The organism is Streptomyces sp. NPDC025784 (assembly GCF_055558435.1).
This window is the reverse complement of sequence record NZ_JBVHMN010000026.1, coordinates 1-56,606: the sequence shown is the minus strand read 5'-3', so window position 1 is coordinate 56,606 and position 56,606 is coordinate 1. Positions and strand designations below refer to the sequence as shown.

The following is a 56,606-nucleotide window of genomic DNA, read 5'->3' as shown; positions in this document are numbered from 1 at the left end:
CCCCGCCGTCCGGGTGCCGGTCCGGCCGCGGGCGGGACGAGGCCAGGGCTGTCGTGCCGCGCGTGCCGGAACCGGGCAGGTGACTCAACGCGGTGGCCCAACTGCCTTGCAGGCGACGGATTTTGAGTCAGCGGACGCTTTCTATACTGGCCGGATGATCACCGTACCGCTCAGCGCACTTGAAGTGGCCATGGTCCAGACAGGTGCCCGAGCCGCAGACACGTTGAAGGACACCACCGAGTTCGCCAGGCGCCTCGACGATCTCGGATATCTGCGGCTCTGGTACGCCGAGCATCATCACTCCCCGGCCATCGGGGCCTTTCCACCCGTCGTCCTGGCCGCCCACGCGGCCGCGCTGACCTCGTCCATCCGTCTCGGCTCCGGCGGTGTGCTTGCCCCGAACCACGCCCCGCTCATGCTGGCCGAGCAGTTCGGCACACTGGCCGCACTGCACGACGGGCGGATCGACATGGGCGTCGGCCGCGGCCCGGGCACCTTCGACGAGCCGACGGCGCGCGCGCTGCGGCGCGGGGCCGGGGCCGCGACGGACGACGAGTACCGCAACGATGTGTCGGAGAGCCTGCGTCATCTGGTCGACGAGGTCGCCCTCGGCCCGCTCCCGGAGCCGTGGCTGCTGTCGTCCAGCACGGCCGGTGCCGGGCTGGCGGCCGAGCTCGGACTTCCGATCGCCTTCGCCCACCACATACGTCCCGACAACACCCTCGCCGCGCTGCGCCACTACCGCGATCACTTCGCGCCCTCCCGCTGGTGCGAGCGCCCCCGCGTGCTGGTCTGCGTGGAAACGGTCTGCGCCGAGACGGTCGAGGAGGCGGCACGGCTCGCGGGCCCGATGGACGTCGTCAAGGCCGGCCTCCTCAAAGGACGCAGCGACTTCCCCTTCCCCACGCCCGACGAGGCGGCGGCCCACAAGTTCGCCGCGGACGAGGTGCAGGCGCTGGCAGGCTTCCGCGCCCAGCAGGCCCACGGCACGCCCGAGACCGTCGCGAAGCACCTGGCGAACCTCGTGGACGCGACCGGCGCGGACGAACTCATGCTGGTCACACCCGTCTACGCGCTGGCCGACCGCCTGAGGTCCTTCGAACTCGTCAGGGCTCTGAACGAGGTGTGATGCGGGTCGCGCCGGTGGCGGTCTGCCCGCCGGTCAGTGGTTCGTGTCCTTGAAGCGGTGATGAGAGACCTGTTCCCGTGCCGAGCGCCAACGGGACCGAGCCTGTCCGACCACGCTGTCCCACTGCTGCCGGACCTCGTGGTCGGACGGGCGGTGTCCGTCGCGGATGCGGACGAGTTCGTCCCGTACCTCTCGTCCCAGCGCGGACGAGGCGACGACGACGAGCATCACCGAGAAGAGGGACGAGATCATCGCGAAGACGGCGCCGACGACGCCGTAGCGCGTGGCGTACGAGTTGAACAGGTGCGGCAGGTAGAGGGTCGCGGCCACGGAGTAGGCCGCCGTCAGGACGGCCGCGGTGACGCCGAAGGGGATCAGGTCGCGCCAGGCGACCCGCTTCGCCGACAGACTCCAGCCGCTCCAGACGAGGAAGACGGCGGTCAGCGGAGCGTGGCACGCGGCGGTCACCAGTCCCAGTCCGCCTTCGTAGAGCACAGCGGTGAGCCATCCGGTGAGAATCGCGTAGAGGCCGAGGGTGAGGATCCACCACAGGCCGTTGCGCGTGTTGCGCACGCTGAGGGGCTTCAGTTCCCAGGTCTGCTCGAAGAGCCGCTGAGCCGCTCGCGCGAAGCTGAGCACCGAGATGATCAGGAAGAGCACTCCGAAGATGCCCACGCTCGCGTCCGTGTTCTCGGCGGGGGAGAACAGGGAGTCGACCGCCTCGGCGCCCGCGCCGGTGAGGCCGTAACGCTTGATGATCCGCTGTGCGGAGTCCTCCTGGACGAAGTTGCCCAGGACGGCGCTGCTGAGGATCGCGAGCGGAATCAGTGTGGTCAGGGCGCTGGAGGCCAGGGCCATCGAGCGGTCGAAGCCGACGATCTTCTGGAACCGACCGACGACGCGCAACGCGAAGGCGGGGCGCAGCCAGAACGTCAGCGTTCTGACCAGGCGCTCGCGATTGATCTTCGCCGTCCTGCCCTCCGTGAAGATCGAGACCTGTGTGGCGGCGCGAGCCTAACGAACATTTCCATCGATTTCGGACGATGACACGCCAGGCCACACGCTCAGCACGGCACAGGCTCCGACGGGCCACACGGTCGGACGGCCGCGCGGGCGGGTGCCCCTCATGGCGAGGTCTGTCCGTGCACTCGCAGACGGTGTCCCTCAGGGAGGTGACCCTGCCGCCCCCGATGTGCGCCACCCCCGGGAGGAGTCGTTCCGGGACGGGCCCGCACGGCTCCCGGGTGGCCGTGCGCGCACCTCGGTGTGGTCCACTGGCCGACGGCAATGGATCAAGGCGAGTGGAAGAGAACGTCGATGACGACGACAGCGCAGGCGAGCGTGCAGTACGAGGACGACCAGGTCCGGGTCACCCGCTGGGACTTCCAGCCCGGAGAGCGCACAGGTCGGCACGTGCACGCCCACGACTACGTGGTCGTCCCGGTGACCGACGGCCGCACCGGTGCGGTCGCCCCCGACGGGTCGGTGACCGAGTCCGACCTGCGGACGGGGCAGTCGTACGCCCGCCCGGCCGGCGGCGAGCACGACGTCGTGAACGTCGGCGAGGCGCACCTGGCCTTCGTCGAGATCGAACTCAAGCACACGGCCCCGGCCTCCTGACGGTCCCGCGGCGCGGGACGGCCGTGACTGACACCCGCAGACAGGCCCGGGCGGTCGAGCCCGAGCCCGGCGGCTGCCCTGCGGACCCTGCTCAGGCGGCGGCGGTGCCCGCGGCGTCGACCTCACGCAGCACGGCGACGAGCGTGCTCACCGCGTGGTAGATCTGCTCGGGGGTGTGGTCGCACGTGACGAAGAAGCGCAGCCGGGACTCCTCCTCGGGCACCGCCGGGTGGAGGATGGGATTGACACTGATCCCTCGCCGGAAGAGCAGATCGGCGACGCGCAGCGTCTTCATCGAGTCCCCGACGATGCACGGGACGACCGGCGTGCCGCGACTGTCACCGGTGTCGACGCCCCCTTGGCGGGCCAGACGGAGGAAGAGCCGGGCGTTGGACGCCAGGCGAGCGACGCGCTCCGGCTCGGCGCGCAGGACGCGCAGCGCGGCGAGGGCCGCGGCGGTGTTGGCGGGTGTCATCCCGGCGCTGAAGACGAATCCGGGAACGGTGTAGCGCAGGTAGTCCACGACCGTACGACTCGCGGCGACGTAGCCGCCGCAGCTCGCCAGTGCCTTGGACAGGGTGCCCGACCACAGATCGACGGCGTCCGCGGCGGCGCCGAAGTGCTCCCCGACGCCGCGGCCGTGCTCGCCGAGCACCCCGATGCTGTGCGCCTCGTCGATCATCAGCAGCGCGTCGTGGCGGCGCTTGACCTCGATCAGCGCGGGCAGGTCGGCGATGTCGCCGTCCATGCTGTACACGCCCTCGACGACGACGAGGACCCGGCGGTGGTACGGGCGCACCTCGGCGAGCAGAGCGTCGAGCGCGGCCGCGTCATTGTGCGGGAAGGGCCGCCGCGTGGCGCCGGAGAGCCGGCATCCCTGGAGGATGCTGTCGTGCGCGAGGGCGTCGTGGACGACGAGGTCTCCTTCGCCGACGAGGTGCCCGATCAGGGTGACGTTCGCAGCGTGTCCGCTGACCAGGGTGAGCGCGGCCTCGCACCCGAGGGCGGAGGCCAGTTCCTTCTCCAGGTCGAGGTGGAGCCGGCGGTTGCCGGACAGCAGCCGGCTGGCGGAAACCGAGGTGCCGTGGCGTTCGACGGCCTGCGCCGCCGCCTCGCAGACGTGCGGATGGGTGGCCAGGCCCAGGTAGTTGTAACCGGAGAAGGACAGCAGTTCGCGGCCCTCGACGACGGTCGTGTCCGTCATGCCGCCGTCATGGACGAGGAAGTACGGGTTGGGCAGGCCGACTTGAGTGAATGCGGCCACGCGCGCGCTGTGCGCGGCGACCTCCGGGAAGCGGTCGATCCGGCTCTGCCGCCCGCCCTGTCCGTCGACGGTGGGATCCGTCGCGTCGGGGCGGGCGGGCGGCCGCTCCGGACCGGTGCCGTCGGGACTGTCGTCCGTCCTCGGTTCGGTATCCGTGCCGTCGTGGCTGTCGTCGCCTGTCGGTCGGGTATCCGTGCTGTCGTGGCTGTCGTGCGCTCCCGGTCGGGCACCGGTGTCCTCGTGGCCGCCGTCGGCTTCCGGTTCGGTCTCCGCGGTGGGTGCGGCCTTGAGCACACCGGGTGTCTCGTGGCCGGGGCGCGGTCGTGCGGGCCGAGCGGCGCCCGGTGCGTCGCCCGCGGGGATTCCGGGCGGCCCGGCCGCGGGCGGTGTCGTGGGCGATGTGCGCACGTCCGTGCCGCCCGACCTCGCCGTGATCATGGAGATGAGGGCCGCGACGGTCGGCAGGTCGTGCCGCTTCTCGTCGGACGACCACCGCGGCCACTGCCGTGCGAGGGCGGTGAACAGGTCGGTCAGCATCAGCGAGTCGAACCCGAGATCCTCGACCAGCCGTTGATCCGCGCGCAGATGGCCGACCGGGAACGCGCTGATCCGAGCCACGTGCGCGAACACGCTCTCGGCGATCTCCGCGGCTGCGGCGCCGCCGACGGTCCCCGCGGCTGCGGAGTCCTCGACGGTCCCCGCGACTGCGGCGGCTTCGACGGCCTCGGCGACTGCTGTGGCTTCGCCGACCTCCGTTGCTCCCGCGTCGTCGGTGGCTTCCGTGTCGCCCGCGTCCTCCATGGCTTCCGTGATGTCCGGAGTCGGCGGGCGCCCTTCGTCCGTCGCGCCCGAGTCGGGCAGTTCGCACCGCGCCGCCGGGAGCGTCACGACCTCCGCCACGGCAGGGCCCGTTGAAGCGTCCGCAGCGTCACTCGGCTCGGTGACCCGCGGCACGGGCGGTCCTGCGACCGGGGCGGGGTGGGTGGCGGTGTGGGCGTCCAGAGCCGTTTCGAGGCAGGTCAGCGTGACGGCCTGTTCCCGCAGCAGGGTGAGCGCCTCGATCAGCAATTCCCTTACACCGGTGGCCTGTTGTTCCCCGTCCGGCACGGTCGCTTCGTCCATCGCACCGACGTCGACCGCGGCGCTCACCGGCACGGCGGTGCCCTCGGGGGAAGCGTCGCTCACGGGGACGGCGGGGTCCTCGGGGAAACCGGCCGCCGCGCGCGCCGACGGCCGCCGAGCGCCCCGTATCCAGTAGGACCGGGTGTCGAGCCGGGCCACCGGCAGGTCCAGGAGGCGGCGTTCGTCGCGGGGGACGAGTGCGCGGGGGTCGGTTCCGGCACCCAGGACCGCGAGGCGGGCGAGCGCGTCGAGGAAGGTGTGACCGTTGTCCGGTGCCGGCCCGTCGGCGGACACGAGGTGCACGTCGTCGTGGCCGGTGAGCGTGCGGCGGACGCACGGCAGCAGCGAACGGTGTCCGGTGACCTGGACGAAGACGCGGGCACCGTGGGCATGGGCGCTGCGTACGGCGTCCTCGAAGCGGACCGGCGCCGAGGCGTGCCGGGCCCACAGCTCGCGGAGCTCGGCGGGCTCGGTGCACAGGGCGCCGTTCACGCAGGAGACGAACGCCACGGCGGGGCGGGCGAGGTCGCGACGGGCGAGGTCGCTGCGGAGGGCCTTCTCGGCGCCGGCCACGCGCGGCGAGTGGAACGCGCCCGACACCTCCAGCCGCCGCGTGGCGACCTTCGCGGCCGCGCAGGCGCGTTCCACAGCGGCCAGACCTTCCAGGGTTCCGCTCACCACGACGTGCCGGGGGTGGTTGAAGCAGGCGAGCCACACGTCGTCGACGCCGTCGGCCAGCTGCCGGAAGGCCGCCTTGTCGGCGTGCAGGGCCAGCATCCCGCCCGCGGATCCGGTCTGCCCCCGCCGGCCGGACTCGGTCCTGGCGAGGACGGCGCCGCGGTTCGCGAGCAGCCGGACGGTGTCCTCACCGGTGAGCACGTCCGCCGCCGCGGCGGCGGCGAACTCCCCGGCGCTGTGCCCCAGTACGACGTCGGGGCGGATGCCGCAGGCGGCCAGCAGACGGGTCGCGGCGATCTGGACGGTGCCGAGCAGCGGCTGGCACACCTCGGTGGCGGCCAGCTGCCGACGCAGCTCCGCGTCGTCCGGCCGTGCCGTCGCCCGCGGCCCGTACAGCACCTCGGCCGGGTCGAGGCGGGTGTGCTCGCGGGCGACGCGGCCGAGCTCGTCGAACGCCGACCGGAACGGGGCGAACCGCTGGTAGAGGTCGTGCATCAGGGCCGGCCGCTGGCTGCCCTGCCCGGGGAAGACGAACGCGACACGGCGCCGGTCGGGCGGCAGCGGAGCATCCGCGGCGAACGCGCCGTCGCCCAGATCACCCCGTGCCCCCTCGGCGATCCGACGACGGGCCAGGCGCAGCCGCCTGACGTACTCGCCGAGGCTGGTGGCCGTGACGGCGAGTCGGGAGGTCAGGGGCTCGCGGCAGCCCAGGGTGTGGGCCAGGGCCGCGAGCGGCGTCCCGGGTGCCCGGTCCAGGACGTCGAGCAATTCGCCGATGTGGGCGTCCAGCAGACGGGGACTGCCGGCCGAGACGAGGACGAGATGCGGAGCGCGTTCCGGCCGCGGCAGGCGGCGGGGCACGTCCGGCCCGGCCGGAGCTCCGTGGCGCGCACGGGCCGGTCCGGCCGGAGGGGGCGACGGGGCGGGTGCGGGCGCTTCTTCGAGGATCGCGTGCACATTGGTGCCGCCGAAGCCGAACGAGCTGACGGCGGCCCGCACCGGCCCTGTTTCCTGCGGCCAGGGCCGCACGGTGTCGGCGAACCGCAGACCGGCGGCGCCCACGGCGAGATCCGGATGCGGGGTGACGTCCGGCTGCGGCAGGATCGTCCGTCGGTGGACGGCCAGAGCCGCTTTCACCAGTCCCGCGAGCCCCGAGGCGGCCAGGGCGTGCCCGATGAGGGCCTTCGCGGAGCCGAGGTAGCACAGGCCCGGGTCGTCGTCGGGAAACTCCGTGCGCAGCCGGCGCAGCGCTTCCACCTCGGCGCGGTCGCCGGCGCGGGTGGCGGTGCCGTGCGCCTCGATGTAGCCCACCGACGACGGAGCCACGCCGGCGTCGTGGTAGGCACGGCGCATGGCACGCAGCTGGCCTTCGGCCGTGGGAGCCAGCGGTCCGGGGCAGGCGCCGTCGTTGGCCGAGCCGATGCCCCTGACCACGGCGTAGATCCGGTCGCCGGCGGCGAGCGCGTCCGCGAGCGGCCGCAGGACGGCGCTCGCCGCGCCCTCACCGAGGACGAAACCGTCGGCGCGCCGGTCGAACGGGCGGCACACTCCGGTGGCGGACAGCGCGCCCAGCTGGGAGAAGCCGATCAGGCCGTCGGGGGTGAGGCTGATGTAGACACCGCCGACGACCGCGATGCGGCACGTGTTCCGGCGCAGCTGGGAGACGGCCGTCTCCAGGGCGATCAGGGAGCCGGAGCAGGCGGCGTCCACGGCGAAGCTGGGACCGCCGAGGCCGAACTGCCGGCTGATGGTGGCGGGCGCCATGTTGAGCAGACTGCCGGGCAGGGTGAAGGCGCGGATGTCGCACAGCTGCCGGGCCCACCGCCGTACGGCGTCGGCCGCACGGGCATCGGACGCACGCGCGCGGGCCCTCCGGGCCTCCGCGGCGCACGCATCACCGGCGGATGCGGCGTCACTGGGGAGGGCCGCGCCGGCACGCGCGCCGTGCCCGGGGCAGTCGGGAGGCAGGCCGGGTGGTCCCTCGGCGAGGGTGAGGGCCCTGATCCGGGCCGACAGGAGGTCCTTGTAGTCCGACACCGACATCCCGACGAAGACCCCGGTGTTGTCCTTGTCGAACCCGCCGCGGCCCCAGCCCGCGTCGTCGAGGGCTTCGCGGGTCACGTCGAGCATGAGCCGGTGCTGCGGGTCCATGGCCTCGACGCGAGCGGGCGGCAGACCGTAGTGCAGGGCGGCGAAGCGGTCGACATCGTCCAGGAAGGCGACCTGGTCGGTGTAGGCGGCGGACGCGGCGCGTCGGCCCGGCGTGTGAAAGGGCGCGTGGTTCCAGCGCTCCGCGGGCACGGTGGCGAACTGCTGCTCGGCGGCGAGCAGGAGTCTCCAGTACTCCCGGAGGTCACGGGCGCCGGGGAAGCGGCAGCCCAGGCCGATGACGGCGATGTCGGCGGGGGAGGCGATGGCGGTCATGACAGGTCTTCCTTCGTGTGGGAGGGCGGGGTGGTCGATGGACCGGGGAGCGGGCCACGGGGTGGGGAGGTCGGGGGGAGTGCGGCGGGCGCCGCGGACCCGGACGCCGGCGGCGACCGATGCTCCGGCACCGGCGGTGGTGGAGGCGGCGGTGGCCGATCCCTCGGCGCCGGGGGCGGTGGCGGGGGAGGCGGCCACCGGCGTGCCGACACCGGTGGCGGGGGCGGAATCGGTCCGCGTCCCGGGCCCGGAGGCGGTGGGCACGCCGGGTCCGGCGGCGGTGTGCACGTCCGGTCCGGCGGATGTTCCGGACCGGACGCCGCGGTCCGCGCGGCAGGTGGCTCGCCCCACAGCCGACGTGGCGCCCACCAGTTCCATCGGCCCGCCAGCCGCATGAGCGCGGGCACGAGGACACCGCGTACCAGGGTGGCGTCGAGGAGGACGCCGAGGCCGGCGCCGATTCCGAAGAACTGGAGCAGTCCGACCCGGGAGGTGCCGAAGCTGAGCAGGGTGAACGCGAGCAGAGCGCCCGCGGTGGTGACGATGGGGCCGGTGCGGGCGATGCCCGTGACGATCGCGTCGGCGGTGCCCTGCCCGGAGTCGTGGGCCTCCTTGATGCGGGCGAGGACGAAGACCTCGTAGTCGACCGACAGCCCGAAGACGATGCACAGCAGCAGGACCGGCATGGTGGTCGTGAGCGGGCCGGGTGTGAAGCCGAGCAGGTTCTGCAGGTGGCCGTTCTGGAAGACCCACACCATCGCGCCGAGGACGGCCGCGAGGCTCAGCGCGTTGAGCGCGATGGCCTTGAACGGCAGGATCACGCTGCGGGTGAAGCCCAGCAGGAGCACGAACGTGGTGGCGGTGATGATCGCCAGCGCGGCCGGGAGCCGGTGCGCGACCGTCTCCTTGGCATCGACGAGCACCGCGCTCGGCCCGCCGACGTGTACCTCGGTGCCCGCGGGGACGGGCATGGCGCGAATGGCACGCACCAGATGCTGGGAAGCGCCCGACCGAGGGTCGGCCGAGGGCACGACGACCAGGAACGCGGGACCGTCGGTGTCGGTCCGGGTGCCGGCCGCGTGCGGGCCGGTCCCGCCGACCTTCAGGCCGTCGCGGTAGACGCCCGACGGCCCGACGACCTCGGCCACGTCGGGCAGCGCGGACAGTCGGGGGCCGTAGTCCCGGGCGACCTGTGGTGTCGTACTCGTGGTGAACACCGTCAGCGGCGTGGCGCCCTTCCCGCCGAACTCGTCGCGCAGCGCGTCCCCGGCCTGGCGGCTGGTCGCGCTCACCGGCAGCGTCCGGTCGTCGGGGGTGGCGAACGAAGCGTGCGCCAACGGCCAGGCGAGGACCGCCAGCAGGCCGAGCACCGGCAGCGCGGCGAGTACCGGGCGTCGTACGACACGCCGTGCCAGCGACTCCCAGCCGCGCGACGCGCCGCCCGCTCGCGTCCGTCGGCGCCACGGCACGGGCCACGCGTTCACCCGCGGGCCCAGCAGCGCCAGCAGAGCCGGCATGACGGTCAGCGCGCCCAGGGCGGCGATCGCCACCACGGCGATGCCCGCGTAGGCGAAGGAGCGCAGGAAATACGGCGGGAACACCAGGAGCGCCGCCAGCGCGGCGCAGACGGTCGCGGCGCTGAAGACGATCGTGTGGCCCGCGGTGCGCACGGTGGCCACGGCGGCTTCGCGCGGTGGACGTCCGGCGGCGATCTCCTCGCGGAAGCGGGAGACGACCAGCAGGCCGTAGTCGATGCCCAGGCCCAGGCCGAGCGCCGTCGTCAGGTTCAGCGCGAACACCGATACGTCGGTGACCGCGCCCAGGACGTTCAGCACCAGGAGCGTTCCGGCGACGGCCAGTCCGCCGATCAGCAGGGGGAGCAGCGCGGCCATCACGCTGCCGAACACCAGGACCAGCAGGATCAGTGTTCCGGGTACGACGACGGCCTCCGCCCGTTTCAGGTCGGAGTCCGAGAGGTCCTGGATCTCGGCCTCGACGAGCGCCGGTCCGCCCATGCGCACGTGCAGGGCGGCCGTCCCGCCCGGAGCCGACGGGCCGGGGGCCTCGCCGGAGGAAACCGTGCGGGCGGACGCCCCGCGAGCGGAGGACGCGCCCGGGGACGTCCGGGCGCCGGATGATCCGTCGGCGGAGGCCCCCGCGGCCACGGACGTACCGGGACCGGACCCACCGTCACGGGCCGTGGCCGCACCGGACCCGGTTCCGGCCGTGACGACACCGGACCTGGTCGCGGCACCGGAAGCGGACCCGGCTGCCAAGACAGCGGACCCGGTCCCGGTCGCGGCGGCGCCGGAATCGGGCCCGGGACCGGCCAGCACGGCGCGCAGCTCCCGTACCCGCTCCCCGAGCCGTTCTCCGTCCCCGTCCACGTGCGCGAGCACCAGACCCGCCCGGCCGTCGTGGCCGCGCAACCGGTCCTCATGAGTCGTCCAGTACGAGACGACGGCGCTCACGTGCGGTTGCGCCGCAAGACGCCGGGTCAGCTCCTCACCGGCCCGGCGGGCGGCGGGGTCGTCGACGGACCCGCGCGGTACCTGCGCGACGACGACCACGTTCGGAGATCCGCCGAAGCGCTCGGCCGTCACCCGGGCCGCGAAACTGGAGTCGGAGCGGGGATCGTCGTATCCCTGGGTCTTCAGACGGCCGCCGGCTCCGGCGCCGAGCACCACGCACAGCACGAGGAAGACGAGCCCGGCGAGCAGCACCAGCCGCGGACGACGGGTCGCCGCCTCACCGATCCAGCACAGCATCCGAGCCTCCAGGTGCGTTCCGCGCCCGCTCCGGGGTTGCGGCAGGCGCGTCCTGCCACCGTGCCCGGCCGGGTGCGGCGCGCCGTAGTCCCGGCTGTTCGTCACTTGACGCGACTGGGTGGAGGAGGTACTCGCCCCCTGAGCCGGGTGGACGTCAGCGGTGTCGCGCGACCGGCGTGCCGCCGTGCCGCGACGGTCTCGCGGATGCCCGGCAGTTCGAGGGGCCCCTGCGCTCGAAACGTGCGGACGGCAGCGACTCGCTAGCCTGTATGTGCGGGGGAGCGGCTCGGGCAACGCCCAGGGAGGCCGACGTGGCAGACACGGCTGACATGGCTGACGCAACGACCAGCGCCGGGACACGGGGACGGCCCCACGGGATGCCCGGCCCGTCCGCCGGCGCCGATTCCCCTCGCTACCTGCCGATCGCCGATCACGGTCTGATCGGCGACCTGCGCAGTGCCGCTCTCGTCGGCACCAACGGCACGATCGACTGGTACTGCTGTCCACGCTTCGACGCGCCCAGCGTCTTCGCCTCGATCCTCGACGCCGACCGGGGCGGCTGCTTCGAACTCGCCGCCGACGTGCCCGCCCGCACGAAGCAGTTCTACTTCCCCGACACCAACGTGCTGATCACGCGGTTCTTCGCGGAGGACGGAGTCGGTGAGATCCAGGACTTCATGCCCGTCGTCGACGACTCGCGCGAGGCGGACCGGCACCGTCTCATCCGCCGCGTGATCTGCGTGCGCGGCACCCTGCCCTTCCGCGCCCGCATCGCCCCCCGCTTCGCCTACGGCACGCTGCCGCACACCGTGCGCAAGCAGCCGGGCCAGGCCCTCTTCGAGTGCTCCACGCTCAAGCTCGCCCTGACGTCCACGGTCCCCACCGAGATCGACGGACAGGACGTGTGGTCGCTGTTCAAACTGCACGAGGGCGAGGCCGCCGTCTTCACCCTCGACCGGGTCGGCGGCGACGTCGCCCCGCGCTTCTGCGCCGTGGCCGAGGCCGAGAGGTCGTTCGACGCGACCGTGCGCTACTGGCGGCAATGGCTGTCCCGTTCCCGGTACCGCGGCCGCTGGCGGGAGATGGTCCACCGCTCCGCCCTCACGCTGAAGCTGCTGACCTACGTACCCACCGGCGCGATCATCGCCGCCCCGACCACCAGCCTGCCCGAACAGATCGGCGGGGAGCGCAACTGGGACTACCGGTACGTCTGGATCCGCGACGCCGCGTTCTGCGTGTACGCGCTGCTCCGCCTCGGATTCACCGACGAGGCCGAGGCCTTCATGAACTTCCTGACGGACCACGCGGGTCTCACCACGGCGCAGGAGCCCGGACCCACCGGCCCGCTGCAGATCATGTACGGCATCGACGGCCGCCGTGAACTGCCCGAAGAGGAGCTGCCCCACCTGGAGGGCTACCGGAACTCCGCACCTGTACGCATCGGCAACGACGCCGTCGGACAGCTCCAGCTCGACATCTACGGCGCCCTGATCGACTCCCTCTACCTCTACGACAAGTGGGGCAAGCCGATCTCCAGCGCACACTGGGACAGCATCGGCGAACTGGTGGACTGGGTCTGCGAGAACTGGGACCAGCCCGACGAAGGCGTGTGGGAGACCCGCGGCGGGCGCAAGCCGTTCCTGTACTCACGGCTCATGTGCTGGGTGGCGATCGAACGCGGCATACGCCTCGCCCGGCACCGCGGCCTGCCCGCCGACATCGTCCGCTGGGCGAAGGCCCGTGACGACATCTACCGCCGCATCATGCGCAGCGGCTGGTCCGAGGAACGGCGCGCCTTCACCCAGTACGAGGACAGCAACATCCTCGACGCGTCCCTCCTGATGATGCCTTTGGCGAAGTTCATCGCCCCGACCGACCCGAAGTGGCTGACGACGCTCGACGCCCTGGGCGAGGACCTCGTCTCGGACTCCCTCGTGTACCGCTACGACCCGCAGGCGAGCCCCGACGGCCTCCAGGGCGAGGAAGGGACCTTCTCCATCTGCTCGTTCTGGTACGTCGAGGCGCTCACCCGCGCGGGCCGGCTCGACGAGGCCCGGCTCGCCTTCGAGAAGATGCTCACCTACGCCAATCACCTCGGTCTCTACGCCGAGGAGATCGGCCACACCGGCGAACAGCACGGGAACTTCCCCCAGGCGTTCACCCATCTCGCCCTCATCAGCGCCGCGTTCAACCTCGACCGCAGACTCGGCTGACCCCCGGTGCTCCGCACACACCTCGCGAGCGGCCGGAACGCGGCGCGGTCCCGCGGGATGTGGCGCACGTGTGTCATCAGCGGCCTTCGTCGGCGGCCGGCAGGGGGCCGATCACCGGGTTGGTGAGGTGCTGGAAGATGATCGACGTCCGGAAGGCGACGATCTCGCGCCGGTCGGTGAACTGGTCCAGCAGGAAGGCGTGCAGGTGGTCGATGTCCTGCGCCGTGACATGGACGAGGAAGTCGTCGCTGCCGGCCATCGTGTAGACCGAGAGCACCTCCGGCAACCGGGTCACCGAGCGCTCGAAGGCGGCGACCACGTCGCGGCGCAGCGGCCGGACCTGTGTGAACACCATCGCTTGTACGGCGCGGTTGAGCGCGGGCAGGGACACCTGGGCGCGGTAGCCCTGGATGATGCCGCGCTGTCGCAGGAGCCGGGTGCGTTCGAGGCACGTCGAGGGGGCGATGCCGAGTTTCTCGGCGAGCGCCCGGTTGGACTGGCGTGCGTCCGACTGCAGATGCCGCAGGATCTCTGTATCAAGTTCGTCCACGATCGCCCCCAGGCCTCGCATGCCGAATTTCGTTCGGCAGAATGGTTTCGGTCCTGCATATCACCCTAACTTCGAAGCCATGAGCGAATCATTTGCGCATGAGGAGATCGTGGTCCGACAGGGCCGTCGTTCCCGTCTGCCGCTGATCGTGGCCGTGCACTCCCGGGCGCTGGGCCCGGCCGTCGGCGGCTGTCGGCTGCGCCGCTACGACAGCTGGCGCGACGGACTGACCGACGCGCTGCGCCTGTCCGAGGCGATGACCTACAAGGCGGCCGTGGCCGGCCTCGACTTCGGCGGTGGCAAGAGTGTCATCGCACTCGACCGGCACACCGAGCTGACGCCGGATCTGCGCGAGGCCGCGCTGTCGGACCTGGGCGAACTGGTCGCGTCCTTCGAGGGTTCCTACCGCACGGGTCCCGACATCGGCACGGGCCCCGACGACATGGTGGTCCTGCGCCGCTTCTCGCCGTACGCGTACTGCGCGCCCGAGGAGCAGGGAGGCACCGGCGACTCCAGTGGCCCCACCGCTGCGGGCGTCCTCGCGGCCCTGCACGCCGGTGCGCGGCACGTCTTCGGCGACGCGTCCTGCGCGGGCCGAGCGGTCGTCGTCAGCGGCTTCGGGGCGGTCGGCAGCGCCGTCGCGGCGGGTCTGGCGGCCGAGGGGGCGCACGTCGTCGTGTCGGACGTGGAGCGGTCCAGGAAGGACGCGGCGCTGGCGGCGGGCTTCGGATGGGTCGAGCCCGAACAGGCGCTCACCGCACCGGCCGACATCCTGGTGCCCGCTGCGACGGGCGGGGTGCTGAGCGAGGAGACCGTCCTGGGGCTCGGCGCCCGGCTGGTCGTCGGTCCGGCGAACAACCAGCTCACCGAGGAATCCGTCGCGGACGCCCTCGCCGCCCGGGGGATCGTCTGGATCCCCGACTACGTCGCCGGCGCGGGCGGCATCGTCTACACGCTCGGCCGGGAGTCGGACCACCACGGCCACGATGCGGCGATGAAGCGGGTGGACATCATCGGGGACACCGTGAGCCGCGTCCTCGACCTCGCTCACGAAAAGGGCTGCACTCCGCTGCGGGCGGCAGGGGAACTCGCGGGGCGCCGACTCGCATCCGCGGTGTCGGGAGCACCAGCCGGTTGACGCGCCTGTGCGCGCCGGTCGCGCGTCCCTTCGGGGCACCCCGGTGTCCGACGGCGGCGGAACACGGTGCGCCGGGTCCACCTGTTCGACGGGAGGCGTTCCAGACGCGGGGTGTCGCAGGTTAAGGTCTCGTGCGAGAGATCTTGTACGGAGGTGCCCGGAATGGACAACAGCGAGCCCGCCCGGCGGGGCCGCCCCCCGGGCATTCGGGCTGTCAAGGGTGAGCTGACCGCCCGCCAGCAGGCCATCGTCGACTTCATCACGACGACGGTCCAGCAGCAGGGCTACCCGCCGTCGATGCGGGAGATCGGCAAGGCCGTACGGCTCGCCAGCACCTCCTCCGTCGCCCACCAGCTGATGACGCTGGAGCGCAAGGGCCTCCTGTACCGCGACCCGCACCGTCCCCGCGCCTACCGGGTGCGTTCGCCCTGGTCGGCCGAGCTCGGCGAACGGGGCGAACCGCCCGTGGAGGTGCCGCTCGTGGGTCGGATCGCCGCCGGTGCGCCCCTGCTCGCCGAGGAATCCGTGGAGGACGTCTACTCCCTGCCCCGCCAGATCGTCGGTGACGGCGACCTGTTCGCCCTCACGGTGTCCGGCGACAGCATGATCGAGGCGGCGATCTGCGACGGCGACATCGTGACCGTGCGGCGGCAGGACAGCGCCGACCACGGTGACATCGTCGCCGCGCTCCTGGAGGACGAGGCCACGGTCAAGCAGTTGCGCCGCCAGGACGGCGAGGTCTGGCTGATGCCCCGCAACCCCGCCTACGACCCGATCCCCGGCGACGGCGTGCAGATCCTGGGCAAGGTCGTCGGAGTCCTGCGCCTGCTCTGAGACGTCCGGCCCTGGATCCGGAGCCGGACGTCGTCCCGTCGGACCGTCTAGACGGCCCGCGCGACGAGGAGGGCGACGTCGTCGTGGTCCTCGGGGTGGCGCAGACCGTACAGCAGACGGTCGCAGGTCTCCTCCAGAGGCCGGTCGGGGTCGTCGAGGAAGGTCAGCATGGTGTTGAGCCGGTCGTCGATGGAGTGGTGCCTGGTCTCCACGAGGCCGTCGGTGTACAGGACGAGCAGGTCACCGGGTTTGAGATCGGTCGTGGTCGTCTCGAAGGGGATGCCGCCGACGCCCAACGGGGCCCCGGCGGGCAGGTCGAGCAGCTCGGGCGGGTGGCCGGGGCGGGCAATCGCCGGCGGCATGTGTCCGGCGTTGGAGATGTGGCACTGCCCGCTGCGCGGGTCGTAGACCGCGTACAGGCACGTGACGATGTAGTGCTCCAGATCGCAGGTGATCTTGTCCATGTGCTGGAGCACCGTCTCGGGCGCCAGGTCGAGGTCTGCGTAGGCGCAGGTGGCCGTGCGCAGCCGGCCCATGGTGGCGGCGGCGTCGATGCCGTTGCCCATGACGTCGCCGACGACGAGCGCGGTCTTGTCGTCGGTCAGCGGGATGACGTCGTACCAGTCCCCGCCGACCTCGCTCGTGGCCTGGGCCGGGTGGTAGCGGGAGGCGAGTTCCAGACCGGTCCGGTTCGGCGGGTGGTCGGGCAGCAGGCTGCGCTGGAGTGTGAGAGCCGTGTTGCGCACGCTCTGGAACCAGCGCGCGTTGTCGATGGCCACGGCGGCACGGCTCGCGAGTTCACCGGCCAGGACGACGTCGTCCTCGTCGAACGGCACCGGGTTGCGTGTCCGCTTGAGGTCGAGAGCACCGAGCACTTCGCCGTGGGCGATCAGCGGCACCGCGAGATACGAGTGGACGCCGGCGTCCGCCAGGATCGCGGTGGCCTCCGCGTCGCGGGCGATGCGCCGCAGGTCGTGGTCGCCCACATGGCGCACCAGGACGGGGCGGCCGGTGTGCACGCACAGGGTGACGAGGCGGTCGCCGTCGTAGGCGGCGAGGTCGCCGGGCGGGTCGGCGGCGCGCAGGGCCGCCGTCGGGTGCGCCGCCTTGAGAGCCAGGGCACGGAAGAGCTCCGGGCCGTTGTCCGGAGCGCGGGTACGACGGCAGGCGAGGGCGGAGTCGAGGATGTCCACGGCGACGACGTCGGCGAGTTCGGGTGTGACGACCTCGGCCAGTTCGTGGGCGGTCTGCTCGACGTCCAGCGTGGTGCCGACACGGGTGGACGCGGCGGCGATGAGGGCCAGGCGCCTACGGGCCCGGTCGGCCTCGGTGGCCGCCCGGTGCCGTTCGGTGACGTCGACGACCGAGGCGGCGGCCCCCAGGATCCGGCCTCCGGGGTCCTCCAGCCGGTAGAAGGAGAGGGACCAGGCCCGGTCGTGCTCGGGATCTGACGGCGGGCGCCCCACGTGGTACTGGTCGAGCAGCGGCGTGCCGGTCGTGAGCACCTGTTGCAGCGCCGACTCGATCGTGTCGACATCGGGGAAGGGAAGGGTCTCCCGCAGATGCCGGCCGATGTGGTCCTCGGCGGGTATGCCGTCGATGCGCTCCAACGCGGGGTTGACGAGGAGGTAGCGCAGCTCGGGGTCCATGAGGGCCAGGCCGATGGGGGACTGGTTGATCAGCCGCTCGCACAGCGCCAGGTCGGTCTCGACGCGCTGGAGCAGGGTGTGGTCGGCCGCGATGCCCAGTGCGTAGACGTCTCCCCGGTCGTCCAGCAGCCGCATGTTGCGGAACTCCATCACACGCGTGCTGCCGTCCTTGTGCAGGATGGGGAAGGCTCCGGCCCAGCTCCGGCCGGTCTCCAGCACCTCGGCGAACAGGCCCAGGACGGCCTCCAGATGCTCCGGGCCGATCATCAACCGGGCCGCGTACTCGCCCAGCGCCTCCTCCGCGGTGTAGCCGAAGAGCTCCTCTGCCTGCGGGGTCCAGAACACGATGCGCCCGCTCGCGTCGAGCACCACAGCGGCCACGCTGAGCACATCCAGCAAACCGGTCGGCCGGGGCGGCACGAGGCCGTCGCCGTCGCCGAGTGTCGGTCGGCGGGATTCGGCTGTCATCGCAGATCCTCCTCCGCTGGCCAGAAGGACACGCCTCCCGAGCGGGTACCGCTCCACGCCTGGGGTCCGAGGACCCGCACTCCCATCATGACCGTCCTGCTTCGGCCTGCCCAACCCGGCGCAAGGCGTGGCGCCGGGTCGGGGCGGTCGGAACGGCTTCCTGCCGACCGGGTACCCCCGAATGCCGTGGCGATCCTAGGGCTCCCGTGGCGCCGCCCGTCCCGCGCACCCGGCGGCGTGGCGTCCGGTCCGGTCCGGGCCGGTTCGCGGAGTATGGCTTCTGCGCCGGGCCATTCGTCGAGAGCGCCGTCGCATCGCGGACAGCGGACCGCAGGCTACAGACAGTGGACTGGAGGCAGACGTGACGGTGAGCCGTATCGGCCTGGTCGTGCACGGAGGGCGCGAGGAAGCCGTACGGGCGGCGGACTCGGTCCGTACCTGGTGTGCCGCGCAGGCCGTGCAGTGCACGGACATCGACGTGTGGAACGAGGGCGAACGGCACAGCGCGAGCGACGAGGTCGAATCGGCGGGCGATCCGGACCTCATCGTGACCCTCGGCGGCGACGGGACGTTCCTGCGAGGTGCTCGGCTGGCCGCGGAGCACGACGCCTTGGTCCTCGGCGTCGACTTCGGCCGGGTCGGCTTCCTGACGGAGGTGCCCGTGGCGATGATGCACTCGGCCCTGGACGCCGTACGCGAGGACCGCATCACCGTCGAGAACCGCATGATGCTCACCATGCGGGCGTCGTGTCCCCTGAAAGTCCCCCAGGACATGGAGGCGCTCGTCCGCTACGGCCGCGGTCCGCTGCTGCCGCCGCCACGAGTGCGCGCCGACTGCACCTCCGGCGGCGAGTGGGGCATCGCGCTGCACGTCACCGCGCTCAACGACGTGGTCCTGGAGAAGCTGTCCAGAGACCGGCAGGTGTCCGTGGGTGTGTACCTGGCCGGGCGGCTTCTGGCGGCCTACTCCGCCGACGCCCTGCTCGTCGCCACCCCGACGGGATCGACCGCATACAGCTTCGCCGCCGGTGGTCCCGTCGTGTCGCCCCGGGCGGAAGGTCTCGTCTTCACCCCGGTCGCCCCGCACATGGCCTTCAACAGGTCGGTGGTCGCCGCACCGGACGAACCCATCGGCCTGCGGGTGCTCGAACGGTCGGGCCAGGCCGCCGTCAGCGTCGACGGCCAACTGCGCGGAGTGCTCGATCCGGGCGACTGGATCGGCGTGTACGCGGCCCCCCGCCCCCTGCGGGCGGTCCGGCTCGGGCCCATGGACTTCTACGGCCGGCTGCGCGAACGCATGAGGCTCACCGACGCGCCGGCGGCGGTGGCCGACGGATGCGCGGTCCCTCTCTGGCCCGCCACGACCCCTCCGCCCCAAGATCTGGCCCATCTGGCGCTTCCCACGACACCGGGCAGCGAGGCCGGCGCCCACTGACGCAGGCACGACTCGACCGGCTTGAGGGACGCGGCGCCCGGATCCACCGTCGGATCCGCGGACGGGCCGGGTACGTCGGGACGTCAGCGAGGTGCCGGGCGACGTCGGCGGCACGGGTGTCACGCAGGCTGCCCAGCAGCATGAAGTCGTGCACCATGCCCGCCACGCGGACGGCGGTGACGTCGACACCGGCCTCGCGGAGCTTGTAGGCGTACTGCTCGCCCCCTCCGGTCAGGCGCGCCGCCGAACCATCGGCCAGGGCCTCGTCGCGCCACCGGAACGGCATGGAGCAGGCGTCAGGGCAGGATCGAGTCGACGTAGCCGCCGTCGGCCCGCAACGCGCCGCCGGTGGTCGCGGAGGCCTGCGGAGAGCTGAGGTAGACCACCATGTTCGCGATCTCCTCGGGCTCGATGAGGCGCTGGACGAGCGACTGAGGACGGTACTTGATCATGAACTCGTGCTGGGCCTCGTCCCACGGCAGGTCACGTGACACCAGCTGGTACACGAAGTCCTCGACACCCGCGGTGTGCGTGGGACCGGCGATGACCGAATTGACGGTGACACCCGTGCCGGCGGCGTCCTTCGCGAAGCCGCGGGTGAGCGCGAGCAGCGACGTCTTCGTCATCCCGTAGTGGATCATCTCCGCGGGGATCACGATGGCCGAGTCGCTCGCGATGGACTGGATCCGCCCCCAGCCGCGCTCCTTCATGCCGGGCAGGTAGGCGCGGATGAGCCGGGCGGCGGAGAGCACGTTCACCTCGAAGTAGCGCCGCCACTCGGCGTCCTCGATCTCCAGAGGCGGGGTGGCGCCGAAGATGCCCAGATTGTTGACCAGGATGTCGACCGCCGGCAGGACGTCCAGGACCGCCCTCGTCCCGTCCTCGCTCGCCAGGTCGCCCGGGGCGGCGACGAGCCCGTCACCGCCGGTCTCCCCGCGCAGCCGCTCCACCGCCTCGTCGACCGAGTCGCTGCGCCTGCCGTTGACGGCCACCCGGGCTCCGGCCCGGGCGAGGCCGGCGGCGATGGCGTAGCCGATGCCCTGCGTGGAACCGGTGACGAGCGCGGTGCGGCCCGAAAGATCGATGTGCACGGTGCGATGTCCTCCTCGGGGACGGGCGGTGGCGGCTGCCGATCCGACGGACCCGGCGCGACGTGACGCGACCTTGTCCTCGCGTCGCGCCCCGGGAGCCCGCAGGGATCATCCTCGGCGACGGTGCCGGGGTCTCGGACGATGCGCGCGTCGGGGCGTGTCGCGCAGCGGTCGGCCCTTTCGGTCACCAGGCTCCGCGAGTCGCGGCCGGGGTTCGCGCGACACGGGCGGCTCCGGCGGGCCGGCTTCGAGGCGTCGGCACGGGTGAGCTCGTCCATCACGATTGGGCTGCGGAGGCATCACAGGCTGGTCCCCGGCAGTGGTCTGCCGGCGTGGTCCGTCGTTGGCCCGGCGTGAGCGCTGTGAGGAACGATGGGACAGGGTCGGTCTACGCCGAACTGACGGGTGCCTACTGGCTGGAGGACGCGGGCGACGACTGTCGCTGGTGCCGCGAACTGCTCCGGTTGCAGGGCGGGAAGCGGCAACCAGCGGCGGACCAGGGGCCTGATGCCGCCGACTGGCTGACGCGATTGCGTAGGGCGGTGCTGCCGGTCGCCGTGCTCACGGTCGCGGCGGCCCTGCTGGTCGGTACGCTCACCTGACGCCCTCCTCGCCACCCGGTGTCTCTCTGCCGTACGAGGTGTCCCCGGCCGGCGCGTCCCGCCGGTCGGCCGGTCGGACATGTGATGTTCGAGCGCGCTTCCGTCGGACACTATGAGACGCGTGGGCCGCGCTGGGAGCGGCGGGGCGGGACGACCCGGCAACACGGGGTGCGCGCCTCCGACCGAAGTGATGGGGGCAGAGGGCAATGGGGGGTCCGGAGGGCGTGGAGACGACCGGTCAGGGGGACGAGGACAGACCGCCGGGCGGTCTCGGTGCCCTCCTCGACGCACTCGGCACGGGCGCCTACGTGGTCGACGAGCAGGGGCGCTTCGTGGCCGTCAACGCGCGCGCCGAGGAACTGCTGAGGCGCCCCGCCGCGGACCTGGTCGGGCGCGACGCGCACGACCTGCTGCACCGCACCAGCAAGGGTGAGGAACTGCCCCGGACCCGGTGCGGCATGCGCCAGGCGTTCCTGGCCGGTCGGACGGCCCAGGCGGACCTGGACTGGTTCGAGCGCGGAGACGGATCCCTGCTGCCGGTGTCGTGGCTCATCACGCGTTACGACCTCGGCGGACCGGCGCCGGCCACGCTGGTGCTCTTCCACCCTCCGGCGGAGCCCGGTGCGCCGGAGGCGGTGCCTCCCAAGCCGGCGCTCGAGCCCCTCACGGATCTGGACCGGCTGTCCCTGCTGGCCAGGGCCACCACCCGACTGACCTCCACCCTGGACGTCGACGAGGCGCTGCGGCGGCTGGTGGCCCTGGTGGTGCCACGGCTCGCCGACTGGGCAATCGTCGATCTGATCACCGACCGGAGCGCGGTGTGGCGCACGGCGGTGGTGCACGCGGTGGACGGAGCCCTCGTGAACCGGCGCGACCTGGAGGGCGCCATGCCGCAGGTCTCCGAGGACTCCTCCATGCCCCTGTCGCGGGCGCTGCGAGGCGTGGCGTCCGCCCTGGTGGGCCCGCAGACCTATCACGGCCCGCCCGACTCCGGCATCGCCGTCGAACAGCGCCGGCTGTTCGAGGCGACCGGCATGCACTCGGCGGTCATCGCTCCGATACGAGGCCTGCGCGACGTGCTGGGGGCCCTGACGCTGGGCCGTTCCCACCGCCCCGACCCGTTCACCGTGGCCGATCTGCCGTTGCTGGAGGACATCACACGCAGGGCGGGCCTGGCCCTGGACAACGCGCGCCTGTACGAGCAGCAGCGCAAGGTCGCCGAGACCATGCAGCGGCATCTGCTGCCCCAACTGCCGCGGGTACCGCAGCTGGAGATGGCCGCCAGATACCTGCCCTCCTCCGACGCGGCACAGGTCGGCGGGGACTGGTACGACGCCTTCGCGCTGACGGACGGGGTGCTGGCGCTGGCCATCGGGGACGTGGTGGGGCACGACCTGGAGGCCGCGGCGGGCATGGCGCAGCTGCGCAGCATGCTGCGTGCCTACGCGTGGTCCCAGCAGGAACCGCCGAGCCTGGTCGTCGAGCGGCTCGACCGGGCGGCCGTCCATGTCGCCGAGGTCCCGGTCGCCACCATGCTCTTCGGCCGGCTGGCGCCGGACGACGGCGACGGCGGCTGGGAGCTGACCTGGACCAACGCGGGGCACCCGCCCCCGCTGCTGGTCACGCCCGACGGGGTTGCGCGCTACCTCACCGACGGGCACGGCATCCTGCTGGGCACGGCGACCGACCGGCCGCGCACCGACGCCACGGAGCCGCTCCCGCCCGGTTCGACACTCGTGCTGTACACCGACGGTCTGATCGAGTCTCCGGGCCGCTCGCTCGACGAGGGTCTGGACCGGCTGCGCCGGCACGCGGCCGACCTGGTCCACCGCGGTCTGGAGTCCTTCACGGACCAGCTGCTGGAGCGGGCCCGGCCGGCCGACAACGAGGACGACGTCGCGCTGCTCGCCCTGCGGACGCCTCCGCGCAGCTGATCGACCGCACCGCGCCTGTACCGCGGAACGCGGTCGTGGACCCGTGCCGTCGTCATCGGACGACGGCACGGACGGTCACCTACGGACCCGGAGTCCGTGCATGTCCCATCCAAGTGCCTGCGCCGGGGAGTATCACGTGTCTCACGGGGTAAGCGCGCGCGTATGAACGGGGTATTGAAGACCATCAGCAGGGAACCTGTCCCGCCCGAGGAGGGGTCCCGGATGCCGGATGCACCTGCCGAGGTGACCGTGGCCCTCGACGGCGCGGACGGCTGCATCGCCATGGCGCGCCATCAGGTGTCCGAGTTCCTGACACGGGCGCAGTCCGAGTACGGGCTGCCGGTGTCGGCCCGCGCCCTCGACTTCGCGCAGTTGGTGGTCAGCGAACTGGTCACCAATTCGCTGAAGTACGCACCCGGACCGGTCCTGGTCCAGCTGCGCATCATCGGAAGCGCCGTGGAGATCTCGGTCTGGGACACCGACCCGGTGCTGCCGGTGGCGCGGGCGGCGGACGCCGGGCGGGTCGGGCAGCACGGCCTGGAGATCGTGATGGCGGTCGTGCAGGGCTTCGAGGCGCGGCGGGAGCCCGTCGGCAAGTGCATCACCGCCCGTATCGCGCTGTTCGACGGGCTGCTGATCGAGGGCCTCGACGGGTGAGCGGCACGACGGCCGAACCGGTCCGCTCGTCCTGACCGGCCGACGCTGCCGGAGTCCTCGTGCCCTCTGCCGCGGCCGGGGGAACCCGGGGACGGAATTCCAGCCCCATCGACGGCCACCCGGCGTGCACGCGCATGGCCGCCCAGCCGCGCCGCGGCAACGGGACCTCCCGGGGAACGGGAGCATGCACGCGCGGTCGCCTTGCCGTGCCGCGGTACCGGGAGCGTCGTAGCGTCTGAGGCAGGCACCCATCAGGTACGACGCGCAGAGGGGAGCGGGCCGATGTCAGGCGCGATCGACACCCTTGTGCGGTTCGGAGCCGACGCGGACGCGCCGCGGAGCGGACAGCGGCGGGGCGCCGGTCTCTTGCGTCGAGTCGGGCCGTCTGCCCTGCCGCGCCCGTGGTCGGGCCCGGTCGCCGGGACGGCCGTGGCGCCGTGACCGACAGGCCCGATGCGGCGTACATGGTGTCCGTCGAGTTCTACGACCTGCTGCAGGCCGAGAGGGACCGTCGTCAGGCGAAACGGCGCTTCACGCAGGCGGCCCGCCGGGCCTGCCGCGGCATCCTGGACATCGGGGCCGGCACGGGCATCGTCACCGAAGTCCTCCTCGCCGAGTCCGCGGCCCCCGTCCACGTGGTCGAACCGGCGCCCGCGATGCGCGCGGCGCTGCTGACCCGGCTGGCGCGCCTCGGGGCCGACCGGCGCGCTCGCGTCACCGTGCACCCCGAACCCGTGCAGGAAGCAGGCCTGGACGACGCGGTGGACCTGGCGGTCGCCTCCAATGTCGTCGCCTGTCTCGATCCCGTCACACGACGCAACGCCTGGAAGGCCGTCGCCTCGGCGCTCGTCCCCGGCGGCCTGCTGCTCTTCGACCCTCCGCCCGCGGCCATGCCCGCCGGACCCCGGACGGTCGGGCGGCTCGGCCCGGCACGCGTCGGGCCCGACACCTACAGCGCGGAACTCACGAGCGCGCCCTGCCACGAGACCGTGCGCATCACGTTCACCTATCGCGTGGAGAGGGACGGTCGTCTCCTGCGCGAGGAGCGCGAGGCGTTCGACACCTGGCCGGCCCCACCGTCGGTGATCGTCGCCGAACTCCGGGAAGCCGGACTGGATGTCGTGCGGGCCCCGTGCGCGGACCTCATGGCCGCGCGCCGGCCCGGTGCCTGAGAATTCTCCGCTCGCGCGACGGACCGAGGGTACCCGGCAGTGATCCAACGAGCGGAGCCCCTGCACTGGGCGTTTAATGGTTGGCCTGAAGGGGACCCGACGGTCTCTCGACGGTGGAAGTGGAAGGAAGATGTTTGCTGTGGCCGTCTACGGCACGGAGCGAAGTGTCCGCCGAGCCGAAACGGGCTGGTCGAAGGCCCGTCGGCTGAACGGGAAGCCTATACGTACCTGTGAGCCCGCCGTAGTGGAGCGCCAAGCGCCCGGCGGTACGCGCTCCGGTACGGAATCGAACATCGTGCGGGGTGAGGACTGACCGGTCGGCCTGCCGATCGCGGGCGTGGACCGTCGGCGGAACGGGGAAGAGGCTCGGGGGCCCGTGCAGCGGCTCGGGGGAGAGGCGTCGCCCCTTTGGGTGCTATGACGCCGCCCATGACCGGCTCGCTGCCGAAGGTTCCGCCCCGGTGAAATCCACCTGCTCGGCCGTGAGGATGCGTGCGCCCATGTTGAGCCGCATCAACTCCAGCGCGGCCTTGGCGAGTTGAGGGTGAATGGAAGCGACGGCGTCCTCGGGCACGGTGACCCGAAGATGCCGGATGTGTGCGTCCAGCGCGGAGTAGAGAACGCACTGCTCGGTGACCTGGCCGCACAGCACCACATGGTCGACGTGCAACTGACGCAGCAGGTACGACATGGGTGTCTCGTAGAAGATGGAATGCCGGGCCTTCACCACGAAGAGCGAGTCTTCGTCGGGGCGGATGGGCTCGACGAGGTCGGCGTGCGGACAGGCCAGAGCGGTGTCGACGAGTTCGCCGTGGTGGGAGCGCCACAGCCCGAAGTTGTCGTTCGCGTAGATCACGGGGACGGATGCGTCACGGGCGCGGCCGATGAGCGCCACCAGGACGGGCACGATGTCACCGGCGGACGGCAGGAGCAGTTCGGCGTCGTCGTGATCGTAGGTGTTGATCATGTCGATGACGACGAGAGCGCACCCGTCCCGCTGTGATCGCTGGGGCCCGGTGGCCGGGTCGGACGTCTCGGCAGCCATGGGATCGCTTCTCCACCGCGTGGACAGGCCGGGAGCGGTGTTCCCGGTGCGACGGCCTCGTCCCGACACCGTGGGGCCGAACGGTCGCTCCGACCGAGTCCCCGCCCTCCCTCAGGAGAAACGGAGCACACGGGACCATGTGTGCCCTCGCCGAGGTGAGACCGTCGTCGGAAGGGCTGCTGCCGATCCCGCCGTGCCTCGCGGGGGAGGGCGCTCGACCCGGGGACGCCGCAGCAGCGGGTGGCCTTCTCGGATCCCGGGCGCGTCCGCGCTACGGCCCGGCCGTCCGCTCCTGGCCGATGGCCGTCGTCAAACGGGTGACCAGGGGGTTCTGGTCGGCGCTCCGCCAGGCGACGGCGACGCGCGTACGGGCGGTGCCCGGTTGCGTCCTGCGGAAGGCGACCCCCTTGAGGCGGATGCGCCGGATGCTCGCCGGCGCCAGGGAGACGCCGAGGCCGGCCTCCACCAGGGCGCACACGGTCTGCCACTCCACGGCGTGCTGGGCGATCCTGGGCGTGAAGCCCGCCTCGGTGCAGAGTCCTGTGATCCGGTCGTAGAGCCGCGGGCCGACCGCACGGGGGAGGAGTACGAACGGGTCGTCCGCCAACTGTGCGAGATCCACGGTTCGTTGGGCGGCCAGCCGATGAGTGGACGGCAGTACGGCCACGAAGGGTTCGCTGAGTACGGTCCGGAAGCTGAGCTCCGTCTCGTCGCCCGGGGGTTCGCGCAGCAGGCCGATGTCGAGGACCTTGTCGTGCAGGGCGGTGATCTGCGGTGCGGTGGTCATCTCGTGGATGTCCAGGTGCACGTCGGGGAACTGCTGCCGGAACGTGCGCAGCAGGCCTGGCAGCACGGTCAGGGCCAGCGACGCCGCGAACCCGATCCGCAGGCGGCCGGCCCGGCCGCTGCCGACGGCCCGCGCCGCGGCCAGTCCGTCGGAGAGTTCCGTCAGGGCTCCCCGAGCGGCGGGGAGCAGTTCCCGTCCTGCCGGTGTGAGGGCGACGCGTCCGGGGGTACGGCTGAACAGCGCGTGGCCGACCTTGTCCTCCAGCCGGCGGATCTGCTGACTCAGCGGCGGCTGGGCGATACCGAGGCGGGCTGCCGCGTGGCCGAAGTGGAGCTCCTCCGCGAGCACGACGAACGCGTGCAGCTGAGGCAGGGGGATTTCAGGGCGGTCCATACGCCCAGTGGTATCAGTTCATTCCTCCAGCCGTATTGGACGTATCGGTGCGGGCTGCTTAGCGTTCGGCGCATGACAGAGCGACACGCGATCCTCAGTGGCTCGACGTTCGAGGAGCAGATCGGCTATGCCCGCGCCGTGGTCGACGGCGACCGGGTTCATGTGTCCGGGACGACCGGGTTCGACTACGCCACCATGACGATCTCCGACGACGTGGTGGAACAGGCCGGACAGTGCCTGCGGACCATCGAATCCGCACTGGCCGAGGCGAGGTGCACGTTCGCCGACGTGGTGAGGGTGCGTTACCTGCTGCCCGACCGTGAGGACTTCGAGCCCTGCTGGCCGGTCCTGCGACGCCACTTCGGTGCGGTCAGGCCGGCCGCGACGATGCTCGTGTGCGGCCTCGCCGACCCCCGCATGAAGATCGAGATCGAGGTGGACGCCCGACGGACTTCCGTGTAGCGGCCGCACGGTCCGGTTTCGCGGAACCGGGCTCGCCCCCGACGCCGGCGGAACGTGGTCACCGGACCTTCACACATACCGACAGTTGGCCGGTGCGGAAGAGGGCACCCGATGGGTCCGCCGTCGGTCGGGAGGGGGCTGTGTGGTGATAGCCGTAGCGCTTCTGGTGCTTCCGGTGCTGGGACTTCTGCTGTACGGGATGGACCGCGTCGAGGACCGCATGCTCAGCGGTCCGTCGACGCCGCGGCACGCCAGGCGTCGTCACCTGCGTGTGGTCCCTGACGCGGACGATTCCGCATCGGTCCACGAACGGCCCCGGGGCCACGAACGACACCGTGCCGCCTGACCCTCTTGAACTGTCGTTCCCCCTGCGTGCCTTGTGAGGGAGGGGGCGGAACAGGCGGGCATTCGGGGCCGGTTCGGCGCTCTCCTGCGGCGCACTGGGGAGGGGGACCTCAGGACTCCTCTTCTTCGTCCTCGTACTCGGTCTCGTCCTCCGGATACTCGTCCTCGCCCTCCTCGTCCTCCTGGTCCTCCTGGTCCTCCTCTTCTTCCCCTTCCTCGGGTTCCTCCTCGTACTCGCCTTCCGCTTCCTCCTGTCCTTCCTCGGGCTCTTCCTCGTCGTACTCCGCTTCTTCCTCCTCGACCGCCTCCTCGTGGCTGCGCACCACCTCGCCGTCGCGGATCTCGCCGCGCCAGCCGTCAGGCTCCTCGTCGGAGAGGGTGACGTAGCGCTGGAAGTGTTTGGCGTCGAGCCTCAGTCGACGGCCCTGGGCGCGCCAGATGTTGCCCGTCTTCTCGAAGAAGCCGGAGGGGTAGTACTCGACGACGATCACGATGTGGGTCAGCGTGGGCGTCACTTCGTGGAAGGTGACGCAGCCACGCGTGCTGCCCTTCGCGCCCTCGGAGGTCCACATGATCCGCTCGTCCGGGATCTGTTCCTGGACGGTGGCCTTCCAGGACCTGGTGGAGGGCCCGACCTTGACCTTCCAGTCGCTGCTCGTCTCGTCCCCCTTGGACGCGCTGCGCACGCCCTTGGTGAAGGAGCTGAACTTCTCGAACTGGGTCCAGTGGTCGTAGGCGACGCGTATCGGGACGCCGACGTCCAAGTGCTCGATGATGTTGGTGACTTTGCTGGTGCCGGACTTGCGGCCCTTGCCCCCACCGAACAGGCCGGAGACCTTCTCGGTCACGGATCCCTTGATGCTCTTCGCCTTCTCGCCGATCAGGGCCTTGATGGGGGAATCCCCCTGGAGGACCCGCATACCGACCTTGGGAAGGGTTCCACCGCTTTCGGCCACGTCGGTCAACTGGTCGGTGATGTCGCCTACTTTGTCGCCCGCCACATCCGCGAGATGCTCCACCTGGGCGCCTAGGTAGTCCTTGAGCTCGTCGCGCAACCGGTCGAGGCCGGAGGGCTCGTCCCGCTCGGTGTCCTGCGCCGTCCTGGCCATGGCCTACCTCCGCCGTGATGGAGCCTTCTTGGCGGTCTTCTTCGCCGCGCTCTTCCTGGGGGCGGTCTTCTTCGCCGTCGTCTTCTTCGCAGCGGTCCTCTTGGCTGCCGTCTTCTTGGCCGCGGTCTTCTTCGCCGCGGTCTTCTTGGCCGGCTGCGTCTTCTTGGCGGGCTGCGCCTTCTTGGCCGCCGGCCGCTTGGTGGCGGTCTTGCGGGCCGGCGCCTTGCGTGGCGCGGACCGCTTGGCGGTGCGGCGACGCGTGGGCCGCTCGGACTCCCGCTTCTCCTCTGCCGGTTCGGGACGGCGGGTAGGGCGCTTGCGTTTCGGCGCGGCCTTCTTGGCCGTTCGTGGTTTCTCCTCGGGCTCTTCTTCCTCCTCCTCTTCCTCTTCCTCACCTTCCCCTTCTTCGTACTCGGGCTCCTCTTCCTCCTCTTCTTCCTCCTCCTCTTCCTCTTCTTCCTCCTCCGGCTCCTCCTCTTCTTCCTCCTCCGGTTCGTACTCCTCTTCCTCCGCTCGGCCGTCGTCGGTCCCTATGCGCGCGGTACGTTCGTGCAGGGCGTCCGCCAGGTCCGCGAGCTTGCGGTCGGCAGCCGCGGCCAGTGCCTGGCGTCCCGCGTCCTTGAGTTCGCCGCGCATCTGCTCGTTCAGGTCGGCTACTTGCGGGAGTTCCTGGAGCCTGCGCAGGCCTTCCGTGAGCAGTTGCTGCGGTTCGAGTCCGAAACGACGGCCGGCGATGAAGGTGGCCATCGCGAAGGCGAGTCGCCCCTTCTTGGCTCGGCCGAGGACGTAGCCGCCGGCGACGGCGGCAGCGAGAGCGATCTTCGTCGAATCGTTCATCGGTCATTCCCTCCGGAGAGCCGCCGCGTGGGCGCACGCCGACGGACGGCCGCAAGCGGCCCATCGCAGCTCACCTTTTTGGGGCTATATACTCAAATAGTACGTTTTGTATGCCGGGAAGTGCCGCCCCAGTGACGGAGTACCGAAGATGGCCGCGTCGGAGAAGGACGGCACCGGGAGCGGGCGACGACCCTCCCGCGGTGGCGCCACACGTCGTACGAGCGGCGGTGGAGCCCAGAAGCCGGGCAAGCGCACGGCGGCATGGGCGATGCGATCCGCGGCGGGCCAACTGGCAGAGCTGCTCGGGCGCGTTCCCGAATCGGTGTCGGCGATCAAACGGACCGAGGACGGGTGGGAGGCGGATGTCGAGGTACTCGAACTGGAGCGGGTCCCCGAGACCACCAGCGTGATCGGCACGTACCACGTGACACTCGATGACGAGGGAGACCTGGTGGCCTACGAGCGGACCCGCCGTTATACGCGCGGCCAGATAGACCGGCGCGGCTGATACGCACGAGGGGGAGGCGAAGGGAGGCGCCATGACCGTGGTGCCGCAGGGCGGAGGCAGTGTCTCGCGGGGGAGTACCGGGACCCTGTACGACGTCTTGGAGCTGATTCTCGACCGCGGCCTCGTCATCGACGTCTTCGTCCGCGTGTCCCTGGTCGGCATCGAGATACTCAAGATCGATGCGCGCATCGTCGTCGCCAGCGTCGACACCTATCTGCGCTTCGCCGAGGCCTGCAACCGCCTCGACCTGGAGTCCGGCAACAAGCAGCCCTCCCAGCTCACCGACCTGGTCGGTGAGGTCACCGAGGGCGGGGCGAAAGGCAAGTCCAAGGGTGCCCTGACCGGTGCCGTCGAAGCCGTGCGGGATTCCCTGACCGGCCGCGACGACGAAGGTGACGAGGACGAGGAGTACGAGGAGGACGGCGAAGGCGAGGAGGAGGAAGCGGAGTACGAGGAGGAGCCGCGGCAGAAGCGGCGCAGGCCGGCCCGGCGGACCGCGCGGCGGGAGAGGGAGTGAGCATGGGCGTCTACGTCTACTCCATCACCTCGAAGGACCATCCCCTGCCTCTCGACGACATCGCCGGCGTCGGTGATCCTCCTTGCCGGCTGCGCACGGTGACGGCGGGGGACCTGTGTGCGGTCGTGAGCGACGCTCCGGAGGACCTGCGTCCCCGGCGGCGCGACGTCATGGCGCACCAGGGGGTCCAGGAGAGGCTGATGGCCGACGGGGCGATCCTGCCCCTGCGATTCGGCTTCACGGCCGACGACGACCAGGTGGTGCGGGACGTCCTGGAGGAACGGGCGGGGGAGTACCGGGAACGGCTCGGACGCCTGGACGGCAGCAGCGAGTACCACCTGAGGGCCTCCTGGGACGAAGACGCCCTGCTGCGCCGGATCCTCGCGGAGTCGGAGGAGGCCCGGACCTTGAACCAGCAGATCCGTGACGGCGCCGGCACCCCCGCGATGTCCATCGCGCTCGGCGAACTGATCGCGCAGGACGTCCAGACGCAGCAGGAGGCGCTCGCCGCGGGCATCGTCGAGGCGTTGCGCCCGTACGCACGCGAGGAAAGCGTGTCACCTCCCGGTGGCCAGGACTTCCTGAACGTCTCCTTCCTGGTGGCCGAGGACAAGGAGGAGATGTTCCTGGCCACGGAGATCAGTCTGGCCAACCAACTGGGCGAGGAGTGCGAATTCCGGCTGCACGGACCGCTGCCGCCCTACAGCTTCGTCTGATCCGAGAGGTGCTGCTCATGGGCCTGCTGAGTCAGATCGTCACCCTGCCGCTGGCGCCCGTGCGGGGCGTGGGCTGGGTCGTCGACCGCGTCGTGGAGGCGGCCGAGCGGGAGTACTACGACCCGGAGCCCGTGCAGCGCGCACTCGCCGACCTGGAGAAGGACCTGCTCGAAGGCCGCATCGACCAGCAGACCTTCGAGGAGCGGGAGGACGAGCTCCTCGACCGGCTGGACGAGATCGCGGCCTACCGGCGGGGCGAGACAGCTCCCTGAACGGGAAACGAGGTGACCGCATGTCGGAGACCCCTGCCGGCCGACTGAGCTCGTACCCGTCCCGGGCAGGGGCGCCGTACGGCTACGGCCAGGGCTCCTCCGCGAACCTGGCCGACATCCTCGAACGCGTCCTCGACAAGGGGATCGTCATCGCGGGCGACATACGGATCAATCTGCTCGACATCGAGCTGCTCACCATCAAGCTCCGGCTGATCGTCGCCTCCGTCGACAAAGCACGCGAAATGGGCATCGACTGGTGGGAACACGATCCGTCACTGTCCTCGCGTGCGGACGGTGAAAGGTCGCTCGCGGAGGAGAACCGGCGACTGCGCGCGGAGATCGAGGCGCTGAAGGAGAAGCGGGAGCTGCCGCCCGAGGCGGACACGACGGGCTCCGCCAAGCGCCGAGGTGCCAGGCCGTCCACCGCCCGGCGCGGAAGGCCGGACGATGGCTGAGCAGGTCACCTACGCCTACGCGGTGCTGCGCGAAGCCACCGGGCTCGCGTCGGCCCTGACGGAGGTGGAGGGCGTGGCGCGAGCCCCGGTCCGCCTCGTGACGGCGGGCACCGGAGCGGACGAACTCGCGGCCGCGGTGAGCCCGGTGCCCGCCCCCGACTTCCAGGAAGGCGCCCTCAGACGCCACCTGGAGGACCTGGAGTGGCTGGAGACGGTCGCCCGCGCCCACCACACCGTCATCGAGGTGCTGGCCGCCCACACCACCGTGCTGCCCCTCCGCCTCGCCACGGTGTACCTCGACGACGAACGTGTACGGGCGATGCTCCGGCAGGACGCCGCGGTGTTCTCCCAGGCCCTCGACCGGCTGTCGGGGCATCTGGAATGGGGAGTCAAGATCTACGTCGAGGCACCGTCCGACTCCGCGGTACCCGACGCCGCGGGCGTGCCCGACGCGGCCGAGGGCCTCAGCCCGGGGCGGGCCTACCTGCGCGCCCGCCGTGCCCAGCGGCACTCGATGGACGAGCGCTACGAAGCCGCCCGGCGGGCCGCCGAGCGCGTCGAGGCGATCGGCCGGGCCGTGGCCGCCGGTCACGCCCGGCACCGCGTACAGCAGGGCGAACTCGCCGCGAGTGCCGGGGAGAACGTCGTCAACGACGCCTATCTCGTCGCGCGCGGGACGGCAGAGGACTTCCGGGAGCAGATCCTCGATGCCGCGGAGGGACTGTCCGGCATACGCATCGAAGTCACCGGGCCCTGGGCCCCGTACTCCTTCGCCGCCCCTGAGCGCGAGGAGAACCCCGCACCGGACCGAACGCCGTGAATCCGGTCGAGCGGGCTCCTTCGGACGAGCCCCTGGCGCAGCGCCAGGTGGCCCTCATCGACCTGCTCGACCGCCTGCTCAGCGGCGGCGTGGTGCTCACCGGTGATGTGGTGCTGTCCATCGCGGAGATCGACCTCGTCCGCATCTCGTTGCGCGCGCTGATCGTTTCCGTGAGCGCCCAGAACCCGTCACCGTGGGACGTGGCCGCACGCCCCGAGGCCGGGCCGTGACGAGCGCGGACGACGCCCGTCCGCCGGACCGCCTAGGGGAGATCACCGACGCGGCCGAGCGGGCCTTCCGCCTGCTGCCCGCGGTACCGGACGACATCGCACGGACCCGTCGGCAGGGGCCTCCTCGCCCGGCCCGCCGGATCAGCGCCGATCCCGACACCGTGGAGCGTGATCTGGTGAGACTCGTCCTCACGCTCGTCGAGCTGCTGCGACAGCTCATGGAGCGGCAGGCACTGCACCGGGTCGACCGCGGGGACCTCACCGAGGAGGAAGAGGAACGGCTGGGGGCCACCCTCATGATCCTGCACGACCGCATGAACGAGCTGTGCGCCAGTTACGGCTTGACCATGGACGACCTCAATCTGGACCTCGGCCCCCTCGGCACGCTCCTGCCACCGGGCCGCTCCGACTGACCCCCGGCAGGGCGGGACCGCCGTGGCGGCGTCGGTCGCGGCCGTGCCGCCCGCGCCGGTGATCGCGGCGTTGCGGCAGACGGCCGCTGTTCCGCGGACACGTCGTACGCCGCACAGCGGATTCGACGGCGTGCCCGCACACGTGTGAGCGAGTCCGGTCGACGTCACGAAAGTGCCTTCGCGCAAGGCGGTATGCGCAGCGAAGGACCCAATTGATCCGTTGCCGCGGGCCGTTGGGATTGGTCCGGCGGAGACATTCATCCGATCGGGGAGTCCACCAATCCGCTTGCGGCGCCGGACCGGATTCCCCACGTGAGGGACGACGAGAAGACCCGCAGCCGACACCGGTGGACAAGGACGGCGCTGGGCGCACTGAGCGGCGCACTGGCATGCTTCGCCTCGCTCGGCGTCGCCGAATCGGTGTCGGCCGTGGTGCGCCCCCAGGCGTCGCCCGTCGTCGCCGTCGGCGGTGCGTCCATCGACCGCACACCCGCTCCGGTCAAGGACTGGGCCATCCGCCATTTCGGCACCGGCGACAAAGTCTTCCTCCAGGCGGGCATTCTCGCCGTCCTGGCGCTGTTCGCCCTGGCGCTGGGCGTTCTCGCCGTGCATCGCCGGCGCACCGGCGCCGCCGGGTTGCTGGTCTTCGGCGGGGTGGGTGCGCTCGCGGCGACCGGCCGTCCGGACTCGACCGGTCTCGGCGACGCCCTTCCGTCACTCGCCGGCGCGGCCGCAGGCGCCCTGCTCCTGTATGTACTCGTCGGCCGCCTCGGACGGGCGGACCGGCCCACCGACGACGTGGGCCGTGGCGGCTCCGCCGGCTCGCCGCCCGGCGACCGGCCTTCGGGTGCGGACCGGGACCGCCGCGGCTTCGTCGTCGCCGCGACCGCTGCCGCCGCCGCGTCCACCGGCGCGGGTGTCCTCGGACGCACCCTGAACGGACGGCGTGGCCGTGATGCCGTGGCGTCCCGGCAGCGGGTGGTCCTCCCCGCCCCCGGATCCCCGGCCCCGGCGGTGCCCAAGGGCGCCCTCCTACGCGTGGCGGGCGTGAGTCCCTTCGTGACGCCGAACCGGGACTTCTACCGGGTGGACACCGCGCTGGTGGTGCCGAAGGTGGACGCGGGGGCCTGGCGGCTGCGCGTCCACGGCCGAGGCGTACGACGGCCCGTCACGCTCTCCCTCGACGACCTGCTGCGCCGCGAACTCGTCGAGCGGGACATCACGTTGACCTGTGTGTCCAACGAGGTCGGCGGACCGTACGTGGGCAACGCCCGCTGGACCGGAGTGCGTCTGGCCGGCCTGCTGGCCGAGTGCGGGGTGCGCGCGCCGTCCGACGGCGGCCCCGCGGACCAGTTGGTGGCCCGTTCCGTGGACGGCATGACGATCGGCAGCCCCGTCGAGGACGTGATGGACGGCCGGGACGCCCTGCTCGCCCTCGGCATGAACGGAGAGCCACTGCCCTTCGAACACGGCTTCCCCGTCCGGATGGTGGTGCCCGGCCTGTACGGCTACGTGTCGGCCTGCAAGTGGATCGAGGACATCGAGCTCACCACGTTCGACGCGTACGACCCGTACTGGGTACGGCGCGACTGGGCGCGGCAGGCACCGGTCAAGACGCAGTCGCGCATCGACACGCCGAAGCCGTTCGCCCGGCCCGAGGCGGGCACGGTGATGGTCGCCGGAGTCGCCTGGGCACAGCACCGAGGCATCGCCGAGGTCGAGGTCCGCGTCGACGACGGGCCCTGGCGGACCGCCACGCTCGCGGCCGAGGACTCCCGCGACACCTGGCGGCAGTGGTCGTTCGCCTGGACGGCCACCAAGGGCGGCCACACCCTCACGGTGCGCGCCACCGACCGCACCGGTGCGGTGCAGACCGACGAGCGCACCCGCACCGCCCCCGACGGCGCCAGTGGATGGCACACCACGGTGGTGACCGTCGAATGACCCACCCATGACCTTCATCCGCACCGTTCCAGCGGCAGTCGCCGCGTCGATCGACAGGAGAGATCCGATGAACACCCGTATCCGTCGTGCCGTTGTCACCCTTGCCGCAGCCGCTGTGCTGCCCCTGGCCCTGTCCGCCTGTTCCGACAGCGGCAGCGACTCCGCCACGTCGGACCCCGCCGCCAAGTCCTCCGCTTCCGCCTCGGACGACGGCATGTCCGGCGCCACGAGCAGTCCCGCGAGGACGGACGAGCCGTTCGGGCCGGCGTGTTCGTCGGTGCCGAAGAGCGGCGCGGGTTCCTTCGACGGAATGGCGAAGGATCCGGTGGCCACGGCGGCGTCCAACAACCCGGCGCTGTCCACCCTGGTGTCGGCCGTGAAGAAGGCGGGTCTGGTTGACACACTCAACAACGCGGAGAACATCACGGTGTTCGCGCCGACGAACGACGCGTTCGCCAAGATCCCGAAGGGCACGCTCGACAAGGTCCTCGGAGACAAGGCGCAGTTGACGAAGATCCTCACCTACCACGTGGTGGGCCGGAAGCTGGCTCCGAAGGACCTGGAGAACGGCTCGTTCGACACACTGGAGAAGTCGAAGCTCATGACGTCCGGCTCGGGGGAGTCCTACACGGTGAACGACTCCGCCAAGGTGGTCTGCGGCAACGTCAGGACGGCCAACGCCGACGTGTACATCATCGACACCGTCCTGATGCCCGAGAGCTGACGTGCGAGGGCCGGGGGCGGCCGAGAGCGGGCGACATGTGACGGGGCGGGGGCGGGAGCTGCCGGGACGAACCGGCCGCCCCCGCCCCACCGCGGTTGCGTCGCACGTGTGGGCATCCCGGGAGGAGCGACGGCCGGCCGACTCTCCGCACAGTCGCAGGGACCGGAGGTGTGCGACGGCGGCTCCCGCAGAGAATCAGAAACCGCGATCCGAGGCGTGGAAGACCGCGCTCACCGTGATCCAGGAGGCGACACGTCCTCGTCGACGACGAGGAACTGGAACGACGCAAGGACTGGCGCGCCCCACGACCGTCCTGAGTCGGCGCGTGAAGCTGTTCGAGGCCGGCCTGCCGACGCGCCACTACCTCGACCGCGGGCTCGGCGTGGGGCCGGGTGGGTTCCAGGAGCGGAGCTTGTCCGGGTTGAGGGTGACCCACACCTGCACGACATGACGGACGGTGACGTCGAGGCCGATGACCGCGGCCACCTGGTGGCCGTAGCGCACCACGAGTCCGGTCCTGCCGTTGACGGACTGGGCGTTCAGTGTGGTGGGCGCGTGTCCGGAGAGCAGTGTCAGCAGGGTGCGGGCGACCTCTTCACCGCCGTGCACCGGTTCGACCAGTGCGCGGATCTTGCCGCCGCCGTCGAAGAACGCCGTGACATCGCACGCCAGCAGGGACGCCAGACCGGCCGCGTCCCCGGCCGCACACGCCCGCCGCACGGCACGGACGACGGCATCGTGTTCCTGCGGCGTCGCGGGATCCAGGCGCCGCCCGCGAAGGCTGCGGCGCGCGTGGTCGGCCGGCCCGCCGGGCCCCGCCTCGGCCTGCCCCACGATGTCCCCTCCGGCCCGGACCTCTCCCCGGACGGGCAGCGCCAGCCGGGCCAGGCAGATGCCGCCGGCGACGTTCGTGAGCCAGGAGCCGGGCGCCTCGATCCGTGCCCGCACCGGACCGGACAGCTCGTACCACCGTCGATAGGTCTCGTCGACGACGCTGTCGAGCTCGCCACCGCTGCCCAGCATCCCGCGGACGAGAGCCAGCAGAGCTCTCCGCTCGTCGAGCAGCTCCGTGATCGGCGTCGCCTCATCGGAATGCCGCATACGGCATCCCTCCCTTCGCGCGGCACCCTGTGGCACAGCCGCGCGTCGATCGCCCCGGTGCGGTTCACGAGGGCCGGAGCGGGCCCGGCGCCTCGTCGGCAGGACGCGTCCTCGAAGACGACGTTCCCTGCTCTCTCAGTGCGTTCAACCATTCAGACCGGACAGCCACGCCGTTTGTGACGTCGACCGATGGTGCGTTGCCGAGCCTCGGGCCGGTCTCCGCCACGCGAGGCGTCAGCCCCGTTGCCGAGATGCTTTCCCGGAGATGTCACATCTTTCATGGGTTTCCTGTCATAAAGCCGACATCAACCGCTCGACCCGCATTCCGAAGGGAATCCTCATGAACCGGCAACCTCTTCGCCGACATGTCCGTACCCCGCTCGCGCTCATGGCCACCGCGGGCATCGCCGCGGGCGTCCTCGCCGTGACGGTCGCGCCCGCGAGCGCCGTCAAGGCGCCCACGACGCACACCCGCAAACCGACGGTGGTTCTCGTGCACGGCGCCTTCGCGGACGCGACCAGCTGGAACGGCGTCGTGAAGAAGCTGAAGCGCGACGGCTACCCGGTGGTGGCCGCTGCGAACCCCCTGCGCGGGCTCCGCAGCGACGCCGCCTACGTCAAGGAACTCCTGGCCGGCATCGACGGGCCCGTCGTGCTCGCCGGGCACTCCTACGGCGGCGCGGTCATCACCAACGCCGCCCGTGGCGCCGACAACGTCAAGGCGCTGGTGTACATCGCCGCCTTCGTACCGGACGCGGGGGAGAGCGCACTCGATCTGGCGGACAAGTTCCCCGGCAGCACGCTCGGCGCGGCCCTGCGTCCCGTCCCGGTCACCCTGCCCGACGGCTCCCGGGGCCAGGACCTCTACATCGAACAGGGCAAGTTCCACCGCCAGTTCGCCGCGGACGTCCCGAGGAACACCGCCGACATCATGGCGGTCACGCAGCGGCCGGTGACCGCTGCCGCCCTGGCGGAGGACTCCTCCACGCCTGCCTGGAAGACCGTCCCGTCCTGGGCACTCGTGGCCACCGAGGACCGCAACATCCCCGCGAGGACCCAGCACTTCATGGCCGAGCGGGCCGCCGCCCGCACGGTGGAGGTCAGGGCGTCGCACGCCGTCAGCGTCTCGCGTCCCGGCGACGTCTCCCGGATCATCGAGGAGGCGGCGCGGGCGACCCGCTGACCGAACGACGAAGAGGGCGGGTGACTCCATGTCACCCGCCCTCTCCTTCGGTCATCGTCGGACGGAGCCGACCCGCCGACTACTTCCGCTGTGCGAGCCAGTCGGTGAAGCGGGTCTCAGCGATGTGTGCGCCGGGGCCGGGGAGGAGGCTGTTCTCCTCGAGCTCGGAACCGAAGTACTGAGCGTGCTGATCCACGACCACGGTACGGGGGTCGTTCCCGGCGGCGAGGCCCGTGCGGATGAACTCGTCGAACGAGAACGCCTCGGGGCCCGCGATCTCCACCACGCCGTCGAGGGGCGCGTCCATGGCCGCGCCGGCCACGGCGGTGGCCACGTCGTCGGAGTACATGGGCTGGATCTTCGCGTCGGGGACCCGCACCGTGTCTCCCTCGGTCGCCGAGTCGGCGATGCCCGTCACGAACTCGAAGAACTGCGTGGCGTGGACGATGGAGTACGCAATGCCCGACGCCTTGATGAGCTCCTCCTGCGCGACCTTGGCACGGAAGTAGCCGTTCTCCGGGAGCCGGTCGGTGCCGACGATGGAGAGCGCGACATGGTGGGCCACACCGGCCGCCGCCTCCGCGTGGAGGACGTTGGTCGTCGAGGTGCGGAAGAACTCCATGACGGCGTCGTCCGCGAACGACGGGGAGTTCGACACGTCGACCACGACCGAAGCATCCTTCAGGACTTCCGCCAGGCCCTCACCCGTGAGGGTGTTGACGCCCGTATTGGGTGCGGCGGCCACGGCCTCGTGTCCGTGCTCCTTGAGCTTGGCGACCACCTTCGAGCCGATGAGTCCGGTTCCGCCGATGACTACGACCTTCATGACGAGGGTCCTTTCGATGGGTCTTCATGTGTTTCGGGTGCGACATGCAAGTCGCGTCACGCTCCGTGCACGGGCGTGAGCATGGGGGGCAGGTCGGCGGCGCGCCGCGCCGAATCCGGACCCGCGCGGGCTACTCGACGAGCTTTCCCCGGGTCGAGACCTCTTCCATCAGCGCGGAGATCTCGTCCGGGACGGCCGGGACGGGCTCGCGGGTGATGCCGGTCGCCGGGGACCACACGAGGTTGACCTGCATCGCCGGGTCCATGTCCGGGTAGTCGCTTCGGTTGTGGCAGCCGCGGGTCTCACGACGCTCGACCGCTGCTTCCAGTGTGGCTCGTGCGGCCAGGGCCGCCGACTTGAGGTCGAAGGCATGGGCGAGGTCCTGATAGCCGGCGATGTCGGGATGGATCCCGACGTCCTGCATCCGCTTCTCGATCGCCGCGAGCTCCGCCAGTCCGGCGCTCAGGCCTTCCTCGTCGCGCACCACTCCGGCGTGCTCCGTCATGGTGTTGCGGATGGCGCGCTGCAGCGCACGCACGTTCTCCGGGCCGTCCGCGGCGAGCAGGTCGTCGATCTCCGCACGGGCCTCGGCCACCGCCGATGCCGACCGCGGCTGCGCGGTCAGCGACTCCGAGTAGGCGGCCGCCGCCTGTCCGGTGATCCGGCCGTAGACGAGCAGCTCGATGAGACTGTTGCCGCCGAGACGGTTGGCGCCGTGCAGCCCGCTCGCCGCCTCACCGATGGCGTACAGGCCGCGGACGTCGGTGCTGTGGTCCTCGGGCCGGACCCAGACCCCGCCCATCGAGTAGTGCGCCGTCGGGGCGATCTCGATCGGCTCCCGCGTGATGTCCAGCATCTGAAGGTCCAGGAGCGTCTGGTAGACGCGGGGGAGCCGCGTCATGATCGTCTGCCGGGGCAGGTGCGAGACGTCGAGCCACACCCCGCCGTTGGCCGTCCCCCGCCCTTCCTTGATCTCGGTGTAGGAGGCGAGGGCCACCCGGTCGCGGGTGGAGAGTTCCATGCGCTCGGGGTCGTAGCGGGTCATGTACCGCTCGCCGAGCGCGTTGCGCAGGATGCCGCCCTCACCACGTGCCGCTTCGCTGACCAGGGTGCCTGCCGCGTTCTCCGGTTCGATGATGCCCGAAGGGTGGAACTGCACCAGCTCGGGATCGCGCAGCCGGGCCCCGGCCTCGACGGCCAGCCGGAACGAGTCGCCGGTGTTCTCGTCGCGACGGGAGGAGGTGCGCCGCCAGATACGTGTGTGGCCTCCGGCCGCGAGGATGACGGCGTCCGCGTGGATGAGGTAGCGCGTCCCCTTGGCGAGGTCGAAGCCGTAGGCCCCGAACACGGCGCCGTCGTGGACCAGCAGCCGGGTGATGTAGACGCTGTCCAGCATCGGAATGGCGAGCTGGCTCGCGCGCCTGATGAGCGTCCGCTGGATCTCCAGGCCCGTGTAGTCGCCGGCGAAGGCGGTGCGGCGGAACTTGTGCGCGCCGAAGAACCGCTGGGAGATACGGCCGTCCGTCTCCCTGGCGAACGCCATGCCGTAGCGCTCCAGGTCGTCGATGCCCAGGGCCGCGCCCCGGGTGACGATCTCGGCGGTACGGGGGTCGCCGAGCAGGTAACTCTCCTTGAGGGTGTCCGCTGCGTGCTGCTGCCAGCTGTCCTCGGGGTCCATCGTGGCCAGGGCCGCGTTGATACCTCCGGCGGCGAGCGCCGTGTGGGCGTCCTCCTTGGGGCGCTTGCCGACTGCGAGCACGTCGACACCGGCCTCGGCCAGCTCGATCGCCGCCCGCAGGCCCGCTCCGCCGGTACCGATCACCAGCACCATGGTGGACATACGTTGTTCGGTGATAGCCACGATTACTCCGATCGACTTGGTCGTCATCGAGTACGACCGGGCGGCGGAGGTATTTGTGACAGCGAGGGCCGAGGGTTTCCCGTTCCCGGGGTGAGGGGACGACCGGCGGTGCCATCCCCTCACCCCGGTACGGCCGGCCTCAGGGGAGCAGGCCGTCCAAGGGGACACCGGGATCGGCGAGGCGGGCGTCGTCGACGTCGGCCCCGGACTGGATCAGGGAACGGATCGGATCGATGACGTCCCACACATTCACGCTCATTCCCGCGAGCACACGGTTCCCGGACATCCAGAAGGCGATGAACTGCCGCTCGGCGGCCTCGCCGCGGATGACGACACGGTCGTAGCCGTCCGGTGGCACGTATCCCGTGTACTCCATCCCGAGGTCGTACTGATCCGTGTAGAAGTACGGCAGCCGGTCGTAGACGGCGTCCCGGCCGAGCATGCCGAGCGCGGCCGTGCCGGGCTGGTTCAGGGCGTTGGCCCAGTGCTCGACGCGCAGGTGCAGCCCGAGCAGCGGGTGGTAGGCGTTGGCGACGTCGCCCGCGGCGTAGACGTCGGGCGCGGACGTCCGCAGATGCTCGTCGGTGACGACGCCGTTCCGTACCTCCAGGCCCGCCTCCTGTGCGAGCTGGACGTTGGGCGCGGCGCCGATGCCGACGACCACGGCGTCCGCCGGCAGCCGGGTGCCGTCGGCGAGCAGTACGCCGTCGACGCGGCCGTCGCTCCCGGTGATGCTCTCGACCTGGGCGCGGGGGCGCAGGGTGACGCCGTGATCCGTGTGCAGGCGCGCGAAGACCTCGGCCGCTTCGCGCCCCAGCACCTTCAGCAGCGGCAGCTCCCCGTGTTCGAGCACCGTGACCTCCGCCCCCGCGGTCCGGGCGGCCGCGGCGGTCTCCAGGCCGATCCAGCCGCCACCGATCACGACGATCCTGGCCCCCGGGGTGAAGGCGTCCTTCAGCCGTTCGCTGTCTTCCACGCGCCGCAGATACAGGACGTTGTCGAGGTCCGCCCCGGGAACCGACAGCCGGCGCGGGGACGAACCGGTGGCCAGGAGCAGCTTGGCGTAGGGCACACGGCGCCCGTCCTCCAGTTCCACCTCCTTCGTCCCGGCGTCGACGGCGCGCACGCTCGTGCCCAGGAGCAGGTCGACCTCGTGCTGCGCGTACCAGTCCTCGGGGTGCACGAAGATCGAGTCGCGCTCCTCCTTGCCCAGCAGGTAGCCCTTGGAGAGCGGGGGCCGGATGTACGGGCGTTCCCGCTCGTCGCCGATGACGAGGAGCGGGCCGTTGTGCCCGTGCTCGCGGAGTGCCTCCGCCGCCTTGCCCGCGGCCAGACCGCCTCCGACGATCACGAAGGTGTTCACAGGGGACGTCATGTTCCTCTTCTCGGTTTCCGCATGCTGTGAGCCATGGTGGGAGGGTCACCCGCGTGACGGCGTGACGGCGCGCCCTGTGACAGGCGTCCGTTCATCCATTGGGCGATGCGCAGCGCCGGGTGACCGGTGGAACAGCGGTGGCCGCGCCCCGACCCGGTGACACGGCGAGGCTCAGGCGCTCAGCGATGCCATGTAGGGCGCGAGCTTGTCCGGGTTCAGCACCCACATGAGACGGTCGATCCCGTCCGCCGACACATCGATGGACAGCAGGGCTATCGGGTTCCCGCCGGACGTGACGAGAGCGGCCGGCCGGCCGTTCGCCTCGACCCACCGGACGTCCGACCGGGGCCAGAACCTAGGCCGGAAGGCAACGACGTACTTGGAGACGTGCGGGCGTCCGACGACCGGAACCCTCGAAGCGCCGCGCATTCCGTTGCCGTCGGCATAGCTGACGACGTCGGCGGCGAGCACATCCTCGAGCTCCGTCAGATTGCCCGTCTGCGCCGCGGTGACGAACACCTCCAGCAGGCGTCGGTGGTCCGCCCGGCTGACCTGCTCCTTGCGCTCGGCGGCCAGGTGTTTGCGCGCACGGCTCACGAGCTGGCGGGTATTGGCCTCGCTCGTGTCCAGCATGTCCGCGACCTGCTTGTAGGGGTAGTCGAAGGCTTCCCGCAAGACGTATGCGGCGCGTTCCACCGGGTTCAGCTTCTCGAGCAGAACGAGAACGGCCAGTTCGAGCGCCTCGGCCCGCTCCGCGCCCAGCTGCGGATCCTGACTCGTGTCGACCGGCTCGGGAAGCCACGGGCCGGTGTACGACTCGCGCCGCACCCGGGCCGACTGGGCATGGTTGATGGCCAGACGTGTGGTGACGGTGGTCAGGAACGCCGCAGGTTCGAGGATGTGCGTGCGGTCGGCGTTCTGCCACCGCAACCACACTTCCTGAAGGATGTCCTCTGCCTCCACGGAGCTGCCCAGCATGCGGTACGCGATACCGAAGAGCTGCGGGCGCGCCGCCAGGAAATCCTTCGTCGCCCGGTCGAGGGAGCCGGCGTCGTCCCCAGCGTGCATGGTCGTCCCTTCAGACCCCGAGATCACCATGCTACAAGCCGCCACAGCAGTGCGCCCACGGCACTGGATGGCCTGCGCAACGACCGCGAACGACGGGCTGACGAGGTCACTCGCCGAGTGCCCGGGGTCCCTTGATTCCTCTGTTTCCTCGCGCCGGGTGCGCCTGGTCGCCCGCCGCCGCATGTTCCGTGGGACCGGCCGACACCGGAAGTCAGTCCTCTCGTCGCGGGCCGGGGCGACGAGAGGACGGACCGTGGGGTCGGACCGGGCCGGAATCGCTCAGCCGAACTGTCCGGGCCGGTAGCTGCCCGCCGGCTGCTGGTTGATCACGTTGATCCGGTTGTAGGCGTTGATGACGGCGATCAGGGAGATGAGCGCGACGAGCTGGTCCTCGTCGTAGTACTTGGCGGCGTTCGCCCAGGCCTCGTCGCTCACACCGCCGGCCGCGTCCGCGACCCGGGTGCCCTGCTCCGCCAGCTCCAGCGCGGCGCGCTCGGCGTCGGTGAAGACCGTCGCCTCCCGCCAGGCGGCGATCAGGTTGAGCCGCACCGCGGTCTCCCCGGCGAGAGTGGCTTCCTTCGTGTGCATGTCGGTGCAGAAGCCACACCCGTTGATCTGGCTGGCGCGGATCTTCACCAGCTCCTGGGTGGCGGCCGGCAGCCCCGACTCCGACAGCACCTTGGCGGCCGAGTTGACGTGCTTCAGGACCTTCCCCGCGAGAGCGTTGCCGAAGTAGTTGAGACGCGATTCCATGACGATCTCCTGGCTGAGTTGCAGTGACGCCAGGCTGACCGGGCAACTCGGCGGAATGTGACAGGCGGGCGAGTGTGACGTGCGTCTCCCGTACCGTGGCGCCGCCGTCCCGTGCAGGGGGAACGCCGGTGCCGGGCCGGTCATGGGTGGTCCGGCGGGGTGCCTCGCCCCGCTCGGAGCCGGAAGCGGGCGTGCCCGCCGCCGGCTCCGCCGGATCGTCCTCGACGGTCCGGGCGAGGTCAGGAGTCCACGCGGGCCAGCCGGATGACGTTCCAGGAGACCGGCGGGAGTTCGGCCTCCAGCACGCCGTCGGGGGTGACATGAGCACCGGCCACCGGGCGCGGGACCACCCGGTTCGGATCCGCCTCGGTGTTCACGGCGTCGTGGTCGTCGTCGGCGAGGACCAGATGCTGTTCCAGGCGGTAGCCGCCCGGCAGACCCCGCAACGCCGCTTCCAGCTTCAACGGCCGGTCCTGCGCGCGGTTGACGGCGAGCACCGTGAGGGAACCGTCCGTCTCGTCGTGGGTGACGACGGCGTCCAGGGCGGTGACGTCACCGTGCCGGTCCGTGTCGATCCTCGTGCCGTTGATCTCCGTACGCAGCACGCGGCCCGTGGCGAAGCGGGCGGCCTGCGCGAACGGGTGGAAGATGGTCTGACGCCAGGAGGCCCCGCCAGGTTCGGTGCGGATCGGGGCGATGACATTGACCAGTTGGGCGAGGCACGCGACGGCGACACGGTCGGCGTGGCGGAGCAGCGTGATGAGCAACGAGCCCACGACCACGGCGTCCGTGACGCTGTAGGTGTCCTCGATCAGCCGCGGCGTCTCGGCGGTCTCCAGGTTCCGCTCCCCGGGGAAGCGGGCCGCGTACCAGACGTTCCACTCGTCGAAGGACAGGCGGATGCGCTTCTTGGCGTGACGCACCGCGCCTACGTGGTCCGCCGTGGACACGACGTCCGAGATGTAGCGGTCCATGTGCGCGCCGGAGGCGAGGAAGCTGGCCCGGTCGCCGTCCAGCTCCTCGTAGTAGGCGTGCAGGGAGAGATAGTCGACCTCGTCGTACGTCTGCTCCAGGACCTCGCGTTCCCAGGTGCCGAAGGTGGGCATCGTCGAGTTCGAACTGCCGCAGGCGACCAGTTCGATGCTCGGATCCACCTGGCGCATGGCCTTGCCGGCCTCGGCGGCCAGGCGTCCGTACTCGGTCGCCGTCTTGTGTCCGGTCTGCCAGGGGCCGTCCATCTCGTTGCCCAGGCACCACAGCTTCACGCCGTGCGGATCGGCGACACCGTGCTTGATCCGCAGGTCGGACCAGGCCGTCCCGCCGGGGTGGTTGCAGTACTCGACGAGGGCGCGGGCGGCGTCGATGCCGCGGGTGCCGAGGTTGACGGCCATCATGGGTTCCAGACCGAGGCCCTTGGCCCAGCCGAGGAACTCGTTCGTGCCGACCTGGTTCGTCTCGATCGAGCGCCAGGCGAGGTCCAGGCGTCGCGGCCGCTCGGCGAGCGGTCCGACACCGTCCTCCCAGTGGTACCCCGAGACGAAGTTGCCGCCGGGGTAGCGCACCAGACCGGTGCCGAGTTCCCGCACCAGGTCGGCCACGTCGCCGCGGAAGCCGGCCTCGTCCGCGGTGGGGTGCTCCGGGTCGTGGATGCCCGTGTACACACAGCGTCCCATGTGTTCCACGAACGACCCGTACAGACGCCGGTCGACATCGGCGATGGAGAACTCCGGGTCGATGATGAACCGGGCGGTGTGCATGTGGTGCCTTTCTCTCGGGTGTGCAGGGCGATGAACGGCCGGGACCGGTGCGGCGCATCGGTCACTTGAGGCCCGTGCCTTGGATGCCTTCGACGATGTGCCGCTGGAAGAGCGTGAACACGGCGATCAGCGGAACGGCGCCGAGCACGCAGGACGCCATGAGCTGCGCGTAGGGGACTCCGAACACGTCCTGGACGGAGGTGAGTCCGACGGGGAGCGTCATCATCTCCGGGTCGGTCACGACCAGCAGAGGCCACAGGAAGTTGTTCCAGACACCGACGAAGACGAAGATCGACACCGCGGACACCACGGGCTTCGACACCGGCATCACGATCTGCCAGTAGGTGCGCAGGTATCCGGCGCCGTCCGCGCGGGCGGCGTCGACGAGTTCGCGGGGTATGCCGTCGAAGAACTGTTTGAAGACGAAGACGGCCACCACGTTGGGGACCTGGGGCAGTACCACGCCCCAGTAGGTGTTCAGGAGCCCCGCCTCCTGGAGCGTCAGGAACTGAGGGATCATCAGCACCTGTCCGGGGACCATGAGTCCGGCGAGGAGCAGCAGGTACATGGTGCGGCGTCCGCGGAACCTCGTCTGGGACAGGGCGAACGCGGCCAGCGATCCGGCGACGACGGTGAGGACGGTCGTCAGCGCCGACGTGATGAAGCTGTTGGCGTACCAGTAGGGCAGCTTGCCCTTGGCGAAGAGATCGCCGTACGCGCTCAGGGTGGGGTGGGCGGTGAACCACCCCGTCGGGTCGGTGACGACCTCCTGGGCGGGCCGGACGGAGGTGGCCAGCGCCCAGAGCAGCGGGACGAGCCACAGCACGGCCAGGGCGATCACCACACCCAGTGCGATGCGGTTGAAGAGCTTCTCGGAGTCACGGGTGCGGCCCGTGACGGCGGATGTGGCGGGCTGCTGTGTCGCCGCGGGCTGCTCGGTGAGTGTCGCGGTCATGTCACTGGTCCCTCTCGGCGCGGCGGACGAGGGCGAACCAGACCGCGGAGACGATCAGGATCACCACGAAGAGGAGCATGGACAGCGTGGAGGCGTAGCCGACCCGGCCCTCGGTGAAGCCGGTGTCGTAGATGAGTTCCAGGGTCGGTTTCGTGGCACCGTCGGGACCGCCGCCGGTCATCATGTAGATCTGGTCGAACACCTTCAGCGAGGCGATGACCTGAAGCACCGTCACCAGCACCGTGGTGCGGCCCAGCAGTGGGACGACGATGTGCCGGATGCGCTGCCACGGTCCGGCACCGTCGATGGCCGAGGCCTCGTGCACCTCGCGCGGGATGTCCTGGAGGCCGGCGAGGTACAGCACGAAGTTGAAGCCGATCGTCCACCACACCGTCGCGGCGGCGATGGACACCATGGTCCAGTCCGGGTCGCCGAGCCAGGACGGGGGAGTGTCCACCCCGACGGCCTTGACCGCGTCCTGGGCGAGCCCGACCTGGTCCGCGTAGATGTACATGAACAGCAGGGACACCACGGCGGACGGGATCAGGAAGGGGGCGAAGAACGCGAACCGCAGGAACCACCGGCCGCGCACGAACCGGTCGACGAGGACCGCGAGGACGAGACTGAGCAGCACCAGAGGAACCGTGGTCAGCACGGTGAACCAGAGGATGTGCTTGAGCGTGCGCCAGAACTCCGGATCGCTCAGCGCGTCACCGTAGTTGGCGAAGCCGACCCAGTGTCCCAGCCCGCCCTTGAGCAGGGAGGTGTCGAAGAAGCTCGCGACGAGCATGTAGAGGAGCGGGCCGACGAGGAAGAGGGCGTAGAGGACCGCGAAGGGGGCCATCATGGCGGGACCGGCCCAGCGGATTGTTCGTGTCGGTGGAGAGGCGGCGGAAGCCGGCAGTGCGGTGGCAGCCACGGGCAGACCTTTCTTGCGAAGTCCAGGGGTGTCGGGGAGCGGTGCCGTACGGTGCCGCTCAGACGGGGGACGCCGTGTCCGCCTGCTTGCGCAGCCGCGCACGCATCGCGGCGGCCGCCGCCCGGGGGCTCTTGGCGCCGGTGAACACGGAGGTGACGGCGTCGCCCACCACGATCTGCAGGGTGCTGCCCGCTCCGCCGTACCAGGCGACCGGGTCGTAGACGGCTCCGTCGGCGGCAGCGGCGTAGTGCGACTGCGGGACCAGCTTCCTGTAGGCGGCCGAGCGCTGCGTGGGCAGCCAGGCCGGCACATGGCCGCCCTCCGCCCAGAGCTGACTCGACCCGAGCATCGCGCGCACGAACTCCAATGAGGTGTCCAGGCGTTGTGCCTCGGCGGACGGAGCCTTGGGCAGCACCAGGGCGTGTGAATCGGCGAAGCACGCGTAGGGGCGCTCGGTGAAGATGCGGGGGAACGGCCGCATGTCGAAGGCGACCTTCGCGTCCTGCACGGCCACCACCTGCCACACGCCGTCCATGAGGAAGCCGGCCTTGCCGGTGGTCAGCAGCGTGATGGCGCCGGGGCCGTCGACGCCGGTGGGCAGGACCTTCTCCTCGACGGTCATGCGCCGGATGTAGGCGAGCGCCTCCTCGGCCGCGCCGGTGTCGATGCTGACGCGCCTGCCCTGGTCCGTGACCAGAGGAGAGCCGGTCAACTGGTGGTACAGGGAGAGGAAGAGCCGGTACTGCGTGGAGGCGTCCTTGATGGCCGCCACCGAGCCGCCCCAGTTCCCGGTGACCTCCTTGGCCGCCTTCATCGCGTCGATGAACTGGTCGGGACCGTCGATGGCGGTCAACTGCCCGCTGCCGTCCAGCAGTCCCGCCTTCTTCGCGATGTCCGTGCGGAAGTACAGGACGAAGGGATGTGTGTCGAGCGGCACCGCGTAGAGCGAGCCGTCGAGATGGGCCTTGGCCCAGGGCTTGGCGTCGAACCGGTCGGCCGTCATGCCGTGCCGGGCCAGCGCCTCGGGGGCGAGCTCGGTGAGGAGGCCGGCCTCGGCAAGCGTCGGCACCTTGGACAGGTGGGCGACGGCGACCTGGGGAGGGCGGTCGCCGAGCGTGGCCAGCGTGAGCTTGGTGTAGTAGGGGTTGCCCCACACGAAGGTGGAGGACTTCAGGGTCGTGCCGGGGTGCTCGGCACCGTAGGCCTTCTCCATGGCGACCATGCGTGCTCCGTCGCCACCGGTGAACGGATTCCAGAAGTTCAGCCGGGCCGACGCGGGCGCGCCACCGGTGAATCCCTGTGCGAGCGTGTTGCCGCAGCCGGTCAGGGTGGCGCCGGCGGCGGTCGTCCCCAGCGCGAGCGCCGCCCGCAGGAGGAGACGGCGTGACGGCGCCGAGGGTGGGACGTGCCCGGTTCGCTCCGGCATGAGTGTGCGTCCTTCCACAGCAGCTGGCCCGGGGGGCGGATGGTTCTACGTTGTAATCGTTGATTTGAAGCGGCTCAGAATGGATCGGCCCGAGAAGTTTCCAACGTTGTACTTAGTTCGGCTGCGGTCGTCAATAGGTTGCGTAGACACTGGTGAATTGGCTGCCGTGGCTGGGCGGGTGTCCGGAGCGCTCCGTCGAGTTCTTCTGTTCCAACGTTGGAATCAGGGGGTAAGGTGACACCGGAACCATGGAGGGCGGCACAGAGGGCGGGGACGTGGCCGGAGCACGCATGAAGGACGTCGCCGCGCGCGCGGGTGTGTCCATCAAGACGGTGTCGAACGTGGTGCGGGGTGCCGCGAAGGTCGCCGAGCCGACCCGGCTGCGCGTCGAGCGGGCGATCGCGGAACTGGACTACCGTCCGCACGCCTCCGCGCGCCACCTGCGCACCGGCCGCAGCGGCATCATCGCCCTGGCCTTCCCCGAACTCGTCGCCCCCTACTTCGCGGAACTCGCCGCCGAAGTGGTCATGGCGGCCAAGGAACACGGCTACACGGTGCTCATCGAGGACACCGGCGGCGACCCCGAGGAAGAACTGCGCATCGCCAGCGGACTCACCGACTCGCTGATCGACGGCGTCCTGCTCAGCCCCCTCCGACTCGACCAGGCACGGCTGGCGGCTCTCGAACAGACCGTGCCCCTCGTCCTGCTGGGCGAGCGCTCGTACGACATCGCCGCCGATCACGTCCTGATCGACAATGCCGCGGCGGCGCGCGAGGCCACCGAGCACCTGCTGGCACTCGGCCGTCGGCGGATCGCCGTGATCGGACATCAGACCGACCCGCCGTTCGCCACCTCCGCCCAGCGCATGCACGGCTACTTCACCGCCCTCCATGCGGCCGGCGTCCCCTACGACCCCCGCCTCGCGCCCCCGGTGCGCAGTTTCGGACGGGCCGAGGGCGCCGAGGCGATGAGCCGCCTGCTCGACCTGGACCACCGTCCGGACGCGGTCTTCTGCTTCTCCGACCTCCTCGCGTCGGGCGCACTGCGCGTCGCCCACGAGCGGCACGTCGAAGTCCCGCACGACATCGCCGTCGTCGGCTTCGACGACCTGGAGGAGTCCCGCTACGCGGTGCCCTCACTCACCACCGTCTCGCCGGACAAGCGGGAGATCGCCCGCATGGCCGTGGCGGCACTGCTCGACCGGATGTCGGACGAACCGGTCAACCGTCCGGCCACGCTGACGGCCGGTCACCGCCTGGTGGTCCGCGAGAGCAGCGCCGGACGTCCCTCCACGCCGACGGGGCCAGGCACCGGCGACGCGTGACGCCGTTTCCGTCCGGCCAGGTCACCGAGTCCGGTGCCGTCGCCCTGAGCCGATCGCGCTGCGGGCCGCGCGGTGCGGGGCGGGTGTTAGCTTCGGGCGCATGGACGACAGCGTGTACGTGGGCAACGCCGGCAAGGACGCGGCTCTGGACCGGGGCTGGCTGCTCGGGCATTTCAAGGAGTCCGGCGATCCCCGCCGGAGCGAGGCCGTGGAGATCAAGTGGGGCGTCCACCCACGCGGCGAGCGGCGCGAGCAGTGGGTGCGGGGAGAGACACGCACGGCTCTCCAGGTCCTCATCAGCGGCCGCTTCCGCGTCGAGCTGCCCGGTCGCAGCGTCGTGCTGGCGGAGCAGGGCGACTACGTCGTATGGGGCCGGGGAGTGGACCACTCCTGGGTCGCCGAGGAGGAGTCGGTGGTGCTGACCGTGCGTTGGCCCTCAGTCCCCGGATACGCCGTGCCGCAGGAGGGCGACGAGGAGACGGGGCGGGCGGGGGTACGTACGTGATGGTGGCGTGGCCGGTCGTGCGTGCGTGACGGTGGCGCGGTCGGCCGCTGTGCTCGCGCCCGACCGTGGCTGGGCCGGTCACCGATCCCGCGCGCCCGTGCCGGTCGTCGCCCTCGGACGACATCGCGCCGGTGTCGTTCACCGCGCGCATGCGGGACTTCGCGGTCCGTGTTAGTTTCCGGGCGGCGGCGCGCCGGTGTCCGCCCCGGACGAGAAGTGCGCCGTACCCGGTCCGCAAAGACGACGCACGAGGGGAGGCGTCGTGGACGCAGACAAGCGCTCGTCCGGCCCGGCACCCGCGGTGCACGGGTCCCGCCCGCTGGACGTCGAGTGGAACCACGGATCACCGTCGGCGAAGCACAACACGGATCCCGACATCCAGGTCCATGCGTACGACGAGGACACCTTCATCCTCCGGCAGAACATGGCGATCAACTACGAGGCGCCGTTCATGTTCCTGCTCTTCGGACGCGAGCGGGCGGTGCTGCTGGACACCGGGGCCACCGCGTCCGCGGAGTACTTCCCGCTGCGCCGCGTCGTCGACGGTCTGATCGCCGACCGGCTCCGCCGGCATCCGCTCGCCGGGTACGGGCTGCTCGTACTGCACACCCATCCGCACGGCGACCACATCGCCGCGGACGCGCAGTTCACGGACCGCCCGGACACCCAGGTCGTGGGAGCCCGACTCGACACCGCATGGGACTACTTCGGGTTCCACGAGGATCCCGACCGGGTGGCACGGATCGACCTCGGGGGCCGCGTGCTGGAGTGCTTCTCCACGCCGGGGCACCACGAGGCGGCGGTCACCTACTACGACCCCTGGACGGGATTCCTGCTGACCGGCGACACGGTCTACCCCGGCCGGCTGTACGTGGCGGACTGGCCGGCCTTCACGCGGACCGTCGACCGCCTCATCGAGTTCGCGGACGGCCGTCCGGTGACCCATGTGCTCGGGTGCCACGTCGAGATGACGCGCGAGCCCGGCGTGGACTACCCGATCCGGACCACCTACCAGCCCGACGAGCCGCCGTTGGAGATGGCCCCGGGCCGGCTCCGCGACATCAGGGCGGCGATCGACGAGGTCGGCGACCGGCCCGGCCGGCACCCGTTCCCCGCCTTCGTCATCTGCCGCGACGTCTGAGTGCCCGTCATGCCTCGCGACGCAGTCATGGGTGTGGACATCGGTACGTCGAGCAGCAAAGGCGTCCTCGTCGGCCTCGACGGTGCCCTGATCCGCTCCGCCGTCCGGGAACACACCCCCACGAGACCCGGTCCCGGTCGTTTCGAGATGGACCCTGCGGTGTGGTGGCGCGAGTTCACCGAACTCGCCCGGGAGCTGACCGCACCCGGAGACACCGGCGTGGTCGCCGTCGGGGTCAGCGGCATGGGGCCCTGCGTCCTGCTGACCGACGAGCACGACGCCCCGCTGCGCCCCGCCGTGCTCTACGGAGTGGACACGCGCTCCGTCCGCCAGATCCGGCGCATCGAGGAACGGCTCGGCGCGGAGGCGATCATCCGCCGCGGTGGATCCGCCCTCTCCACCCAGGCGGCGGGGCCGAAGATCGCCTGGATCGCCGACGAGGAACCCGAGCTCTACGCCCGGGCCCGACGCCTGTACATGCCGAGTTCCTGGCTGGTCAGGAACCTCACGGGGAACTACGTCCTCGACCACCACTCCGCGAGCCAGTGCACCCCGCTCTACGACACGCTCGCCTGCGACTGGTACGCCCCCTGGGCCGCCGAAGTGGCGCCGGGCATCGAGCTGCCTCCACTGCGCTGGTCCGGCGAGGCGGCCGGCACGCTCACCGTCCGGGCCGCCCGGGAGACCGGCCTGCCCGCCGGCATCCCCGTCACCACCGGGACCATCGACGCCTGGGCCGAGGCGCTGAGCGTGGGCGCGCAGAACACCGGCGATCTGATGCTGATGTACGGCACCACCATGTTCCTCATCCACACGGTGCCCGAGCCGCTGACCAGTCCGTCCCTGTGGGGCACGGTCGGCGCGCTCCGGGGCACCCGCAACCTGGCCGGCGGCATGGCCACCTCCGGCGCCGTCACCAACTGGCTGCGCGACCTGTTCACCGGTACCGACCACGCCGAACTCACCCGTCTGGCAGCCGAGTCGGGCCCCGGTGCCAACGGCCTGCTGATGCTCCCGTACTTCTCCGGCGAGCGCACCCCGGTCATGGACCCGGACGCCCGCGGAGTGATCGCCGGACTCACCCTGTCCCACACCCGCGGGGACCTCTACCGGGCGGCTCTGGAGGCCACCGGGTTCGGCGTCCGCCACAACATCGAGGTCATCGAGGCGGCGGGCGGGGACATCCGACGCGTGGTCGCGGTCGGGGGCGGCACCCAGGGTTCGCTGTGGACACAGATCGTCTCCGACATCACCGGCCGCCCGCAGGAGGTGCGGACCACGACCATCGGCGCCGGCTATGGAGGCGCGCTGCTGGCCGCGCAGCTCGTCGAGGACGTCACCGTCGAGGGCTGGAACCCGGTGCGCGAGGTGGTGACGCCCCACGCGCAGAACACCGGGCGCTACGACGAGTTGTACGCCCTCTACCGGCGTCTGTACCCGGAGACGTCGTCGACCGTGCATGCCCTGGCGGCACTTCAGGAGCGCTGACGGCCGCCTCCCGCCCGCCGTCGGGCCCCACCCCCGCCCACGCTTCGCCGCACCCGGGGATACGTGTCACTGGAACACCTGCCGCTGCGCGCCACCGTCGGTCCCTGTTCGCCAGGTGCGCGCACAGTATGAACACAACTGCCTCCTCGATGGTGTGCGGGCCGGTGCGCTCCTAGCATCGCCACGCTCGGCGCGACGGCGCGCCACCGAGTAGAGGAGCGTCGCCTTGCGCAGCTCACGTCGAAACCAGCCCTCGCCACCCCGGACACCGCGGACGCGGCACCGCACGGCACTGGTCATGGGCGTCGCGGCCCTGCTCGCCGGAGTGGTGAGCGGCACCGGCCCGGCGCAGGCCGCCCCGTCGGGTCCCGGGATCGTCGCCTGCCCGGCAGGCGTCGGCGACAAGGCGACCTGCTACACGGGCCAGGACTCCGACGGCGCGTACTACGCCATCGCCGTCCCCAAGCAGTGGAACGGTTCGCTGGTCGTCCACGCGCACGGCGGGCCCGACCTGGGCGACGAGTCCGATCCCCAGCGCAGCGTGGGCGACCTGGACCGCTGGGCGGTGATCGTCGACGAAGGGTACGCCTGGGCGGGCTCGTCCTACCGGAGGGGCGGCTACGGAACCAGGATGGCGGCGGCCGACACGGAGCACCTGCGCCGCCTGTTCGTGGAGGAGTTCGGCAGGCCGGAGCGGACCTACGTCCACGGACAGTCCTGGGGCGGCGACGTCGCGGCCAAGGTCGTCGAGGAGTACGGCAGGAAGGGCGGCCCCTACGACGGGGCCCTGCTCACCAGCGGCGTCCTGGCCGGCGGTTCCCGGGGATACGACTACCGCGTCGATCTGCGCGTGGTCTACCAGTACTACTGCCGGAACCTGCCGCGCCCCGACGAGCCGCAGTACCCGCTGTGGCAGGGCCTGCGTCCCACCTCCACGCTCACGACGGCCGGACTGCGTGCGCGTCTCCAGGAGTGCACGGGATACGCGTCCGCCCCGCAGGACCGCACCGCGCTCCAGCAGCGCAACCTCGACGACATCCTCGCGGTGACGCGCATCCCCGAGCGGACGCTGGAGTCGCACCTGCGCTTCTCCGTGTTCACCTTCCGCGACATCGTGCACAACCGGCTCGGCGACCGGAATCCCTTCGACAACGCGAACGTGCGGTACACCGGTTCTCACGACGACGAAGCGCTGAACAAGGGTGTCGAGCGCTTCTCCGCGGACCCCGCCGCCCGCCGCGATCTGTCCTACGACAGCGACCTGACCGGGCGGATCTCCCTCCCCGTGCTCACGATGCACGCCATCGACGACCCCACCGCGTTCGTCGAGCACGAGGCCGCCTACCGCGCGAGCGTCGAGGGCGCACACCGCGGGAGGCACCTCGTGCAGACCTTCACGAAGGAGAGCGAACACAGCGAGCTCAGCGACTCGGAGTACGCCAACTCGATCGCCGCGCTCGATGCCTGGGTGCGGACGGGGAAGAAGCCGACACCGCGGTCCGTCGCCTCGTCGTGTGCCCGGTTCGACCGCGCCTACGGCACCGGGTGCTTCTACGACCCGGACTTCCGCCCCGCTCCCTACGCGTCCCGGGTCCGGCCGCGACCGGGCGGGCTGTCGTGGCCGGCCATGACCGCCGCGCAGGAGAGGTCCTGGAGCCGTATCGACGGGGTGGGCATCGCCCCTTGATCGTTGGCCTGCCCGGCGCTCCTTGTCGTGATCCTGCCTGGCACCGCGTGTCGTCACTCAGGGCCACCGCGCGCGCACGTCGAGCCGTCGGCTGTCTCCGCTGATCGTGCCCCGGTCAGGCCTGCGGCCCGGTCGCAGGCCTCCGGTTGCGGGTTGTCCGCGCAGTTGTTTGAGTGGAATCTGGTCTATGGACACCTCAACCGCGACAGCAGCTGCCGCCACGGGCGGCGCCGGCCGGATGACAGGCGGCCCCAGCAGAGCGGCGGCAGCGGGCAACACAGGTCGCGATGCCCGCGAGGGAGGGACTGACGGTGGCTCACCATCACAAGTCCAACAAACAAGTCGAAGGCGACCCGGACACGGGCCACGGGCGGGGCCTGCCGCTGCGCCCCGACGACGACGAGCTGGAGCGACGGACGGAAATGGACCGGGCGGAACTCCGCGCCCAGCAGGCTGAGGAAGTCTGACGAGCAGGCTGATGAGGTTCCGGCCGCGCGAGCGCGACGTCGGGCCCCTGATTCCCGGCCGAAGCGAAGGAGGTGTTCCCATGTCCTCGAAGCGACGCCGTAAGAAGAAGGGCAGGCGCAAGCACGCGGCGAACCACGGGCGTCGGCCTCAGTGCTGACGGGCGTGGCGGTGCCGCGCCGAGCTTTCCCGCGGTGGGCCCAGGTGATCCCCCGGGGCAGATCCACTCCCCCGGGGGAGTGCCGTGCCCAGGTGTGCCTCTCGGGGCCTTCCGGGTGTCGTCCCTCGTCGCGCCCCCTGCGGGGCGGCCGGGCGGTGCGCGATCCAGCACCCCGGGTCGCCGATCTAGAACCAATGCCGTGTAGTTAGCGTTGGGCGTTGGGCGTCAAGGGGTGCGGGTGGTCAGGATGTCGATGCTGATGGTGGCCTTGTAGCTGGTCCTGTCG

At 71.2% G+C, this 56,606-nt stretch carries 49 protein-coding genes, 1 pseudogene and 1 riboswitch; of the genes and pseudogenes, 29 read left to right on the top strand and 21 right to left on the bottom strand.

Annotation, left to right across the window (positions count from 1 at the left end):
* Positions 1 to 154: 154 nt before the first annotated feature.
* Positions 155 to 1,129: an LLM class flavin-dependent oxidoreductase gene (locus ACZ4IF_RS39675; protein WP_467572526.1), complete on the top strand. Its 975-nt coding sequence runs from the start codon at positions 155 to 157 to the stop codon at positions 1,127 to 1,129.
* Between the two features lie 33 nt (positions 1,130 to 1,162).
* Here the strand turns inward: ACZ4IF_RS39675 and ACZ4IF_RS39670 are convergent, their stop codons facing one another.
* Positions 1,163 to 2,035 carry a YhjD/YihY/BrkB family envelope integrity protein gene (locus ACZ4IF_RS39670; protein ID WP_467572524.1) on the bottom strand — a complete coding sequence of 291 codons (873 nt, stop codon included), beginning with the start codon at positions 2,033 to 2,035 and terminating at the stop codon, positions 1,163 to 1,165.
* Between the two features lie 411 nt (positions 2,036 to 2,446).
* On the opposite strand from ACZ4IF_RS39670, the gene ACZ4IF_RS39665 reads away from it, so the two are divergent.
* Positions 2,447 to 2,749 (top strand): cupin domain-containing protein, encoded by a 303-nt coding sequence (locus ACZ4IF_RS39665; RefSeq protein ID WP_467572521.1) that lies wholly within the window; start codon positions 2,447 to 2,449, stop codon positions 2,747 to 2,749.
* A gap of 91 nt (positions 2,750 to 2,840) precedes the next feature.
* On the opposite strand, the gene ACZ4IF_RS39660 is transcribed toward ACZ4IF_RS39665, so the two are convergent.
* Positions 2,841 to 8,237, bottom strand: a complete 5,397-nt coding sequence (locus tag ACZ4IF_RS39660) for an aminotransferase class I/II-fold pyridoxal phosphate-dependent enzyme (RefSeq protein ID WP_467572519.1) — start codon at positions 8,235 to 8,237, stop codon at positions 2,841 to 2,843.
* On the bottom strand, positions 8,234 to 11,005 hold the full coding sequence (locus ACZ4IF_RS39655) for an efflux RND transporter permease subunit (protein ID WP_467572517.1): 2,772 nt from the start codon (positions 11,003 to 11,005) through the stop codon (positions 8,234 to 8,236). The genes ACZ4IF_RS39660 and ACZ4IF_RS39655 overlap by 4 nt, the downstream gene beginning before the upstream one ends.
* 377 nt (positions 11,006 to 11,382) lie before the next feature.
* Here ACZ4IF_RS39655 and ACZ4IF_RS39650 point away from each other — a divergent pair, with 377 nt between their 5' ends.
* Positions 11,383 to 13,218, top strand: coding sequence for a glycoside hydrolase family 15 protein (locus ACZ4IF_RS39650; protein ID WP_467572785.1), 1,836 nt, complete (start codon positions 11,383 to 11,385; stop codon positions 13,216 to 13,218).
* 76 nt (positions 13,219 to 13,294) lie between these two features.
* Here the strand turns inward: ACZ4IF_RS39650 and ACZ4IF_RS39645 are convergent, their stop codons facing one another.
* Positions 13,295 to 13,789: an Lrp/AsnC family transcriptional regulator gene (locus ACZ4IF_RS39645; RefSeq protein ID WP_467572514.1), complete on the bottom strand. Its 495-nt coding sequence runs from the start codon at positions 13,787 to 13,789 to the stop codon at positions 13,295 to 13,297.
* A 58-nt stretch (positions 13,790 to 13,847) separates the two neighbouring features.
* Between ACZ4IF_RS39645 and ACZ4IF_RS39640 the strand changes: the two genes are divergently transcribed.
* Positions 13,848 to 14,906, top strand: coding sequence for a Glu/Leu/Phe/Val dehydrogenase dimerization domain-containing protein (locus ACZ4IF_RS39640; RefSeq protein WP_467572511.1), 1,059 nt, complete (start codon positions 13,848 to 13,850; stop codon positions 14,904 to 14,906).
* Between the two features lie 162 nt (positions 14,907 to 15,068).
* Positions 15,069 to 15,740: a transcriptional repressor LexA gene (lexA, locus tag ACZ4IF_RS39635; RefSeq protein ID WP_467572507.1), complete on the top strand. Its 672-nt coding sequence runs from the start codon at positions 15,069 to 15,071 to the stop codon at positions 15,738 to 15,740.
* Between the two features lie 47 nt (positions 15,741 to 15,787).
* Here the strand turns inward: lexA and ACZ4IF_RS39630 are convergent, their stop codons facing one another.
* Positions 15,788 to 17,857, bottom strand: coding sequence for a SpoIIE family protein phosphatase (locus ACZ4IF_RS39630; protein WP_467572502.1), 2,070 nt, complete (start codon positions 17,855 to 17,857; stop codon positions 15,788 to 15,790).
* 361 nt (positions 17,858 to 18,218) lie between these two features.
* On the opposite strand from ACZ4IF_RS39630, the gene ACZ4IF_RS39625 reads away from it, so the two are divergent.
* Positions 18,219 to 19,292: an NAD(+)/NADH kinase gene (locus ACZ4IF_RS39625; RefSeq protein WP_467572499.1), complete on the top strand. Its 1,074-nt coding sequence runs from the start codon at positions 18,219 to 18,221 to the stop codon at positions 19,290 to 19,292.
* 85 nt (positions 19,293 to 19,377) lie between these two features.
* On the opposite strand, the pseudogene ACZ4IF_RS39620 reads toward ACZ4IF_RS39625, so the two are convergent.
* Positions 19,378 to 19,515, bottom strand: a pseudogene (locus ACZ4IF_RS39620) (esterase); the annotation flags it as partial.
* A 73-nt stretch (positions 19,516 to 19,588) separates the two neighbouring features.
* Positions 19,589 to 20,383, bottom strand: coding sequence for an SDR family NAD(P)-dependent oxidoreductase (locus tag ACZ4IF_RS39615; protein WP_467572496.1), 795 nt, complete (start codon positions 20,381 to 20,383; stop codon positions 19,589 to 19,591).
* Between the two features lie 362 nt (positions 20,384 to 20,745).
* Here ACZ4IF_RS39615 and ACZ4IF_RS39610 point away from each other — a divergent pair, with 362 nt between their 5' ends.
* From ACZ4IF_RS39610 to ACZ4IF_RS39595, 4 genes are all read left to right on the top strand, one after another.
* A complete protein-coding gene (locus ACZ4IF_RS39610) occupies positions 20,746 to 20,985 on the top strand; it encodes a hypothetical protein (RefSeq protein ID WP_467572493.1) in 240 nt (79 codons plus the stop codon).
* 206 nt (positions 20,986 to 21,191) lie between these two features.
* Positions 21,192 to 22,919: a PP2C family protein-serine/threonine phosphatase gene (locus ACZ4IF_RS39605; protein WP_467572490.1), complete on the top strand. Its 1,728-nt coding sequence runs from the start codon at positions 21,192 to 21,194 to the stop codon at positions 22,917 to 22,919.
* A 222-nt stretch (positions 22,920 to 23,141) separates the two neighbouring features.
* Positions 23,142 to 23,576: an ATP-binding protein gene (locus ACZ4IF_RS39600; protein WP_345645447.1), complete on the top strand. Its 435-nt coding sequence runs from the start codon at positions 23,142 to 23,144 to the stop codon at positions 23,574 to 23,576.
* 437 nt (positions 23,577 to 24,013) lie between these two features.
* Positions 24,014 to 24,748, top strand: a complete 735-nt coding sequence (locus tag ACZ4IF_RS39595; RefSeq protein ID WP_467572486.1) for a class I SAM-dependent methyltransferase — start codon at positions 24,014 to 24,016, stop codon at positions 24,746 to 24,748.
* A 415-nt stretch (positions 24,749 to 25,163) separates the two neighbouring features.
* Here ACZ4IF_RS39595 and ACZ4IF_RS39590 read toward each other — a convergent pair whose 3' ends face one another.
* Positions 25,164 to 25,793, bottom strand: a complete 630-nt coding sequence (locus ACZ4IF_RS39590; RefSeq protein ID WP_467572483.1) for a cysteine hydrolase family protein — start codon at positions 25,791 to 25,793, stop codon at positions 25,164 to 25,166.
* A 271-nt stretch (positions 25,794 to 26,064) separates the two neighbouring features.
* A complete protein-coding gene (locus tag ACZ4IF_RS39585; protein ID WP_467572480.1) occupies positions 26,065 to 26,973 on the bottom strand; it encodes a LysR family transcriptional regulator in 909 nt (302 codons plus the stop codon).
* A gap of 72 nt (positions 26,974 to 27,045) precedes the next feature.
* On the opposite strand from ACZ4IF_RS39585, the gene ACZ4IF_RS39580 reads away from it, so the two are divergent.
* Positions 27,046 to 27,435, top strand: coding sequence for a RidA family protein (locus ACZ4IF_RS39580; protein ID WP_467572477.1), 390 nt, complete (start codon positions 27,046 to 27,048; stop codon positions 27,433 to 27,435).
* Between the two features lie 455 nt (positions 27,436 to 27,890).
* Here the strand turns inward: ACZ4IF_RS39580 and ACZ4IF_RS39575 are convergent, their stop codons facing one another.
* Positions 27,891 to 28,889: an SRPBCC family protein gene (locus ACZ4IF_RS39575; protein WP_467572474.1), complete on the bottom strand. Its 999-nt coding sequence runs from the start codon at positions 28,887 to 28,889 to the stop codon at positions 27,891 to 27,893.
* A 3-nt stretch (positions 28,890 to 28,892) separates the two neighbouring features.
* Positions 28,893 to 29,726, bottom strand: a complete 834-nt coding sequence (locus ACZ4IF_RS39570; RefSeq protein ID WP_467572472.1) for a histone protein — start codon at positions 29,724 to 29,726, stop codon at positions 28,893 to 28,895.
* A gap of 148 nt (positions 29,727 to 29,874) precedes the next feature.
* On the opposite strand from ACZ4IF_RS39570, the gene ACZ4IF_RS39565 reads away from it, so the two are divergent.
* From ACZ4IF_RS39565 to ACZ4IF_RS39520, 10 genes are all read left to right on the top strand, one after another.
* The gene (locus ACZ4IF_RS39565; protein ID WP_359493408.1) at positions 29,875 to 30,234 is read left to right on the top strand and encodes a gas vesicle protein GvpO; all 360 of its coding nucleotides are present in this window, start codon (positions 29,875 to 29,877) and stop codon (positions 30,232 to 30,234) included.
* A 31-nt stretch (positions 30,235 to 30,265) separates the two neighbouring features.
* Positions 30,266 to 30,751 carry a gas vesicle structural protein GvpA gene (locus ACZ4IF_RS39560; protein WP_467572469.1) on the top strand — a complete coding sequence of 162 codons (486 nt, stop codon included), beginning with the start codon at positions 30,266 to 30,268 and terminating at the stop codon, positions 30,749 to 30,751.
* 2 nt (positions 30,752 to 30,753) lie between these two features.
* On the top strand, positions 30,754 to 31,467 hold the full coding sequence (locus ACZ4IF_RS39555) for a GvpL/GvpF family gas vesicle protein (protein ID WP_467572467.1): 714 nt from the start codon (positions 30,754 to 30,756) through the stop codon (positions 31,465 to 31,467).
* Positions 31,468 to 31,484: 17 nt separating this feature from the next.
* Positions 31,485 to 31,739, top strand: a complete 255-nt coding sequence (locus tag ACZ4IF_RS39550) for a gas vesicle protein GvpG (protein ID WP_467572465.1) — start codon at positions 31,485 to 31,487, stop codon at positions 31,737 to 31,739.
* Positions 31,740 to 31,759: 20 nt separating this feature from the next.
* Positions 31,760 to 32,194, top strand: a complete 435-nt coding sequence (locus ACZ4IF_RS39545; protein ID WP_467572462.1) for a gas vesicle protein — start codon at positions 31,760 to 31,762, stop codon at positions 32,192 to 32,194.
* Positions 32,187 to 33,014, top strand: coding sequence for a GvpL/GvpF family gas vesicle protein (locus ACZ4IF_RS39540; protein ID WP_467572458.1), 828 nt, complete (start codon positions 32,187 to 32,189; stop codon positions 33,012 to 33,014). The genes ACZ4IF_RS39545 and ACZ4IF_RS39540 overlap by 8 nt, the downstream gene beginning before the upstream one ends.
* Entirely contained in the window at positions 33,011 to 33,244 is a 234-nt protein-coding gene (locus ACZ4IF_RS39535) for a gas vesicle protein (protein WP_467572455.1), read from the top strand. The genes ACZ4IF_RS39540 and ACZ4IF_RS39535 overlap by 4 nt, the downstream gene beginning before the upstream one ends.
* On the top strand, positions 33,241 to 33,657 hold the full coding sequence (locus ACZ4IF_RS39530; RefSeq protein WP_467572451.1) for a gas vesicle protein K: 417 nt from the start codon (positions 33,241 to 33,243) through the stop codon (positions 33,655 to 33,657). Before ACZ4IF_RS39535 ends, ACZ4IF_RS39530 begins: the two co-directional genes overlap by 4 nt.
* Before the next feature lie 312 nt (positions 33,658 to 33,969).
* Positions 33,970 to 35,601 (top strand): molybdopterin-dependent oxidoreductase, encoded by a 1,632-nt coding sequence (locus ACZ4IF_RS39525; protein WP_467572448.1) that lies wholly within the window; start codon positions 33,970 to 33,972, stop codon positions 35,599 to 35,601.
* Between the two features lie 67 nt (positions 35,602 to 35,668).
* Positions 35,669 to 36,325 (top strand): fasciclin domain-containing protein, encoded by a 657-nt coding sequence (locus ACZ4IF_RS39520; protein ID WP_467572445.1) that lies wholly within the window; start codon positions 35,669 to 35,671, stop codon positions 36,323 to 36,325.
* A gap of 360 nt (positions 36,326 to 36,685) precedes the next feature.
* Here the strand turns inward: ACZ4IF_RS39520 and ACZ4IF_RS39515 are convergent, their stop codons facing one another.
* Positions 36,686 to 37,426 carry a sigma-70 family RNA polymerase sigma factor family protein gene (locus ACZ4IF_RS39515; RefSeq protein WP_467572443.1) on the bottom strand — a complete coding sequence of 247 codons (741 nt, stop codon included), beginning with the start codon at positions 37,424 to 37,426 and terminating at the stop codon, positions 36,686 to 36,688.
* Positions 37,427 to 37,766: 340 nt separating this feature from the next.
* Here ACZ4IF_RS39515 and ACZ4IF_RS39510 point away from each other — a divergent pair, with 340 nt between their 5' ends.
* Positions 37,767 to 38,609: an alpha/beta fold hydrolase gene (locus tag ACZ4IF_RS39510; protein ID WP_467572440.1), complete on the top strand. Its 843-nt coding sequence runs from the start codon at positions 37,767 to 37,769 to the stop codon at positions 38,607 to 38,609.
* Positions 38,610 to 38,688: 79 nt separating this feature from the next.
* On the opposite strand, the gene ACZ4IF_RS39505 is transcribed toward ACZ4IF_RS39510, so the two are convergent.
* From ACZ4IF_RS39505 to ACZ4IF_RS39465, 9 genes are all read right to left on the bottom strand, one after another.
* A complete protein-coding gene (locus ACZ4IF_RS39505; protein WP_467572437.1) occupies positions 38,689 to 39,435 on the bottom strand; it encodes an SDR family oxidoreductase in 747 nt (248 codons plus the stop codon).
* A 130-nt stretch (positions 39,436 to 39,565) separates the two neighbouring features.
* Positions 39,566 to 41,266 (bottom strand): L-aspartate oxidase, encoded by a 1,701-nt coding sequence (locus ACZ4IF_RS39500; protein WP_467572782.1) that lies wholly within the window; start codon positions 41,264 to 41,266, stop codon positions 39,566 to 39,568.
* 169 nt (positions 41,267 to 41,435) lie between these two features.
* A complete protein-coding gene (locus tag ACZ4IF_RS39495; RefSeq protein WP_467572434.1) occupies positions 41,436 to 42,671 on the bottom strand; it encodes an NAD(P)/FAD-dependent oxidoreductase in 1,236 nt (411 codons plus the stop codon).
* A gap of 171 nt (positions 42,672 to 42,842) precedes the next feature.
* Positions 42,843 to 43,739 carry an RNA polymerase sigma-70 factor gene (locus tag ACZ4IF_RS39490; RefSeq protein WP_467572431.1) on the bottom strand — a complete coding sequence of 299 codons (897 nt, stop codon included), beginning with the start codon at positions 43,737 to 43,739 and terminating at the stop codon, positions 42,843 to 42,845.
* A 279-nt stretch (positions 43,740 to 44,018) separates the two neighbouring features.
* Positions 44,019 to 44,492, bottom strand: coding sequence for a carboxymuconolactone decarboxylase family protein (locus ACZ4IF_RS39485; RefSeq protein WP_359493378.1), 474 nt, complete (start codon positions 44,490 to 44,492; stop codon positions 44,019 to 44,021).
* 239 nt (positions 44,493 to 44,731) lie between these two features.
* Complete coding sequence (gene arfA / locus ACZ4IF_RS39480; RefSeq protein ID WP_359493376.1) at positions 44,732 to 46,249, bottom strand: arabinosylfuranosidase ArfA; 1,518 nt, start codon at positions 46,247 to 46,249, stop codon at positions 44,732 to 44,734.
* A 61-nt stretch (positions 46,250 to 46,310) separates the two neighbouring features.
* Entirely contained in the window at positions 46,311 to 47,204 is an 894-nt protein-coding gene (locus ACZ4IF_RS39475; RefSeq protein ID WP_467572427.1) for a carbohydrate ABC transporter permease, read from the bottom strand.
* 1 nt (position 47,205) lies between these two features.
* A complete protein-coding gene (locus ACZ4IF_RS39470) occupies positions 47,206 to 48,129 on the bottom strand; it encodes a carbohydrate ABC transporter permease (protein ID WP_467572780.1) in 924 nt (307 codons plus the stop codon).
* Between the two features lie 52 nt (positions 48,130 to 48,181).
* Positions 48,182 to 49,549 (bottom strand): extracellular solute-binding protein, encoded by a 1,368-nt coding sequence (locus tag ACZ4IF_RS39465; protein ID WP_467572424.1) that lies wholly within the window; start codon positions 49,547 to 49,549, stop codon positions 48,182 to 48,184.
* Positions 49,550 to 49,797: 248 nt separating this feature from the next.
* Between ACZ4IF_RS39465 and ACZ4IF_RS39460 the strand changes: the two genes are divergently transcribed.
* The 7 genes from ACZ4IF_RS39460 (at position 49,798) to ACZ4IF_RS39430 (ending at position 56,320) form a co-directional block, all read left to right on the top strand.
* A complete protein-coding gene (locus tag ACZ4IF_RS39460) occupies positions 49,798 to 50,874 on the top strand; it encodes a LacI family DNA-binding transcriptional regulator (RefSeq protein WP_467572421.1) in 1,077 nt (358 codons plus the stop codon).
* 100 nt (positions 50,875 to 50,974) lie between these two features.
* A complete protein-coding gene (locus ACZ4IF_RS39455; protein ID WP_467572418.1) occupies positions 50,975 to 51,379 on the top strand; it encodes a cupin domain-containing protein in 405 nt (134 codons plus the stop codon).
* Positions 51,380 to 51,561: 182 nt separating this feature from the next.
* Positions 51,562 to 51,629: riboswitch (guanidine-III (ykkC-III) riboswitch) on the top strand.
* Positions 51,630 to 51,641: 12 nt separating this feature from the next.
* Positions 51,642 to 52,520, top strand: a complete 879-nt coding sequence (locus ACZ4IF_RS39450) for an MBL fold metallo-hydrolase (protein WP_467572415.1) — start codon at positions 51,642 to 51,644, stop codon at positions 52,518 to 52,520.
* A gap of 9 nt (positions 52,521 to 52,529) precedes the next feature.
* A complete protein-coding gene (locus ACZ4IF_RS39445) occupies positions 52,530 to 54,008 on the top strand; it encodes an FGGY-family carbohydrate kinase (protein ID WP_467572411.1) in 1,479 nt (492 codons plus the stop codon).
* Positions 54,009 to 54,306: 298 nt separating this feature from the next.
* Positions 54,307 to 55,695: a hypothetical protein gene (locus ACZ4IF_RS39440; RefSeq protein ID WP_467572777.1), complete on the top strand. Its 1,389-nt coding sequence runs from the start codon at positions 54,307 to 54,309 to the stop codon at positions 55,693 to 55,695.
* Between the two features lie 311 nt (positions 55,696 to 56,006).
* Positions 56,007 to 56,162, top strand: a complete 156-nt coding sequence (locus tag ACZ4IF_RS39435; RefSeq protein WP_234020883.1) for a hypothetical protein — start codon at positions 56,007 to 56,009, stop codon at positions 56,160 to 56,162.
* A gap of 11 nt (positions 56,163 to 56,173) precedes the next feature.
* The gene (locus tag ACZ4IF_RS39430) at positions 56,174 to 56,320 is read left to right on the top strand and encodes a hypothetical protein (RefSeq protein WP_467572406.1); all 147 of its coding nucleotides are present in this window, start codon (positions 56,174 to 56,176) and stop codon (positions 56,318 to 56,320) included.
* Positions 56,321 to 56,606 lie beyond the last annotated feature (286 nt).

Coding starts and splice junctions, on each gene's coding strand:
- ACZ4IF_RS39675 (WP_467572526.1), top strand. CDS start 155: ATGATCACCGTACCGCTCAGCGCACTTGAAGTGGCCATGGTCCAGACA.
- ACZ4IF_RS39665 (WP_467572521.1), top strand. CDS start 2,447: ATGACGACGACAGCGCAGGCGAGCGTGCAGTACGAGGACGACCAGGTC.
- ACZ4IF_RS39660 (WP_467572519.1), bottom strand. CDS start 8,237: ATGACCGCCATCGCCTCCCCCGCCGACATCGCCGTCATCGGCCTGGGC.
- ACZ4IF_RS39655 (WP_467572517.1), bottom strand. CDS start 11,005: ATGCTGTGCTGGATCGGTGAGGCGGCGACCCGTCGTCCGCGGCTGGTG.
- ACZ4IF_RS39650 (WP_467572785.1), top strand. CDS start 11,383: ATGCCCGGCCCGTCCGCCGGCGCCGATTCCCCTCGCTACCTGCCGATC.
- ACZ4IF_RS39645 (WP_467572514.1), bottom strand. CDS start 13,789: ATGCGAGGCCTGGGGGCGATCGTGGACGAACTTGATACAGAGATCCTG.
- ACZ4IF_RS39640 (WP_467572511.1), top strand. CDS start 13,848: ATGAGCGAATCATTTGCGCATGAGGAGATCGTGGTCCGACAGGGCCGT.
- lexA (WP_467572507.1), top strand. CDS start 15,069: ATGGACAACAGCGAGCCCGCCCGGCGGGGCCGCCCCCCGGGCATTCGG.
- ACZ4IF_RS39630 (WP_467572502.1), bottom strand. CDS start 17,857: ATGACAGCCGAATCCCGCCGACCGACACTCGGCGACGGCGACGGCCTC.
- ACZ4IF_RS39605 (WP_467572490.1), top strand. CDS start 21,192: ATGGGGGGTCCGGAGGGCGTGGAGACGACCGGTCAGGGGGACGAGGAC.
- ACZ4IF_RS39600 (WP_345645447.1), top strand. CDS start 23,142: ATGCCGGATGCACCTGCCGAGGTGACCGTGGCCCTCGACGGCGCGGAC.
- ACZ4IF_RS39590 (WP_467572483.1), bottom strand. CDS start 25,793: ATGGCTGCCGAGACGTCCGACCCGGCCACCGGGCCCCAGCGATCACAG.
- ACZ4IF_RS39585 (WP_467572480.1), bottom strand. CDS start 26,973: ATGGACCGCCCTGAAATCCCCCTGCCTCAGCTGCACGCGTTCGTCGTG.
- ACZ4IF_RS39580 (WP_467572477.1), top strand. CDS start 27,046: ATGACAGAGCGACACGCGATCCTCAGTGGCTCGACGTTCGAGGAGCAG.
- ACZ4IF_RS39575 (WP_467572474.1), bottom strand. CDS start 28,889: ATGGCCAGGACGGCGCAGGACACCGAGCGGGACGAGCCCTCCGGCCTC.
- ACZ4IF_RS39570 (WP_467572472.1), bottom strand. CDS start 29,726: ATGAACGATTCGACGAAGATCGCTCTCGCTGCCGCCGTCGCCGGCGGC.
- ACZ4IF_RS39565 (WP_359493408.1), top strand. CDS start 29,875: ATGGCCGCGTCGGAGAAGGACGGCACCGGGAGCGGGCGACGACCCTCC.
- ACZ4IF_RS39560 (WP_467572469.1), top strand. CDS start 30,266: ATGACCGTGGTGCCGCAGGGCGGAGGCAGTGTCTCGCGGGGGAGTACC.
- ACZ4IF_RS39555 (WP_467572467.1), top strand. CDS start 30,754: ATGGGCGTCTACGTCTACTCCATCACCTCGAAGGACCATCCCCTGCCT.
- ACZ4IF_RS39550 (WP_467572465.1), top strand. CDS start 31,485: ATGGGCCTGCTGAGTCAGATCGTCACCCTGCCGCTGGCGCCCGTGCGG.
- ACZ4IF_RS39545 (WP_467572462.1), top strand. CDS start 31,760: ATGTCGGAGACCCCTGCCGGCCGACTGAGCTCGTACCCGTCCCGGGCA.
- ACZ4IF_RS39540 (WP_467572458.1), top strand. CDS start 32,187: ATGGCTGAGCAGGTCACCTACGCCTACGCGGTGCTGCGCGAAGCCACC.
- ACZ4IF_RS39520 (WP_467572445.1), top strand. CDS start 35,669: ATGAACACCCGTATCCGTCGTGCCGTTGTCACCCTTGCCGCAGCCGCT.
- ACZ4IF_RS39515 (WP_467572443.1), bottom strand. CDS start 37,426: ATGCGGCATTCCGATGAGGCGACGCCGATCACGGAGCTGCTCGACGAG.
- ACZ4IF_RS39510 (WP_467572440.1), top strand. CDS start 37,767: ATGAACCGGCAACCTCTTCGCCGACATGTCCGTACCCCGCTCGCGCTC.
- ACZ4IF_RS39505 (WP_467572437.1), bottom strand. CDS start 39,435: ATGAAGGTCGTAGTCATCGGCGGAACCGGACTCATCGGCTCGAAGGTG.
- ACZ4IF_RS39500 (WP_467572782.1), bottom strand. CDS start 41,266: ATGGTGCTGGTGATCGGTACCGGCGGAGCGGGCCTGCGGGCGGCGATC.
- ACZ4IF_RS39495 (WP_467572434.1), bottom strand. CDS start 42,671: ATGACGTCCCCTGTGAACACCTTCGTGATCGTCGGAGGCGGTCTGGCC.
- ACZ4IF_RS39490 (WP_467572431.1), bottom strand. CDS start 43,739: ATGCACGCTGGGGACGACGCCGGCTCCCTCGACCGGGCGACGAAGGAT.
- ACZ4IF_RS39485 (WP_359493378.1), bottom strand. CDS start 44,492: ATGGAATCGCGTCTCAACTACTTCGGCAACGCTCTCGCGGGGAAGGTC.
- arfA (WP_359493376.1), bottom strand. CDS start 46,249: ATGCACACCGCCCGGTTCATCATCGACCCGGAGTTCTCCATCGCCGAT.
- ACZ4IF_RS39475 (WP_467572427.1), bottom strand. CDS start 47,204: ATGACCGCGACACTCACCGAGCAGCCCGCGGCGACACAGCAGCCCGCC.
- ACZ4IF_RS39465 (WP_467572424.1), bottom strand. CDS start 49,549: ATGCCGGAGCGAACCGGGCACGTCCCACCCTCGGCGCCGTCACGCCGT.
- ACZ4IF_RS39460 (WP_467572421.1), top strand. CDS start 49,798: ATGGAGGGCGGCACAGAGGGCGGGGACGTGGCCGGAGCACGCATGAAG.
- ACZ4IF_RS39455 (WP_467572418.1), top strand. CDS start 50,975: ATGGACGACAGCGTGTACGTGGGCAACGCCGGCAAGGACGCGGCTCTG.
- ACZ4IF_RS39445 (WP_467572411.1), top strand. CDS start 52,530: ATGCCTCGCGACGCAGTCATGGGTGTGGACATCGGTACGTCGAGCAGC.
- ACZ4IF_RS39440 (WP_467572777.1), top strand. CDS start 54,307: ATGGGCGTCGCGGCCCTGCTCGCCGGAGTGGTGAGCGGCACCGGCCCG.
- ACZ4IF_RS39430 (WP_467572406.1), top strand. CDS start 56,174: ATGAGGTTCCGGCCGCGCGAGCGCGACGTCGGGCCCCTGATTCCCGGC.